Here is a 57355-nt window from a genome sequence, read left to right as displayed (position 1 = left end):
CCGCTGGTGGCCAGCGCCTCGGCAATCTTCTCATGGAGCAGCCGCAACAGGTTCTTCTCCTGCTCGGCCAGGGAGTGGCCCGCGGCGAAATATTCGCGCTGATGCCGCGACGCCAGCTTCTGGGCGAACTCATAGGTGTTGAAGCACTCCGGCATCCGCTCGATCACATCGTCCAGCCGGGCCAACAGGCTGTGCAGTTCCCTGGTCATATGCTGCTCTCCATGTAGTTGATAACTAAAAACTACCCCTTGTTGGATAAACCACCAATCGAGATCCCCTGGAACTGTGGCGCCGAGCACAGTTTCCAAGGCCCCTGACCCGACCCACACCCTGGCCCCGGAGAGGGTATTTACAATGTGGCAACAAGGCGTTAGAGTCAGACCGACTAATCAGTCGGCCATTTTTCGAGCGGAGAATGCCATGGAAGCGATACGAATGCAGTCCTCAACCGACAAGTTCTCCCTGCCCGGGCAGTTGCTCCGCCTCAAGCAGGCCTACCAGGCCCATCCCATGCCGAGCCTGGATGAGCGTCGCACTCGACTGCTGCAACTCAAGCGCGCCCTGCTCGCCCATCAACAGCCCCTGTGCGAGGCCCTGGCAAAGGACTATGGTCAGCGCAGCGACTATGACTCCTTGATCGCCGACATCCTGCCCTGCGTCATGCAGATCAACTACAGCCTCAAGCGGCTTAAGGGCTGGATGAAACCCCAACGCCGCCACGCCGGACTGCTGCTGGCCCCCGCCAGGGTCGAGGTGCATTACCAGCCGCTCGGGGTGGTCGGCATCATGGTGCCCTGGAACTTCCCGGTGATGCTGAGCCTCGGCCCCCTCATCGGCGCCATCGCCGCCGGTAACCGCGCCATGCTCAAGCTCTCCGAGTTCACCCCCCATACCAATGCCGTGCTGCGCAGCCTGCTGGCTCAGGCCTTCACCGACGACGAGGTGCTCGTCATCGAGGGGGATGCCAGGCTGGCGGCCGCCTTCAGCGCCCTCTCCTTCGATCATCTGCTGTTCACCGGCTCGACCGCCGTGGGCAAGCTGGTGATGGCTGCCGCCGCCCCCCAGCTCACCCCGCTCACCCTGGAGCTCGGTGGCAAGAGCCCCTGCCTCATCGCCCCCGACATGCCCATGACCCTGGCGGTGGAGCGGATGATCTTCGGCAAGAGCCTGAACGCCGGCCAGATCTGCGTGGCCCCCGACTATGTGCTGCTGCCACGGGGGCAGGAGCAGGCCTTCATCGAGGCGTATCGCAACCACTTCCATCGCCTCTATCCCAAGGGGCTGGAGAGTCCGGACCATGGCGCCATCATCAACGCTCAGCAGTATCAACGCCTCATCGACTGGCTGACCGAGGCCGAGCAGGCGGGGGCAGAGGTACACTCTTGCGCCACCCCGGCCCGGGATGACGCCAGCCGGCGGCTGGCCCCCCAGCTGCTGACCGAGGTGCCCGCCCACTGCCAGCTGATGCAGCAGGAGATCTTCGGCCCGCTGTTGCCGCTGGTCCCCTATGACAGCCTCGACGAGGCGCTCGCCTACATAGCGGCGCGGCCCCGCCCCCTCGCGCTCTATCTGATGAGCCTGGACCCGGCGCTGCAGACGCGGCTCATCCGGGAGACCCACGCCGGCGGCATGGCCATCAACGAGAGCCTGTTCCAGGTGGCGGCGGACGATGCCCCCTTCGGCGGCATCGGCGCCTCCGGCATGGGGCACTACCACGGCCACGAGGGCTTTCTCACCTTCTCCAAGGCCAAGACGGTGTTGCGCCGTGGCAAGTTCAGCACCGGCTCCCTGGTCCATCCCCCCTATCGGCGCTGGTATCAGCGGCTGATGATGACCCTGCTGCTGCGCTAGGAGAGCCCCATGACCGACAAGCGCCGCCAGATCCTGGATGCCGCCCTCACCCTGTGCGCCGAGGATGGCCTGCAGGGCGCCGCCACCGCCCGCATCGCCCGGGCCGCCGGGGTGGCAAACGGTACCCTGTTTCATCACTTTCCGAGCAAGGAGCTGCTGATCCAGCAGCTCTATCAGGACGTCAAACAGCGCCTAGGCGCCGCCATCAGCGAGGCGGATCCCGCCCTGCCCCTCAAGGAGCAGGCACGCCACTACTGGCGCCAGGCGATGGGCTGGATGCAGGCCCACCCCCACGAGCTCAAGTTCGTGCTGGGGTTCTTCCACTCCCCCCTGCTGGCGCGGCCGCTGCGCAGCCAGATCCTGGGGGAGACACTGCGCTTCCTGCCGCGCCTGCTGAGCCAGGGCCAGGCCAGCGGCGAGCTGATGCCGGCCCCCGAGGCCCTGATGCTGGAGGTGTGTCAGAGCCAGTTTCTGGCCTGCGCCTCGCTGTTTGTCGACAGTCCTGAGCTCGGGCAAGACTCTCACTGGCAAGCCAGCGCCTTCGCCCTGTTCTGGTCTGCCATTTCGGGGACCCTAGATGATGCTTGATACCCTGCTCGCCGCCGGACGCCGCGGCTGGATCATCGCCCTGCTCTGGATCATCGGCCGAACCCTGTGCCGCGCCGCCCGGATCGACGAGGCGGTGCGCCGCGAGCTGGCCCCCCTGCCGGAGGGACTGCTCATCCGGCTTGAGGTGTTCGGCCTCCCCCCGGGGCTGCTCATCCACAAGGCCGCCGACGGCTGGCGCTGCGGCCCTCCTCACCAGAGTGGCGGCAAGGGACAGTCGCTGCGGGTGTGCTTCAAGCATCCGGCCATCGCCTTTCGGGTGCTGAGCTTTCGACTCGGCATCAATCAGGCCTTCTGCGAGAACCGGCTGCTGGTGGAGGGAGACTTGGTGGTCGCCATGCATCTGGTGCGCGTGCTGGAACAGTTGCAGGCCCTGATCCTGCCCGCCTTCATGGTGCGGCCCTTGCTGCGCCACTATCCCAATCCGTCTCGCAAGCTGAGCCGCGCGGGCCGCATCTACCTGGGTCTGTTGACCGGTTGAACACGAGGATGAACAAGATGAGCCGCTATTACGATTTCTTCTGCCCGGTCAAGCTGATGGCGGGGGAGCAGGCACTGGAGCAGCTGGCTGGGGAGTTGCTGGCGCTGGGGGCGACTCGCCCGCTGCTGCTCACCGACAAGGGGGTCAGCGGCAGCGGGCTCGCCACTCTGGTGACCCGGCTGCTGGCCGAAGGGGGGCTGCCGATAGCCGCCAGCTGGGACGAGATCCCGGCGGATTCCTCCACCGCCGTGGTGGAGCAGATCGCCGCCCACTATAACGCGCAGAGCTGCGACAGTCTGGTGGCCCTCGGCGGCGGCTCCGTCATCGACACCGCCAAGGCGGTCAACATCCTCGCCACCTTGGGGGGTAACCGGCTGCTGGACTATGCCGGGGCCGACAGCCTGACCCGGCCGCTCAAGCCACTGGCGGTAGTGCCGACCACCGCGGGCACGGGCTCCGAGGTCACCCAGGTGGCGGTGATCAGGGATGAAGGGAGCGGGCGCAAGGTGCCCTTCACCTCCCCCTTCCTGCTGCCCCGGCTGGCGGTGCTGGACCCGCGTCTCACCCGGGGCTTGCCGCTGCCCATCACCGCCGCCACCGCCATGGATGCCATGACCCACGCCATCGAGGCCCTCATCGGCAACGCCCGAAATCCGGTCAGTGACGCCCTGGCCCTGGGGGCGGTGGAGAAGATAGCCAGCGCTCTGCCCCTGGTGCTGGCACAGCCGGAAGACAGCCAGCTGCGGCTGCAACTGGCGGAAGGCTCCACTATGGCGGGCATGGCGTTTTCCAACTCCATGGTGGGGCTGGTGCACGCCCTCGGCCACAGCCTGGGGGCCCGCTGCCACCTGCCCCACGGCCTGTGCATGAACCTCTTCCTGCCCACTGTGCTCGACTACAACAGGCCCGAGATAGACCCGGAGCTGGCCCGCCTGCTGCTGCCACTGGTGGGGGCCGAGCGCTTCGCCGCCACCCCGGCCGCCCTGCGACCGCAGGCCAGCCTCGATGCGATCTGTGCCCTGCGCGACAGCCTGTGGCAGGCGGTGCGGCTGCCGCGCACCCTGGCGGAGGCGGGGGTGACAGACAGATCCGTGCTCACCGAGATCCGGGATCTCGCCATCAACGACGGCGCCCTGCTCTACAACCGCAAGGATGCCGACAGGGAGCAGTTGCTGGCGCTGCTGGAACAGTTGTGGGAATAACGTCCTAATCAGCTGGTCTGGTACAGCACAAGATCTCGTCCCATGCCAGTCCGGGACGGGCATGGACTCCCGGAGGATGGCGCGAGGGATCAGGGGACGTCGCTGAATACCCCGGTGGAGAGGTAGCGATCCCCCCGATCGCATATGATGGCCACCACCACCCCCTGTTCCAGCTCGGCCGCTGCCCGCAGGGCACCGGCGACGGCGCCCCCCGAGCTGACCCCGCAACAGATCCCCTCATCGCGCGCCAGTCGGCGCATCATGGCCAGGGACTCGTCGAGCGTCACGTCCAGCACCCGATCCACCCGCGCCGGCTCGTAGATGCCGGGCAGGTAGGCGGCGGGCCAACGGCGGATCCCCGGGATCTGGCTCCCCTCTGCCGGTTGCAGGCCGACTACCTCGATGGCCGGGTTCTGCTCCTTGAGGTAGCGGGAGACCCCCATGATGGTGCCGGTGGTGCCCATGGCGGAGACGAAGTGAGTGATTGCCCCCTCGCTCTGGTGCCAGATCTCGGGGCCGGTCGACAGATAGTGGGCATCCGGGTTGGCCGGGTTGTTGAACTGATCCAGCACCAGCCCCTCGCCGCGCGCCTGCATGGCCAGGGCGAGATCCCGCGCCCCCTCCATGGCATCGTCCACCAGCACCAGCTCGGCGCCATAGGCCTGCATGGCATCGCGCCGCTCCTGGCTCATGGTGCTCGGCATGATGAGCCGCATCCGGTAGCCCCGCACCGCCGCCACCATGGCCAGGGCGATGCCGGTGTTGCCTGAGGTGGCCTCAATCAGACGGGCCCCAGGCTGCAAGTGACCACTCGCCTCCGCCGCCTTGATGAGGTTCAGCGCCGGCCTGTCCTTGACCGAGCCGGCGGGGTTGTTGCCCTCCAGCTTCACCAGCAGGGTCACCCCGGAGTGGGGATTGATGCGCTGCAACCGCAGCAGCGGGGTATTGCCTATCAGGGCATCCAGGGTGGCGAAGGCCATTATGGGATCCATCCTCTGTTAACTGTTCTATACCTTGGGCTATCGGCCATTTGCAGGCGGAGCCAGTGTAAGGGAGCACCCTTCGCCGACAAAGCGGCGGACGGGCAAAAAGCCCGGTTGGCAAAGTGTCGCCAGCATGCTCTGATCATTTTTCTCATCGTTTCAGGAGCCAACATGAGTGACATCCTTCATCAGCCCGACCAGCAGCAGTTCGTCTGCGTGGTGGACGGCCAGCTCTCCCGCCTCGCCTATCGCCGACTGGATGCCGGCACCGTCGAGGCCTACAGCACCCAGGTTCCTTCGGAACTGAGGGGGAAAGGGATCGCCGATCGGCTGGCGCGCAGCTTCTACGACTGGAGCCAGGCAGAGGGGCTGACCATCATCCCCACCTGCAGCTACATCGACGTCTGGCTGCGCCGCAATGGAAACTGAGGCGCAACTGCGGATCCCGACGCAAACCGGGCCGGAGGCGGTGACGGAGCAACTGCTGCAGGCACAGACCGAAGCCTTGCTGCGGGCCGACTCAACGCGCATGGCCTGCCTGCGAGCGGCACGGGCGCTGGCCCTGCCCGACTGGGCGCTGGGTGCCGGTTTCGTGCGCAACCTTGTCTGGGATCATCTGCACCACAAGTCCGAGCCGACCCCCCTCAACGACATCGACCTCATCTATCTGGATGCCAGTGATCCCCAAGGGCTGGCGGAGGCCGATCACGAGGCTTGGCTTGCGGCCCGATTGCCGGCTCAGTGCTGGGAGGTGCGCAACCAGGCCCGCATGCATGTGCGGCAGCAGGTGCCCCCCTTCGTCAGCTCGCTGTCGGCCCTCAGCCACTGGGTGGAGATCCCCACCTGCATCGGGGTCAGGTTACTGCCCAGTGACGAGTTCGAATGGCTGGCACCCTATGGCTTTGGTCATAACTGGTCACTGCGGGTGGACGCCAACCCCAGATGCCGCCAGGAGAGCCAGGTGTTCGTGCGGCGCGTCCTCGACAAGGGCTGGCAGGCCATCTGGCCCGACCTTGCGGTGACCTGGCCATAACGGCGTTGCAATGCTTCGACAACCTTGGGCACACTAGAGCCAAAAGCTGTTTATAACTCAATGGGTTAAATAATGCGCGACTTCTTCTCTCTCGAACGCTGGCTGCCGGGCCTCGCCGCCCTGCTGCAATATCAGCGGGCCTGGCTGGTGCCGGACCTTCGCGCAGGCCTGTCGGTGGCCGCCGTGGCACTGCCCGTGGCCATCGCCTATGCGGAGCTCGCCGGGGTCGGCGCCATCGTCGGCCTCTACTCCTGCATCCTACCCATGCTGGTCTACGCCCTGTTTGGTACCTCCCGCCAGCTCATCGTCGGCCCGGACGCCGCCACCTGCGCGGTGATCGCCGCCGTGGTGACGCCGCTCGCCGCAGGGGACGCCACCCGCCAGTGGCAACTGGTGATGACCATGACCGCCATGACCGGCTTCTGGTGCCTGATCGCCAGCCGCTTCAAGCTGGGGGTGCTGGCGGACTTTCTCTCCCGCCCCATCCTGATGGGACTGCTCAACGGGGTGGCCATCACCATCATGGTGGGCCAGCTCTCCAAGATCTTCGGCTTCACTTTCAGCGAACGTTACCTGATAGAGCGGATCTTGAATGGCACCGACTACATTACCCAGACCCACCTGCCGACCCTGGCCATGAGTTTGACGGCCCTGCTCACCCTGCTGCTCGCCAAGCGTTTCAAGCCATCCTGGCCCTCCTCCATGGTGGCCATGGTGGTGACGGCGGCGCTGGTATGGGCGCTGGATCTCGCCCGCTTCGACATCGCCACCCTGGGGGCCATCGGCTCCGGCCTGCCCGACTTCCAGATGCCGGAGTTTCCCCCCGGCCTGATGCGTGAGCTGGTGCTGCCGGCCCTGAACCTCGCCATGGTGAGTTTCGTCTCCATGATGCTCACCGCCCGCAGCTTCGCCGCCAAGAACGGTTACGAGATCGATGCGGACAAGGAGTTCCGGGCGCTCGGGATGGCGAACCTGGCCTCGGCCCTCTCCCAGGGTTTTGCCATCAGCGGCGCCGATTCGCGCACCGCAGTCAACGACGCCAACGGCGGCAAGAGCCAGCTGGTCTCCATCATCGCCGCCCTCGTCATCGCCCTGGTCACCTTCTACCTGACGGCACCGCTGCAATACATCCCCACCGCCGCCCTCGGGGTAGTGCTGGTGATGGCTTCCCTGTCGCTGACCGATTTTCGCGGCCTCTGGGGGCTGCGTCACTCGGACAGAGCCGCCTTCTGGCTCGCCCTCATCACCTTCGTCAGCGTGCTGACCATGGGGGTGATCCCGGGGATCACCCTCGCCGTCCTGCTGGGCCTGTTCCAGTTCCTGCGCAACGTGATGCGACCGACGGATCAACTGCTCGGCATGGATGACGAGGGGGTGGTGCGCACTCTGGGAGACAACGAGCAGGCCAAGGCCATCCCCGGCACCCTGGTCTATCGCTTCAACTCGCCGCTTACCTACTTCAACGCCCCCTACTTCAAGCGGCGAGTACTGGCGCTGCTGGTGCAGGATCCCCATAGCCCTCAGTGCCTGGTGATCGACGCCGTCGCCTGCTTCACCCATCAGGACATCAGCGTGATGAGCATGGTGGGTGAGTTGCACAAGGAGCTCAAGCGGCGTGGCATCCACATGGTGATGGCCGGTCGCCACGGCCAGATGAGCCAGTGGCTCAAGCAGGCGGGGATCCGGGTCGGCGACGAGGGGATCACCCTCTGTCCCGACATGTATCAGGCGCTGCGCATGACCCGCTGCTACCGGGAGCCTGTGTTCAAGGATGACGAGGTAGTGGAGAGCACCACTGATACCCTGCTCTCCCGCTGGCCCCAGGATGAGACGCTGCCGGACTCGGCGCGGCTCACCCTGCCGAGCGAGCAGGAGGCGGGTGCCACTCCTGCCTGAATAGGGATGAGATGCAGCCGAACTCGGCACCGTCGATTCACTCTGTCGAGCGGACAGGAGGCGGGCTCGCCCCCAGCCTGAGCCGTGGTCCGGCCATCCTGCTCCACACCGGATCGGGATGACCGGATCATCCATTGCACAGCTCAGGCTCTTGGTGTTAAATGCCCGTCCAGATGGTGCTGACGAACGCCATCCTCCCTATTTGGACATCCCATGCAGACTCAACCCCACACAGGCCCGGGCTCCCTCTTTTCCCTGACCTGGCCACTGTTCATCGATCTCGCCCTGCACTTCCTGACCGGGGCCCTCAATACCTTCATGGTGGGACACGTCTCCTATCAGGGGGTGGCGGCGCTCGCGGTCGGCAACCAGGTGTTCGATCTCGCCATCACCCTGTTCAGCTTCGTCAGCATAGGGACCAGCGTGGTGATCACCCAGTATCTGGGAGCCGGTGACAAGGAAAAAGCCCGGGTGGTGATCCACACCGCCATCGGCTTCAACCTGCTGGTGGGACTGGTGGCGGCGGTGGGGGTCATCGCCGGGGCCAGCACCATGCTGGCGCTGATGAACCTGCCCGCCAACCTGATGGGCGACGCCACTCTTTACTTACAGATCATCGGCCTCTGTCTTCTGCCGGAGGCGGCAGCGCTCTGTCTGGCTGCCACCCTGCGCGCCCATGGCCACACCCGTCAGGCCATGTACGTGACCCTCATCGTCAACCTCATCACCTTCGTCGGCAACCTGCTGCTGCTCTACGGCTGGTTCGGCCTGCCGCAACTGGGAGTGGCCGGGGTCGCCATCAGCACGGTGGCGGGACGCATCGTCGGCGTGGTGCTGCTGGTGTGGCTGGTGGCACGCAAGACCGGCATCCGGCTGCGGCTGCCGGAGATCCTACGGCCAAGCAAGGTCATGCTGGACAAGGTGCTGCACATCGGCCTGCCGGCGGCGGGGGAGAACCTCTCCTGGATGCTGCAGTTCATGGTGGTGACGGCCTTTGTCGGCCTGCTCGGCGACAAGGCGCTGGCGACCCAGTCCTACTTCTTCCAGATCTGCCTGTTCATCCTGCTGTTCGGCCTCTCCATCGGCCTTGGCAACGAGATCATCATCGGCCATCTGGCCGGGGCTCGCCGCTTCGAGCAGGCCTACAACCAGCTGATGAAGAGCCTGAAGCTCGGGCTCATCGTCACCACCCTGATCGCCATCGCCGCGGCCCTGAACGGCCGCGCCATCATCAGCCTGTTCACCGACGATGCCGACATCATCACCCAGGTGGCACAGCTGTTTCTCATCAGCCTCATCCTCGAACCCGGCCGCACCTTCAACCTGGTGGTGATCAACGCCCTGCGTGCCACCGGGGATGCCCGTTTCCCGCTCTACATGGCGCTCCTCTCCATGTGGGGGATTGCCGTTCCCCTCGCCTATTTCCTTGGTATCATGCAGGGCTATGGCCTGGTAGGCATCTGGCTGGCGCTCGCCTGTGACGAATGGGTGCGCGGTCTGGCCATGTTCTGGCGCTGGCGCAGTCGCCGCTGGCAAAACAAAATCCTTGTCGAAACACCTGTGGAATCATAAGCGGAATCATGATGAAGAAAATAGGACTCTTGTTGGCAGCCCTCCTGCTCAGCCCACTGGCCATGGCGCAGACCGCGCCCAAAGCCCCCAAGGCACCCGCCCCCCAAACCTGGTACGTGGCTCCCATCGCCATCGATGAGACCAACGAGGCGCAGAAGGCGCTGACCAAGGAATTCATGGCTCAGATGATCAAGACCATCAAGATCAACGAGTACCAGACCGGCAAGGCGGTCGGCAAGACCAAGGATCCCAAGTGGCTGATCCGCACCAAGCTGATGCATGCCAGCACGGAGCCCCTGGTCGGCAAGAAACATCCCCAGGCCCTCACCTACGGCAAGGGCACCCCCACCCAAGAGATCGTCGGCGAGCTCATCATGAACGGCACCCTGGTCGCCCATGTGGGTCAGGGCTGGCGTGAGCCCATAGTCCCCGGCACCCCGGTGGCCGAGAAGATCACCATCGCCAACTACCAGTACGCCATCGGCGACGAGGCCAAGGCGCCGGATCTGGAAGAGCTGGCGGCGCAGATTGGCTTCGAGGTGGGCAAGGTGATCGCCCGCGACGGCCAGCCGTTGCCCGAGAAGAAAAAGAAAAAAGAGTAAAACGCGTCTGCGTTGCAACGAGGGGCCTTTGGCCCCTTTTTGCTGTCCGTGACTGTCATCCCTTGGTCACAAACGTGACGCCAATCCCGATTTAACGCACTCCCCCTTACTCATAAGCCCCTTATCTGCTTGTGATTCAATTAGTTAAAAAACTGCAGAGGCGGGCTAAGATCCATTGGCGCCGAATTTGAAGCGGATCACATTTCTTCGTCGGGGTTAGGGGTAGTTTGAAGGTCAAGGCACAATCAAACGAAACAAAGGAGGCTCCATTACATGTTCCCAGAGTACAGAGATCTCATCTCTAAACTGAAGAGCAGTGATGTCCATTTCCAGAAGAAGTTTGACTTGCACAACGACCTGGATGAGGAGATTAGAAAACTGGAAAAGCATCACGCCAGCGATTACAGCTCCGAGGTGAAGGATCTGAAAAAACAGAAACTTAAACTGAAAGAGGAGATATACGACATCCTCAAACAACATCCACATTAGACGCCTCGACGAATACCCGGATAAGCAACTTATCCCCCAGCCCGGCTTGTATGCCGGGCTTTTTATTGCCGGTCGCCACCATCCCCCTCACCTGGCGCCAGCGGTCATCGCGGGGCTTGGTGACAGCCCTCAAGCCGGTTAACATCTTTCCTCTCTGCACTCCCTGCTCCGCTCGGGTATCGTCGCGCGATCCTGGCCGGACCTGAGTCGCCACTGTGCTCTCTCTCGACCAACAAGGACCCGGACATGCCAAGGCTCGACAGCATTCATCTCTATCCCATCAAATCGACCGCAGGCATGCCACTGACCCGCGCCCTGGTGACCGAAGAGGGCCTGAAAGGCGATCGCCGTTACATGGTGGTCAAACCGGATGGCAGCTTCATCACGGCCCGCACCCATCCCCAGCTACAGCTGGTGGTGGCCGCCGCCGTCGACGGCGGCTTGCAGTTGCGCTACCCGGGCCTGGATCCCCTCAGCCTGCAGGAGCAGGCATTCAGCCGGGCTCCGCAGGCCACCGGCGTCTGGGGCGACAGCTTCCATGCTCTGCACACCCACGCTCAGGCCGATGCCTGGCTGAGCCGGGTGGCGGGGGAGCCGGTTCGCCTGCTCTGGCTCGGCGAAACCTCTGACCGCTTTCGGGAGAAAACCGGTACCCGGGTCAGCTTTGCCGACGGCTATCCCCTGCTGCTGATCAGCCAGGCCTCGCTCGATGACCTCAACCTGAGGTCCGATGCCCTGCACCAGATGAGCCAGTTCAGGACCAACCTGGTGGCGAGCGGCACCCGCCCCTTCGAGGAGGATGGCTGGAAGCGGATCCGCATCGGCGAGGTGGAGTTTCTGGTGGCCAAGCCCTGCAGCCGCTGCATCATGACCACGGTGGAGGCGGGCACGGATCGCTTCAACGCCCTGAAAGAGCCACTGGCCACCCTCACCCGCTACCGCCGTGGCCAAGATGGCGAGGTCTATTTCGGCCAGAATCTGGTGGCGCTGAACGAGGGCTGGATTGAGGCAGGCAGCGAGATCGAGGTACTGGAAAGCACCCGCCCCCCCGTCTACCCCAATGCGGCGCCGAAGAAGCGGGCGCTGGTCTGCGTCGCCCGCGAGCCCCTGGCCCGGGATCTGGAGACCTTCTGGTTCGAGGCCGCCGACGGCGAGCCGTTGCCTGACTATCTGCCGGGCCAGCACCTGCCCATCAGCCTCGACATCAAGGGGGAAAGGCAACAGCGCCGCTATACCCTGAGCTCCACCCCGGAGAGGCCTGAGCGTTACGGCATCAGCGTCAAGAAGCTGGCCGATGGCCGTATCTCCCCCTGGCTGCACAGCCAGCTCAAGGTCGGTGACCGCCTGTTGGCCGCCCCTCCCGCCGGTGACTTCCACCTGGGGACCGAGCGCAAGTTGCTGCTGCTCTCGGCGGGCTCCGGCGTCACCCCCATGCTCTCCATCGCCCGCACCCTGCATCTCAGACACGAACTCGACGATATGCACTTTATGCACCTGTGCCGCAGCGAGGCCGACATCCCGGCCGCCGCCGAACTGCACGCCATGAGTCAGGCCGGCATGCAGCTGACCCTGATCCTGAGTCAGCCCGATGGCCATTGGCAGGGCATGAGCGGGCGCCTCGGCAAGGTGCACCTCGCGCAGGTCAAGGGTCTGCTGGCGCGGGACGTCTTCCTGTGCGGCCCCCACGGCTTTATGAGCGAGGCAGTCGAGCAGTTACGTGAATTGGGGGTGGCCGCCGAGCGCATCCGGCAGGAGAGCTTCGGCGGCGCCATCCTCTCGGTGACCCGTCCCCACCAGGCGGTGCAGCTGCGCATCGGCGAGCAGAGTTTTACGGGCAACAATCAGGGCACCATACTGGATCAGGCCCACAAGCAGGGGGTGGAGCTGCCCTGGAGCTGCCGCGCCGGCATCTGCGGCAGCTGCAAGCAGACCCTGATCGAAGGGGAAGTGGATCACCCGGAGGCGCCAGCCATCACCGCCGCCGAGCGGGCCGAGGGCAAGATCCTCACCTGCTGCGCCGTGCCGCTGACCGATCTGGTGATCGGACCCCGATAAGGGGGGGATGCGAGGGCTATGTGCCCCAGAAAGCAAAACGGCTGCCCAAGGGCAGCCGTTTTTGATGGCGATACGCTTAACCGCGCAGGGCGGCGATGCGCTGCTCGATGGGCGGGTGGCTCATGAACAGCTCGCTCACGGAACGCTTGCCGTTGATGCCAAAGGCCATCATGGTGCCTTCCATCTGCGGCTCGGCACCGCGGGAGAGGCGCTGCAGCGCGGCAATCATCTTGTCGCGACCGGCCAGCTTGGCGGCGCCGGCGTCGGCGCGGAACTCGCGCTGACGGCTGAACCACATGACGATCATGGAGGCCAGTACCCCGAACACCATCTCCAGCACGAACACGGTGATCATGTAGGCGAAGCCACCGGAGCTGCTGCTCTCTTCGCTGTTGCTTGAGCTGAAGAAGTTGCTGATGACGCCGGCCACTATACGGGCGAAGAACATCACGAAGGTGTTCACCACCCCCTGGATCAGGGTCAGGGTCACCATGTCGCCGTTGGCCACGTGGCTCACCTCGTGGGCCAGCACGGCTTCCGCCTCGTCGCGGCTCATGCTGTAGAGCAGGCCGGAGGAGACGGCCACCAGCGAATCGTCGCGGCGGGCACCGGTGGCGAAGGCGTTCATCTCGGGGGAGTCGTAGATCCCCACTTCCGGCATCTTGATGCCTGCCTCGCGAGCCTGACGAGCCACTGTGCTCACCAGCCAGTGCTCGGTCTCGTTACGGGGTTGCTCGATGACCTGGACACCATAGCTGCGCTTGGCCATCCACTTGGACATCAGCAAGGAGATAAAGGAACCCCCAAAACCGAACACGGCGCAGAACACCAACAGACCGGAAATGCTGGACTTGTTGATCCCCAGAACCGAGAACAGGATATTGAGTACCACCCCCAGCACCAGCATGACGGCCAGGTTGGTCACCAGGAATAGCATAATTCGCTTCATATTGACTCCTTGTGAGATATAGATGCGTGGTCCGGGCCAATTCGCTGCCAGCCCGATACCACACCAGCTCCAGATAATAGATAGATCCGATGAATGTTTGCTGAATGTCGGGTTCAGAGCAGAGGAGAAATATCGAGACACCCGCGCAAGTCAGCTTCGAGTGGATTGTTTACAAAGGGTATTTCACCCAAAAATGGCGCCGGTAGCAAGCCCCTCAGAGTATCCAGATTCTCCTGATAGTGGCTCATGCGATCATCCAGCCGATTGATCACCCAGCCCGCGATCGGCAGATCCATGTTGCGAATGGCGGCGAAGGTGAGCAACGCATGGTTGAGGCAACCGAGCTTGGCCCCCACCACCACGATCACCGGCAGATTCTCCTGCCTGACCCAGTCCGACAGCAGATAGGTTCTGTCCAGCGGCAGGAACCACCCCCCCGCCCCCTCGACGATCACCAGCTCGGCCCCCGCCTGCTCTATGTTGCGCAGACCTGCCGACAAGCCGCTCAGGGGGATGGACTCCCCCACCTCGCGGGCGGCGATATGGGGCGCGATCGGGGGTTCAAAGGCAAAGGGATTGACCAGCTCGTAGGGCAGCGGCAGGCTGGCGGCGGCCTGCAGCAGCAGGGCATCCTGGTTGCGCAGCCCCTCGGCGGTGCGGGCACAGCCCGCCGAGATGGGCTTGTAACCGGCGCATGAGAGGCCCTGGGCGGCGAGTTCCCGCAGCAAGGTGCGGGCGACCAGCGTCTTGCCCACGTCGGTGTCGGTGCCGGTGATGAAGAAGGATTTGACCATGATGACTCCTCAACGCAATACAGGGTGACGGCCAGAGCGGCTCACCCGCGTTTCAATGATGCTCGGTGGCGAGTCCGCTCCCTCATGGGTGGGCGGAATCGCTGATGGACGGACCAGCCGGCCTTCTGACGAACAAGCCGGCCTTCTATTGACGAACGAGTCGTCCGAGGCAGACCTGGTAGCTGGCGGCCAGCAGGCCATTCGGCTGACGATATTGCTCATAGGCCTCCCCCAGACGCAGCAGGCGCTGACGATTGCCAAGACCGGGCTGGCGTCCGTCGTTGATCTGGCTGGCGCCTATCCCCTTGAGATCCCGCAGCAGGCCGTTGAGCTCCGGGTAGGCGAGGGACCAGGTCTGGCACGCCAGTTCCGGGGCGGGGAAACCCCCGTCGCTGAGGGCGCGGCGCAATTGTGGCAGGCTGAGGAAGCGATTGACATGAGGACGCTCGTCAACTGTGCGCCAGGCCTCACGCAGCTGCCAGAGGGAGTCCGAGAGCAGGGTCGAGAACAGCAGTTGACCGCCAGGCTTGAGCACCCGACACAGCTCGGCGAAGGCCTGGGCCGGGCGCTCGCACCACTGCAGGGCCAGGCTGGAGAAGACCCAGTCCAGACTCTGGTCGGCGAAGGGCAACTGCTCCGCATCACCGCACAGCAGCAGGGCGCCACAGCCCCGTTGGGCCGCCTGCGCCAGCATGCCGGGGGCGAGATCCAGCCCGTGCAGCCGCTGGCAGCGATCGGCCAGCGCAGGCAGGAAGAAGCCGGTGCCACAGCCAAGATCCAGCCCGGCCTCGGGTAAGGCACCGGTCAGAGATGAGCCGGCCGGCATCATGGCCAGCAAGGCCTGCCCCACCTCCTGCTGAAACTGGGCATGGGCGTCGTACCGGTGGGCGGCGGCGCCGAAGCGGCGCGCCAGCTGCACCTTGTCGACCCGCTGAAAGGCGTCCCGAGATTGAGGATCATGCATGGGAAGACTCCCCGGCAGGGGCCGGGCAGAGGGCTGCTCCTTGGCAAGGGCCCAAGCCATCGAGCAGGCGATCGACATCCTGCTCGCTGTGGGCGGCGCTGAGAGTGATGCGCAGCCGCGCCGTGCCCGCCGGCACAGTGGGCGGACGGATGGCACCGACCCAGAGGCCGCGCTCACGCAACCGCTCGCTCAAAGCCAGCGCAGGCGCGCTCTCCCCCACCAGCAACGGCTGGATCGGGGTCTCGCTCGCCCCAAGCCGCCAGCCGAGCTGGCTGGCCCCCTGCCGGAAGCGGCTAATCAGCTGCCGCAACTGATCACGCGCCTCATCGGCAACCCGTACCAGCGCCAGGCTCTGGCTGACCGCGCAGGCCTGGGCGGCGGGCATATGGGTGCTGTAGACATAGGGACGGGCGAAGTTGACCAGATAGTCCACCAGCTCACGGCTACCGCCGACGAAGGCCCCGGCCACCCCGAGCGCCTTGCCAAAGGTACCCATCTGGATGTGGACGCAAGCCGGGCTCACCCCCTGCGCCGCCAGGGTGCCGCGCCCCTCTGGCCCGAGCACCCCGATACCGTGGGCGTCGTCGATCATCAGCCAGTTGCCGCTCTGGGCGGCGAGGCGGCTGAGTGCTGCCCAAGGCCCCTGATCCCCGTCCATGCTGAACACCCCCTCGGAGACGATGAGGCCACGGCCCGGTTCAAGCTGCCGCTCGAGCGCGTCCATGTCGTTGTGGGGAAAGCGCCTCATCTTGCAGGGCAGCTGGCTGCCCATCTCCTGCAAGGAGGCGTGGTTGAGCCTGTCCTGCCACAGCAGGTGATCCTTGCCGAGCAAGGCTTTCAGCACCGCCTGATTGGCGGAGAAGCCGCAGTTGAACAGCAGCACCGCCTCCAGTCCCAGCCAATGAGCGAGGTCTTCTTCGAGCTGCTGGTGGGCGCGGCTGTAGCCGGTCACCAGGGGGGAGGCACCGGATCCCGCGCCATATCGATCGACCCCGGCCTTGAACGCAGCCTTGATGGCCTCATGGCCCCCCAGCCCCAGGTAGTCGTTGGCGGAGAAGTTGAGGTACTCGCGCCCCCCGACCCGCAGCCGGAGCCCGGTGGCGCCCTCGGTCGGGGTGCGTCGGCGCAGCAGGTCATTACGCTCACGCTCGGCCAGGGCGTCACTCAGGGCGAAAGGCCCCGATTTATCAGAGGAAGTGACGATATTCATGCGGATTTCACAGCAGATTGCACTGCCGCGCGTTGACGGGTGGCATCATAGAACAGCTCGTCACCGGCGGGCTCCCGTGTCACCTGAGCCAGCAGCTCCGCTTCCAGTTCCAATCTCTGCACCTCATCGGGCTTCTGGGCGCGCTGGGCGGGGCGAATACCGAGCCGCTTGAACAGCTGCATGTCGGTGCTCTCGTCCGGGTTCGGCGTGGTCAGCAGCTTGCAGCCATAAAAAATCGAATTTGCACCCGCCATGAAGCACAGGGCCTGCATCTGCTCGTTCATCTTCTCCCGCCCGGCGGAGAGGCGCACGTGGGAGCCCGGCATCATGATGCGGGCCACGGCGATGGTGCGGATAAATTCGAAGGAGTCCAGGTTCTCTTCGTTTTCCAGGGGCGTCCCCTTCACCTTGACCAGCATGTTGATGGGCACGCTCTCCGGGTGGCGCGGCAGGTTCGCCAGCGCCATCAGCAGACCAGCGCGGTCCTTGGCCTGCTCCCCCATGCCGACGATGCCGCCGGAACAGACCTTCATGCCGGCGCCGCGCACGTGTTCCAGGGTATCGAGTCTGTCCTGATAGGTACGGGTGGTGATGATGTCACCGTAGAACTCCGGCGAGGTGTCGAGGTTGTGGTTGTAGTAGTCGAGCCCGGCGGCGCCGAGGCGGGCGGCCTGATCCGCGGTCAGCATGCCGAGCGTCATGCAGGTCTCCATGCCGAGCCCCCGCACCTCCTCGACCATCCGCAGTATGTAGGGCATGTCTTTTTCCTTGGGATTGCGCCAGGCGGCCCCCATGCAGAAGCGCGACGAGCCGTTAGCCCTGGCCTCCCGGGCCCGCTCCAGCACCTTCTCCACCTCCATCAGCCGCTCGGTCTCGAGGCCGGTGTGATAGCGGGCGCTCTGGGGACAGTACTTGCAATCCTCCGGGCAGGCGCCCGTCTTGATGGAGAGCAGGGTGCTCACTTGCACCTCGTTCGGGTCGAAATGGGCGCGGTGCACCGTCTGGGCCTGGAACAGCAGATCGTTGAACGGCAGGGCAAACAGCGACTGCACCTCGGCGAGGGTCCAGTCGTGACGAAGGGCGTGACCCCCCAGAGTGAGAGCATTCATACATGGCTTCCGATTGTTATAAGTGGGATCCTGCGCCGCCCATCCCGGATGAGCGACCACAGAACCCGCCGCCATGCCTCGCACGCAATCCTGAGTGTGCGAAGCCAAGTGGCTGAAATTGTTGGCTAGTGTAGAGAGCGCGCGTAGACTGTCAACACCGACCAGATCAATAACATTGACAACAGAACACAAAATGACCAACCAAGAATTCGACCTGCACCACGTCTGGCACCCCTATACCTCCCTCACCCAGCCCCTGCCCTGCTACGAGGTCGCCAGCGCCAAAGGCGTGACCCTCACCCTGAGCGACGGCCGCGAGCTGGTGGATGGCATGAGCTCCTGGTGGGCCTGTATTCACGGCTATCAGGTGCCGGAGCTGGATGCGGCGGCGAGCGCTCAGCTCGGCAAGATGTCCCACGTGATGTTTGGCGGCCTGACCCATGCCCCCGCCATCGAGCTGTGCCGCAAGCTGGTGGAGATCACCCCGGCCGGCCTGGATCGGGTCTTCCTTGCCGATTCCGGCTCGGTGGCGGTGGAGGTGGCGCTCAAGATGGCCCAGCAGTACTGGCATGCCAAAGGCACCCCCAGATCCCGGTTCCTCTCCCTGCGCGGCGGCTATCACGGCGATACCTTCGGCGCCATGAGCGTCACCGACCCCGATGGCGGCATGCACGAGCTCTACCAGGGATTCTTGCCCGAGCAGCTGTTTGTGGAGGCGCCGAGCTGCCGTTTCCACGCCGACTGGAACGAGGAGTGCGTGGTGGAGCTCGCCAGCCTGATGGCGGATCATCACGAGGAAATCGCCGCCATCGTGCTCGAACCCATCGTCCAGGGGGCCGGCGGCATGCGCTTCTACCACCCCCGCTACCTGCAGTGGGTGCGCGCCCTGTGCGACGAGTTCGGGGTGCTACTCATCGCCGACGAGATCGCCACCGGCTTCGGCCGTACCGGCCAGCTGTTCGCCTGCGACTGGGCGGGCATCAGCCCCGATATCATGTGTCTGGGCAAGGCACTCACCGGCGGCTACCTGACGCTCTCCGCCACCCTCACCACGGAGCGGGTCGCCCGCACCATCTGTGACGGCAAGGCGGGGGTCTTCATGCACGGGCCGACCTTCATGGGCAATCCGCTGGCCTGCGCCGTGGCCAACGCCTCCATCGAGCTGCTGCTGGCCTCGCCGTGGCAGGAGCGGGTGCGCGCCATCGAGCATCAGCTCAGAACCGAGCTGGTGGCGCTGACCCTGAACCCTTTGGTTGCAGATGTGCGGGTGCTGGGCGCCATCGGGGTGGTGGAGATGAAGGAGCGGGTCGATGTGGCGCGCATCCAGCGCAAGTTTGTCGAACTGGGGGCCTGGATCCGGCCCTTCGGCAAGCTCATCTATCTGATGCCCCCCTTCGTCATCTCCCCGTCGGAATTAACCGTGCTGACCACCGCCATCACCCAGGCCATCGCCAGCGGCGACTACTGAGCCAGCATGAACAGGCCCTGCATGGGAGTGCAGGGCCTTTTGGCTCTTTTTCATCAGAATGTGAGCGATCCATCAAAACCCGACAGGGCAGAAGAGTAGACTGCGTGGGTTTGACCCAACAGATGTACCAGCCCCATGCGCCTCTCCATCACTGCCAAGATCCATTTCTTCCTGCTGTTCATCTTCTCCATGGTATTGGTGTTCTCCGCAGCCTATCAGGCGGTACGCGAGCGTGACCTCATCCTGACCCTCATCAAGGAGCAGAGCCACGAACAGATCGAGGCCTATTTCGACGGCCTCAACATGCTGATGCTGACCGACAAGATGGCGGCCCGCGATACCCTGCGCAGCAAGTTCCTCGAGCACGCCCACGTGGAAGACGCCCGCATAGTGCGCGGCGCGGCCGTCAACAAGCAGTACGGACCGGGTCGCGAGACCGAGGCACCCAAGGACAGATTCGATGCCCTGGCGCTGGCGGGCAAGGCCAGTGTGGAAGTGGTCAACGACGGCATGCACAGCAAGCTGGTGGTGACCCGCCCGCTGCTGGCCCAGAAAGATTTTCGCGGCACCGACTGCACCAGCTGCCATCAGGTGCCGGAGAATAGCGTGCTGGGGGCGGTGCGCTTTGACTACTCCCTCGACACTCTCTTTACCCGGGTCGAGCAGAATATCCTCACCTCGGCCTTGAGCCTCACCGTCATCTTCGGGCTGGGCCTGTTGCTGACGCTCTGGGTCATCCGCACCTGGATAGTCCGCCCCCTCAACCAGCTGACCCGCTCCATGGAGGAGGCCACCGATCGCCACGACTTCGGTCATCGGCTCGAGGGGGACGAGGGGGACGAGATAGGCCGGGTCGCACTGGCCTACAACCAGATGCTCGACAGCGTGGAGCGCCAGCTCGGCAAGCGCCCCATCTCCCCGGAGCGAGACAAGAAAAACCAAGGCTGAGCGGGAGAACGTCACCGCCTGCGGGCTCTCGCCAGGCCCCGTAAGGCGCCTGCCTGTGCGCCGCCCTGCTCGCCCCCTGTTTTTACGGCTCGCCTCGCGAGCGATCCGGGCCGACAACCCCGCAAACGACCGATATTTTTGCTTGGTTTTATCAAACCCCCACGGGTAAGATTGACGGCTTAGTCTGCCAGCCAGGGCTCTTCATGCCCCGGCCAGACCCCTAGTGTTGCAAATAGCGCTGCAAGAACAAGCTGGAGACAATATTTCGATGACGCACGCATCCGTAGTAGATGTGCTGACCGGTAAGTATGCGGTTGGCACCACCCAGACAGTCAAAGGGTGGATCCGGACCCGCCGTGATTCCAAGGCGGGGATCTCATTTTTGGCCATATCCGATGGCTCCTGTTTCCATCCGGTACAGGCCGTCGTCCCCAATACCCTGGCCAATTACGAGAATGAAGTGCTGCGTCTGACCACCGCTTGCTCCGTGGAGGTGACCGGTGTGGTTGCCGAATCCCAGGGCAGCGGTCAGGCCTTCGAGCTGCAAGCCACCGAGGTCAAGGTAGTGGGCTGGGTCGAAGATCCGGATACCTACCCCATGTCTGCCAAGCGTCACAGCATCGAGTTCCTGCGTGAACAGGCTCACCTGCGCGCCCGTACCAACGTGGTCGGCGCCGTGACCCGGGTGCGCAACTGCCTGGCCCAGGCCATTCACCGCTTCTTCCACGAAGAAGGCTACCTGTGGATCGCCGCCCCGCTCATCACCGCCTCCGACACCGAAGGCGCCGGCGAGATGTTCCGGGTCTCCACTCTGGATCTGGAAAACCTGCCGCGCACGCCCGAAGGCAAGGTCGACTACGACAAGGACTTCTTCGGCAAGGAGACCTTCCTGACCGTGTCCGGTCAGCTCAACGTCGAGACCTATGCCTGCGCCCTGTCCAAGGTCTACACCTTCGGCCCGACCTTCCGCGCCGAAAACTCCAACACCAGCCGCCACCTGGCCGAGTTCTGGATGGTGGAGCCGGAGATTGCCTTCGCGGATCTGGAAGACAACGCCGCCCTGGCCGAAGCCATGCTGAAATACGTCTTCAACGCCGTCCTGGCCGAGCGCCGCGACGATCTGGAGTTCTTCGCCCAGCACGTCGACAAGGACGCCATCGGCCGTCTGGAGCGCTTCGTTGCCTCCGACTTCGCCCAGATCGACTACACCGACGCCATCGAAGTGCTGAAAAACTGCGGCAAGACCTTCGAGTTCCCGGTCTCCTGGGGCATCGATCTCTCCTCCGAGCACGAGCGCTATCTGGCCGAGGAGCACTTCAAGTCCCCTGTGGTGGTGAAGAACTACCCCAAAGACATCAAGGCCTTCTACATGCGCCTCAACGACGACGGCAAGACCGTCGCCGCCATGGACGTGCTGGCCCCGGGGATCGGCGAGATCATCGGTGGTGCCCAGCGTGAGGAGCGCCTCGAGGTGCTCGATCAACGCATGGCCGAGATGGGTCTGAACAAGGAAGACTACTGGTGGTATCGCGACCTGCGTCGCTACGGCACAGTGCCGCACTCCGGCTTTGGTCTCGGCTTCGAGCGCCTGGTGGTCTATGTGACCGGCATGGGCAACGTGCGCGACGTCATCCCCTTCCCGCGTACCCCTCGCACCGCCGAGTTCTAAGCCGCGAGTATCACGCGAAAATCGTAAAAAGCCGACCTCAGGGTCGGCTTTTTTATTGCTTCCCGGACGCCGCCGCCGGCATGCCCATCCGCACAGTTCCCCTCTTTTCTCGCCTCCGCCCGCCTTTTCTCCCCCGAACCAGCCATCAGAACCGTAGTTTTTATGCACTTAAATCGAAAAAACATGGGTTGTTGAAGTACCTCAAATTTTTACCCCTTTAGGGTAGGCAGAATAACAACTAACCCTTTAGGGGCAAATAACAACAAACAATGTCGTCCTGGGCGCTGCGCCTTCATGGACCGAATCACACGAGGTAATGGAATGATCTTCATGGAATTTATGGTGGTACTCGGCTGTTTGCTGCTGGGTACCCGTTTCGGGGGCATGGGACTGGGTCTCATCAGCGGCATAGGCCTGTTCCTGCTGACCTTCGTGTTCGGCCTCACCCCGGGTGAGCCACCGGTGCAGGTGATGCTCACCATACTGGCGGTGATCGGTTGCGCCGCCACCCTGCAGACCGCAGGCGGCCTCAACCTGATGATGCAGATTGCCGAGCGCCTGCTGCGCCGCCACCCGCAGTACATCACCATTCTGGCCCCCCTCACCACCTGGACCCTCACCTTCCTGTGCGGCACCGGCCACGTGGTCTACACCATGTTCCCCATCATTTCCGACATAGCGCTGCAGAAGAATATCCGCCCGGAACGCCCCATGGCGGTGGCGTCCGTTGCCTCCCAGATGGCGATCTGCGCCTCGCCGGTGTCGGTGGCCGTGGTCTCCATGGTCTCCATCCTGGCGGCCGGCCATGGCATAGGTCAGGCCTACAGCCTGCTGGACATCCTGATGATCGCCATCCCCTCCTCCCTGTCCGGCGTCATAGTCGCGGCCCTGTGGAGCCTGCGCCGCGGCAAGGATCTGGACAAGGACGAGGAGTTCCAGGCCAAGATCAAGGATCCCGAGCAACGCGCCTTCATCTACGGCGGCGGTGAAACCCTGCTCAACACCAAGTTCCCGAAAGAGGCCTACTGGTCGACCTGGATCTTCTTCGCCGCCATCGCCGCCGTGGTCTTGCTCGGTGCCAACGAAGGTCTGCGTCCGGTGTTCACCATCAAGGACAAGACCGGCCCGCTCTCCATGAACCTGGTGATCCAGATGATGATGCTGATCGCTGGCGCCGTGATCCTGATGCGCTGCAAGGTCAAGCCGGGTGACATCTCCAACGGCGCCGTGTTCAAGGCGGGCATGGTCGCCATCTTCTCGGTGTTCGGGGTCGCCTGGATGAGCGAGACCTTCTTCCAGGCCCACATGCCGCTGCTCAAAGAAACCCTGGCCCACGTGGTGCAGGCCCAGCCCTGGACCTATGCCCTGGTGCTCTTCCTCATCTCCAAGCTGGTGAACAGCCAGGCCGCCGCGCTCACCGCCATCGCTCCCATGGGGCTGGCGCTGGGGGTCGAGCCCAAGCTGCTGATCGCCTTCCTGCCGGCGAGCTACGGCTACTTCGTGCTGCCGACCTACCCGAGCGATCTGGCCTGTATCGGTTTCGACCGCACCGGCACCACCCGCATCGGCAAGTACATCATCAACCACAGCTTCATCATTCCGGGCCTGATCGGGGTCGCCACCTCCTGCAGCCTGGGTTATGTGCTGACCAGCATACTGCTGTGACGCTCTTTCAAACCCATCGGCATTCCTGATGCCACTCAACAGGCCTCCATTTGCGAGGCCTGTTGTTTTTCTGCCCTCTGCGCCCGCCCTACGGATTTTGCCAAGGCCCCCTTGGGCGGGTAGCATGCCTCCTCTTTCCCCTTTGGAATCACACCATGTCTCGCGTCATCGCGCTCTGGAGTGGCGGCAAGGATGCCATGCAGGCGCTCTGCCATGCCCGCGATCAGGGCCATCAGGTGGTGGCCCTGGTCACCTTCGCCCCGCCCAATCCCCGCTTCCTCGCCCATCCGCTGCCGCTGGTACGGCGCCAGGCCGAGGCCCTCGGCCTGCCCCATCAACTGGTGACCATAGCAGCGCCCTTCGAGCAGAGTTACGAGCAGGCGCTGGTCAGCTTGCAGCGGGAGTGGGCGATAGAGGGGGTGGTCACCGGCGACATCGACAGCGTGGGCGGTGCCGATAACTGGATCCGCGCCCGCTGCCAGCCGCTCGGGCTCAAAGTGCATACACCCCTTTGGCAACAGCCAAGGGACGTACTGCTGGCGGACTTGCTGGCCCGCGGCATCCGGGCTCATCTCTCCTGCGTCGATAGCCGGGTGCTGACCCCCGACTGGGTGGGGAGGGCGCTGGATGCCGCCAGCCTCGCCGAGTTGCAGGCGCTGGCGGCGCGACAGGGGTTCGATGCCTGCGGCGAGCAGGGGGAGTACCACAGCATGGTGACCGACGGGCCAGGGTTTGCTGCGCCGATCCCCCTCAACGGCTGGCGGGTAGCGCGGCAGGATCACCTCGCCTATCTGGCGGAAGATGGCGCGAGCCATCTAGTCAGTTAGGCGCTAGCCGTCTAATCAGTTAGACGCTAGCCATCTGGTCAGTTAGGCGCGAGTCATCTGGTCAATTAGGGCAGCTCCAGACCATCCAATTTCCATAAAAAACGGGAGGCCTGGGCCTCCCGTTTGCACTGCCTTGATGCGATTTTTCAGCGCGCTAGCTTGGTCAATACGCGTGTAAGCAGACGAATACGTGGCGCTATGCTCTCCAGCAGCAGGAACTCGCTCTCAGAGTGGAAGCCCCCCCCCATGGGGCCGAAGCCGTCAAGGGACGGCACCCCGGCCGCGGCGGTGAAGTTCGCGTCCGAGCCGCCGCCGGCCTCCAGCCAGTTGAAGGGGATCCCCTCCTCAGCCGCCGCAGCCTCCACCAGCGCCATCAGGGCCTCGGTGTCGCCATTGGGGCGCATCGCCGGCTTGAAGGTCTGGCGATCCACCTCGACCCGACAACCCGTGAGGAAGGGGTTGTTGGCCATGAAGCCGAGCCGCTCGTGCACGGCGGCCGCCTCGTCGTTGCTCCAGAAGCGCAAGTCGACGATGGCCTCGGCGAAGTCCGGCACCACGTTGACCCCGGTCCCCCCCTGCACCACCCCCACGTTCATGGTGGTGCCGGTCTCCAGGTTGACCTGCTCGTTGATGGCCAGCACCCAATTAGCGAGCTCTGTGATGGCGGAGATCCCCTCGGCCAGGGCGGAGCCCGCGTGGGAGGCCTTGCCGTGGAAGCGGATGCGGTACTTGGCGTTGCCCTTGCGGGCGCTGATGAGATCCCCGCTCGGGCGAGCCGCCTCGGCCACCAGCACGCAGGCGCTTTGCTTGGCTTTCTCTACCAGCCACTCCTTGGACCAGGGGGACCCAATCTCCTCGTCGCAGTTGCAGCAGACCAGCACCTTCAACCCGGCAAGCACCGCCGGATCCAGGGCCTTGAGCGCATACCAGGTGGAGAGCAGGCCGCTCTTCATGTCGGAGACGCCGGGGCCGAAGGCCTGATCGCCCTCGATCTTGAGCGGCCGTTTGGCGGCGGTCCCCTCCGGGAAGACGGTGTCCATGTGACCCACCAGCATGACGTCATAGTGGCTGGCGCCGGGGGCATTGGTGATTTCGAGGCAGGGGCCGCACTCATCGGCAAACTGGTGGCGCACCACCTGCCAGCCGATGGCCTCATATTTTTCGGTCATGATGTCGGCGACCCTGGCCACCCCGGCCGGGGTGCGGGTGCCGCAATCGAGATTGATCAGCGGCGCGAGATCCGCCAGATAGGCGTCCAGGGAAAAACCGTTGCGTGAGTCTGTCATCATCGTCTCCATGGGCTGGGAAGGCGGGCCTCCCAGCCATCGGTCGCGTGAAAAGAGCGGACGGATCGTCCGCCCACGGATTACATAAACAGCAGGTAGTTAAGCGCCAGCGCCGTCACCAGGGCGCCGGCCATGGGCACACTGGTGCGTTTCACCACCACGAAGGGGGAGACCTTGGCGATGCCGGCACAGGCGATGAGCACGGCGGCGATGGGGGAGATGCTGCGCCCTATGCTGGAGGCGAGCTGCATCGGCAGCAGCATGGTCACCGCGGGGACCCCGAACTTGGCCGCCACCGCGGGGGCCAGGGTGGAGAAGCTGAGGAAGGCGGCGTTGCCGGAGCCCATGATGACCGCCGCCACCATGATGAGGCCCACCATCACCAGGGTCATCAGGCCGCTGCCGATGCCGGCGTTGCTGGCGGAATGGAGCAGGGTGTCGATGGCGCCGATGGCCTTGAGGGACTCGGCGAACAGTTCGGCGCAGACGATGAGCGCCACGACGGGGCCGAATACCTTGCCCATGCCGTCGAGGAAACTCGACAGACCCGCGAAGGCGGTACGCACCGAGCGGCTACGCAAGAGCTCGCACAGCATGCCGATGAACACCGACAGCAACATGGCCACCTCCACGCTCATCTTGATGTCGTCCACCAGGAGCTTGGAGAAGGTCATCATCAGCACGAAGGGGATGATGGGCAGCAAGGCATACCAGGTCGGCGCCTTCACCTCGGCCGTCCCCTGCTCGTCGAGCTCGGCGTGATCGCCGCGGTGCAGGGCCGGATCCCAGCCATCCTGGCGGTCACAGTGCCGCTGCCAGAAGAAGTGCAGCACCATGGTCACCAGCAGCATGGGGGCCACCAGCCAGATCTGGTAATCCACGAAGTAGCTGGTCGGATCCAGGCCGGACTGGCCGGCGGAGAAGATGGCGTTGGTCTGGGTCGGGCCAATCTCGAACGCCTGGGAGGTGGCGATGACGCCGCAGGCGGAGGCCGGGCTGATGCCGAGGTTGCGCATCACCGGGTACATGGTGACCATCAGCAGCAGGCCGAGGCCAGTGGCCGAGGTGACGAACAGGGAGACGAACACCGCCACCAGGTAGCAGATCGCCAGCATCAGGTAGCTGGACTGGATGCCCGCCACCGGCTTGACCGCCACCCGCACCAGGGACTGGGAGGCACCGATGTGAGACATGTAGGTAGCAAAGCCCGCCACCGCCATGATGGTGAGGCCGAGCCCGGCCGCCCGGTAGGAGAAGATCCCCTTGAACACCTCGAACAGGTCGAACAGGGCGAAGCCGGTGCTCTTGTCGGCGGGCAGTATGGGGTGCAGCCCCAGCCAGTAGGCCAGGGTGAAGAGGCTCATCCCCGCCAGCGCCAGCACGGCCTGCGGGTTGTAGTCCTTGACGATGCCGTAGATCACGGCCATCAGCACGAACGAGACGAATAAGAGTTCCAAAATGCGCTCCTGTTAAGATATCGAGGGGCGGAATCTAGTGGTCGATCCCGTCTTCTCCCTTGATCCCCATCAATAAAGATGGCTTGAATGCACATTTAAAGAATAAAACACCAACTAAATCACAAAAACCAGTCGTTAAATTTGACCTCTGCGCATTAAGATCCAGTTGCATAGCGCCAAGCCCCGCAACCTCCACTTTTTTTGCTCTGGATCAACGTCCGTTGGGGGTGAACTGGCCAAGATGCCCGTCGACACAAGGCGACCATTTCGCACCGGAGAGAGTTATGACAAACCAGGCCACCGCAGAGAGCATCCACTGCGACTACAAGCTGTGGGACATCCTCATCGAGTCTGCAAAGGAGCGCACCACCATTCGTTACTCCAAGCTGGCCAGGCAGGCCGGGCTGGAGGGCAGCCAGGACGAGCTGCGCACCCTGCTGCAACGCATCCGCATGTATTGCACCGAACACGAGCTGCCCACCCTCTCCGCCATCGTGGTGGACGACGTGGGCAAGTACGCAGGCCTCTCCTCCAGCCTGCCGGACGCCCCCTGGGAGCGTGCCCGGGTATTCGATTACCAGTGGCCTCTCTCGCCATAAGCCCTGGCCTCAGAGACAAACCCTAAAAAACGCGCCACCCGGCGCGTTTTCTGTTTCCTGGCGGCCCATGGGCAGTCGGACTGGCGGCAGAAAAAGCCCGGCAACGGGGCGTCGCCGTTGCCATCGCGGGATCGGGATGCCAGAATCGGGCCTTCGTTGATTCAGGGCCCCTGCCCGCAGCTAAAGGACCTCCCATGGCCACCACCCTCTATGGCATCAAGAACTGCGACACCATCAAGAAGGCCCGCAAGTGGCTGGACGAGGCCGGTGTCGACTACCGTTTTCACGATCACCGGGCCGATGGCCTGGAGCCAGCCCAGCTGGACGGCTGGCTGAACCAGCTTGGCTGGGAAGCCCTGCTCAACACCCGCGGCACCACCTTTCGCGCCCTGCCGGATGAAGACAAGCAGGGGCTCGACAACAGCAAGGCCCGTGCCCTGCTGCTGGCCCAGCCCGCCATGATCAAGCGCCCGCTGCTGGATCGCGATGGCGAGCTCACCCTGGGGTTCAAGGCAGACCACTACCAATCCCTCTTCTCTCGTTAAACTTTTCTGTTAAGGAACGCCGATGTCGGATGTCATCGCACTGGCCAAGGATCTGATCCGCCGCCCCTCAATTACCCCCCTGGATGAAGGGTGCCAGACCCTGATGGCGGAGCGCCTCGAGCGTCTGGGCTTCGTCATCGAACCCATGGTGTTCGAGGACACCACCAACCTCTGGGCCCGCCGTGGCAGCGAAGGCCCCCTGTTCTGCTTCGCCGGCCACACCGATGTGGTGCCCGCCGGGCCGCTGGACAAATGGCACACCCCACCGTTCGAGCCGACTATCCTGAACGGCATGCTGTACGGCCGCGGCGCCGCCGACATGAAGGGGTCGCTCGCCGCCATGGTGGTAGCCACCGAACGCTTCGTGGCTGCCAACCCGGATCACTCAGGTTCCATCGCCTTCCTCATCACCTCGGATGAAGAGGGTCCCTTTATCAACGGCACGGTGCGCGTCATCGACACCCTGGAGGCGCGCAACGAGAAGATCCGCTGGTGCATCGTCGGCGAGCCCTCCTCCACCGCCCTGGTGGGGGACGTGGTGAAGAACGGCCGGCGCGGCTCCATCACCGGGGATCTGGTGGTGCGCGGGGTGCAGGGTCACGTGGCCTACCCTCATCTGGCGGACAACCCCATCCACCGTGCGGCCCCCGCCCTGGATGAGCTGACCAGCACCGTCTGGGATCAGGGCAACGCCTACTTCCCGCCCACCAGCTTCCAGATAGCGAACATCCAGGCCGGGACCGGCGCCTCCAACGTCATCCCCGGCGAGTTGCACGTGCAGTTCAACTTCCGCTTCAGCACCGAGCTCACCGATAGTGCGATCCGCGAACAGGTCGAGGCCCTGCTGACCCGTCACGGGCTGGATTTTGAGCTGAAGTGGACCCTCTCCGGCCAGCCCTTCCTGACCGACACCGGCGAGCTGCTGGCGGCGGCCGTGGGGGCCATCGAGAGCGTCAACGGCCAACAGCCGGCCCTGCTCACCACGGGTGGCACCTCCGACGGGCGCTTCATCGCTCCCACCGGTGCCGAGGTGATCGAGCTTGGTCCGGTCAACGCCACCATTCACAAGGTGAACGAGTGCGTGAAGGCCCAGGACCTCGATCTGCTGGCGGACATGTACCAAGGGGTGCTGGAGCGGTTGTTAGCATGACCCAGGATCAGCTGCTGGGGCTCGACGAGAGCCACCTCATCCTGGTGGGGCGCGGCCCCCACCGCCTGACCGCCGCCACCGCGGCGGCCTTCAACGACATGCAGGTGGCCGCCGCCCATCAGGGTCACAACCTGCAGGCGGCCTCCAGCTGGCGCGGGTTCGAACGCCAGCTCGCCATCTGGAATGGCAAATGGCGCGGCGAACGGCCCCTGCTGGACGCCAACAACCAACCGCTGGATGCGCTGCAACTGACGGAGACCGAGCGGCTGCACGCCATCCTGCGCTGGAGTGCCCTGCCCGGCACCAGCCGTCACCACTGGGGCACGGATCTCGACATCTACGATCCCGACTGCCTGCCCACCGGCACCAGGCTGGCGCTGGAGCCCTGGGAGTATGAGGAGGGCGGCTGGTTCAGGGATCTGAGCGCCTGGCTCGGGGATCACATGAACGACTTCGGCTTCTTCCTGCCCTTTGCCAAGCCCCTCGGCGGCAGCGGCGTCGCCGTTGAACCCTGGCACATCAGCTTCGCCCTGGAGTCGGCCGATCAGCAGCTGGATCCGGATGCGCTGGCGCTTTGCCTGCAACAGGCGGATATTGAAGGCAAGGCGTGCGTATTGGCTCATCTCGACGAGATCCTGGCCCGTTATGTCACTGCCAGTCACGCCGAAAGGAGAATCCGATGAGTGTGTGGTTATGGATAGGCCTGCCGCTGTTGTTCCTGCTTGGCCTGTTTCTGAATGCCATCAAGGACATGAAGCGGCTCGAGAAGCAACTGCCCAAATACAAGGACAAGATCCGGGAAGTCAAAGACGACGAGGACGACTGATCTACCCCGCAGGGGCCCTGCCGGCGCCCCTGCTTCTTTTTTACCCCTTCTGCTCACCCCCTTGCCAGCCAACTCCCCACCAGGGGGAACCCGCCGCTTTTGGGCCCTAAACCTAGGGCCAATTGCCACTCACTGTTGGTGTTTTACCGCCTTGGCACCGATCGCCTTCCCTGCGTAAAAACAGCACGGTAAACGTAAAAAACTGCAAATTGATGCACAATTAAGCCACACAAAGGGGTCCAAACTGCATATAATGTGCCTGTTTTTGCGGATCGCTACGAGGAGTTCGCCATTGGATGCCACCACCATCAACAATTTCTTCTTTATCGGTGCCTTGTTGGTGGGATGCAGTGTCCTGTTAAGCACGCTCTCCTCTCGCGTCGGCATTCCCATTCTGGTCATCTTCCTCGCCGTCGGCATGCTGGCCGGTGAGGATGGCCCCGGCGGCATTCACTTCGCCAACTACTCCATCGCCTATCTGGTGGGCAACCTGGCGCTCGCTGTCATTCTGCTCGATGGCGGCATGAAGACCCGGGTCTCCTCGTTTCGGGTCGCGCTCTGGCCCGCCCTGTCGCTCGCCACCGTCGGAGTCGCCATCACCACGGCCCTGACCGGTTTCGCCGCCGCCTGGCTGTTTGACCTCAACCTGATGCAGGGCATGCTGATCGGCGCCATCGTCGGCTCCACCGATGCGGCGGCGGTGTTCTCCCTGCTCGGCGGCCGCAGCCTCAACGAGCGGGTCAGCGCCACCCTGGAGATAGAGTCCGGCAGCAACGATCCCATGGCGGTGTTCCTCACCGTCACCCTGATCGAGGTGCTGGCCACCGCCCAGCAGAGTCTGGATACCGGCTTCCTGCTGCTGCACCTGCTGCAGCAATTTGGCATGGGGGCCGGTATTGGCCTCGGCGGTGGCTGGCTGCTGTGGCGCCTCATCAACAGCGCCAAGCTGGCCCCCGGCCTCTATCCGCTGCTCACCGTCAGCGGTGGCCTGCTGATCTTCGCCCTCACCACGGCGGTGGGGGGCAGTGGCATCCTCGCCATCTACCTCACCGGTCTGCTGCTTGGCAACCTCTCCCTGCGCAGCCGCAGCACCACGCTGTCGGTGCTGGATGGCCTGACCTGGCTCAGCCAGATCGGCATGTTTCTGGTGCTCGGCCTGCTCGTCAATCCGAGCGAGCTGCTGCCCATCGCCCTGCCAGCCCTGGCTCTGGCGATGTGGATGATACTGTTCGCCCGCCCGATCTCGGTCTGGGTCGGCCTGCTGCCGTTCAAGAACTTCGCCCCCCGCGAGCGCTGGTTCATCTCCTGGGTGGGCCTGCGCGGCGCCGTGCCCATCATATTGGCGGTCTTCCCCATGATGGCGGGGCTGCCCAACGCCCAGCTCTACTTCAACGTCGCCTTCTTCGTGGTGCTGGTCTCCCTCATCCTGCAGGGCAGCTCGCTGCCGCTGGCCTCGAGGCTGGCCCGTGTCGAGGTGCCGGCCCCCCCCTCCCCCATCAACAGATCCGGGCTCGAGATCGATCTCGACAGCCAGTGGGAGACCTTCGTCTATCGCCTGAGCGCCGAGAAGTGGTGCATCGGCTCCCCCCTGCGGGAGCTGCGCATGCCGGAGGGCACCCGTATCTGCGCCCTGTTCCGGGGGCAGGAGCTGTTGCACCCCTCGGGCAGTACCCGCCTGCAATCGGACGACATCCTCTGCGTCATCGGCCACGAGCGGGATCTCCCCGCCCTCGGCCAGCTGTTCAGCCAGGCTCCCGAGCAGGATCTGGGCCCGCGCTTCTTCGGTGACTTCCTGCTGGAGGCGGCCGCCAGACTGGCGGATCTCGCCCCGCTGTACGGGCTGGATGTGAGCGAGGTAGCGGATCAGACGCTCGGCAACTTTATCGCCGGGCAGTTGGGCGATAATCTGGTGGTCGGTGACCATTTCGCCTGGCAGGGCCTGCTCTGGACGGTGGCGGAGATGGAAGAGGGTGAGCCACGCAAGATAGGGGTTCGCTTCCTGGAAGAGGACCCTGTCTAGCATCGGCGTTAGGTCATCTTGAATAAAAGCCACCCAGCGCCAGCTGGCCAGCATGGGGTGAACGCAGCGCAGCAACCGCGCGTTGTAGTGATAATAAGGTTCAGAGCAGCACATATTCCTGATTCATGGCCTCTTGCAAGACGGTGAACAGGTTTTCAGCGAGAAGGGAGTCGATTATGCCTTACCAAACCCTGTTGTCAGATCTCACCCCTCCCTCGCCCAAACTGGGCCTGATCGAGGGCTTCTTCGGCAAGGGCTGGAGCTGGGACGCCCGCGCCCGCTACGCCCAGTGGCTGCCCCGCCACGGCTACGGCTTCTATATCTACGCGCCAAAAGAAGATGGTTATCTGCGCAAGCACTGGGCCCAGCCCTGGCCCGCACAGCAGCTCGACGATCTGCGTCGCCTCGCCCAGCAGTGCCGTGACAACGGCCTCGCCTTCGGGGTGGGCCTGAGCCCCATGGGCGCCCATCACGACTACGCGCACAAGCGCCCGGCCCTGCTGGAGAAGCTGCGAGTCATCGAGCAGGAGCTCAAGCCCGATATCCTGGCGGTGCTGTTTGACGACATGAAGGGGGACACCCCGGATCTCGCCCACTGGCAGCTCACCATGGCCCACGACATCGCGGCCCACACCCAGGCCAGCCGGCTGCTGTTCTGCCCCAGCTACTACTCCACGGATCCCGTGCTGGAGAAGGTGTTCGGCGCCATGCCCCCCCACTATCTGACGGATCTCGGCCAGGGGCTGGATCGCCGCTTCGACATCTTCTGGACCGGCCCCAAGGTCTGCTCCAGCGAATACCCGGCGACGCACCTCAAGCAGGCCGCCGACTGGCTGCACCGCAAGCCCTTCCTGTGGGACAACTACCCGGTCAACGACGGCAGCAAGGCCAGCAGCTTCCTGCACCTGCGCGCCTTCGAGAACCGCACCGAGCTGGCCGATCTGGTGGCCGGCCACGCGGTCAACCCCATGAAGCAGGCCGCGCTCTCCGTGCTGCCGCTCGCCACCCTGCCGGTGTGCTACAAGCTCGGCAGGCAGTACGATCCGGACAAGGCGCTGCACGCCTCCCTCAATGCCACCTGCGGCCCGCAGATCTCCGCCATGATCCAGGCCGACTTGACGCTGTTCCAGGACATCGGCCTGGCCCAGCTCACCCCGGAGCAGGTGATCCACCTCAAGGCTCGCTACCTGCCGTTCCAGGATCAGAGCTGTGTGAACGAGATCCTACGCTGGCTGGCGGGGGAATACGTATTCGATCCGGACTGCCTGACCGACTAGTCAGAGGCGCCAGCCGCCCACAAAAAAGGCCACCTCCCAAGAGGTGGCCTTTTTGCATGGCTCGCGCCATCAGAACCTGTTCACGACCTGTCACGAGAGGCTGTCAGCAAGGTGAAGAGCAGCGCAGGAACCGGAGCGTATACAGATACGTGAGCCATTTTTTTCACATAGGCGAGCAGCACATGAGCCTTGATCACGGCCTTGCAGCAAGATCGTGAACAGGTTCTCAGCCGAAGGCCAGCCAAACGCCCACAAACAGCATCAGGGAGCCGGCGATGCGGTTCATCAGGGTGACGTTGCCACTTTTGGCGAGGAAGTGGCGCAGGGTGCGGCCACCGCTGGCGTAGAGCAGCAGGCAGGAGAACTCGATGACGAGAATGAGCGTCACCAGGGCACTTATCTGCGGCGCCATCGGCTTGGCCGCATTGATGAAGGGTGGCAGCAGGGAGACCATGAAGGCCCAGCCCTTGGGGTTGGCGATGGCGGTGACGAAGCCCTGCAGCGCCAGGCCAAGCGGCTTGGTCTCCTGCCCGGCCGACAAGTCCGCCGGGATGGCCATCTTGCCCTTCGCCTGCCACATCTGGATGCCGAGCCAGACCAGATAGGCGCCCCCCACGTACTTGAACGCCGAGAACAGCGCCGGGTAGTTGAGCATGACGGCGGCCACCCCGACCACCGACAGCACCGAGACCAGTCCGACCCCGATCAGCTCCCCCCACATCATGTGCAGGGTGCGGCGCACCCCCAGGCTCATGCCGAGGGTCATCGCCAGGGTCATGCACATGCCCGGCGTGACAGAGACAAAAAAGAACGTGGGAACAAATAACGCCAGAATGGCGGGATCAATCCAGTCAGACACACTACACCTCCATGCCAATAACCCGGTGATCTTGCCTATCACACTCTTTTAACACAAGAAAAAACCTTTTCCCCCGGTCCGGTTTCAACCATAAAAACCCTGTGACAGCCCTTGTCGCGCCTGTGTAAGATGCCGTTTCACTCCTCTTTTGGGTTAGGATTTTTCATGTCGTTGAATACCCTGTCTATCCGTCTTCAAGTTCTCATCCCCCTACTGCTTGCCAGCCTGCTGATGATCCTCATGGTCGGGATCAGCAAGCAGGAGATAGACAGCGCCATCGGAGACATGAATCAGACCACCGCCAGCGTCACCCGTCACAAGGACGACATCGCCGCCCTGATCCACGCGACCTACCGGCTGCGCACCAATGCCATCTATGGCCTCTACGATCAGCAGCGCTTTGCCCAGTTGCCGAGCGCGCTCGATGCCGCCGAGCAGGAGATAGACGCCATCCTGGCCCGGCTGGTGATAACCGGCGCCGAGCAGGACAATCGCCAGGTGGCCATGGCCCTGCAGGCCTACCTCAGCCACACCCGCAACAACATGCTGCCGCTGCTGGCCCGGCAATATCAGGGGAACGGCGATAGCGCCGCCTACGAACAGTCCCGGCTGCGCTTTCGCGATCTGGGGGAGCAGCTGATCAAGGAGATCGACAGCATGTCGGCCCACGTCAATCAGCTGATCCTGGCCGACATTGCCGAGGAAGAGGCGCACTACCACGCCACCCTGCTGCGGACTCTGCTGCTGATGGGAGGCACCCTGCTCGCGGCGCTGCTCGGTGGCTGGTGGTTGTCCGGCCAGATAGTGCGTCCCATCGGCCAGTTGCAGGAGGTGATGCGCGCCGTCGCCCAGGGTAGGTTCAACGTGCGGGCCAAAGCCGAGGGCAACAACGAGCTGAGCCAGCTCGCCAAAGACATCAACCAGACCCTGACGCAGCTCGGTAGCACCATCCACACCCTGACCGGCATCAGCGGCAACGTGGCGTCCGCCGCCACCGAGCTCGCCGCCGTCATGAACCAGTCCGAGGCCAATGCCCAGCAGCAGCGCAGCGAGACCGAGCAGGTCGCCTCCGCCGTCACCGAGCTGGCCAGCACCGCCGACAACGTCAACCACAACGCCGCCCTCGCCGACGAGCTGGCGCGGGACGCCAACAACCGAGTCGAACAGGGTCTGGCGCTGTTCGCCAAGAGCATCCAGGCCAACAGCCGGATGGCGGGGAGCCTGGAGAGCGCCGCCGCCGTGGTGGCGCGGCTCAAGTCCCAGTCCGAGCAGATTGGCAAGGTGATCGAAGTCATTCAGGGCATCTCGGAGCAGACCAATCTGCTGGCCCTGAACGCCGCCATCGAGGCCGCGCGCGCCGGTGAAACCGGCCGTGGCTTCGCGGTGGTGGCCGACGAGGTACGCCTGCTGGCGGCCCGCACCAAGGACTCCACCAAGGAGATCCAGGTCATCATAGAGCAGTTGCAGAGCCAGTCCCTGTCGGCCAACAGCGGGGTGCAGGAGACCCTCGAGATCCTGAGCCACAACCAGCAACTCTCCGCCGAGGTGCAGGCGCTGCTCGGCGGCATCACCCAGGCGGTCAACCAGATCAACGGCGCCAATGCCCAGGTGGCCACCGCCGCCGAGGAGCAATCCTGCGTCACCGCCGACATCAGCCGCAACATCACCAATATCCACGAGATAGTGAACCAGAACGTGGCGGGCATCAGCCAGAGCGCCGCCGCCAGTCACGAACTGTCACAGCTCGCCGAGCAGCAACGCAAGCAACTGTCCCAATTCCAGCTGTAATCGCCCCTTGGGGTGACGCTCGGGCCCCGTACCCTGGGCCCGGGTCTCTGTGGCCCCCGACTTCTCTTCGTTTTAAATGACTCTTTTGATTTTAAGGTGCCATTAGGGACTGGGCGCCATGCTTAAATATGGGTATGGTAGAGGCACGTCATTCCCCCTCACCTAGAGAACACCATGAGCCTCAAGTTCAAGAAACCCGCCTTTATCGCCCTGGGCCTCGTCGCCCTGCTCTCCGCGCTCTGGCTCGATTTCTATCTGCCGGAGCACACCATCGCCACCATCACCGGGGTCGAGGTGAAGCGCACCGACAAGGACGGCCCCATCAGCCAGAAGAACCCGGCCGATGGCCCTACAGTCGATGTCTATTACATCTACACCGAGCGCCCCGGCGAGAAGATCCGGGTGTTCCGCAACGAGGATACCCTCTGGGGCTGGCCCTTCTACTTCAAGTTCAATGCCGCCGACGTCCAGGCCAAGGCCAAGTCCATGGAGTTCGAGAAACGCCTCGCCATCATCACCTCCTACGGCTGGCGCGTGAACATGTTCTCCCTGTTCCCCAACGTCACCAAGATCGAGAGCACCCAGCCCGACGCCTCCACCTGGAGCTTCTTCCGCTGGTTCTGGTTCGGCATCTGGGCCCTGGTGATGGGCAAGGCCGCCATCGCGACCTGGCGCTACTTCGACCGTCTCGAGGACGAGATATGATCGACTCAGGCAAAAACGGCGCCAGCTGCCTGCTGCGATGGCATATGGCGGCTTGTCCGGTCAGCCAGGCAAATCTCGGGGATAGACAATGACAGAGCCGAGCAAGACTCGCACCAGCTTCTACCGTCGGCTCTATGTCGCCCACCTGATAAGCCAGGGCACCGACACCATCCCGGCCATCATGGCGGCGACCGGCATGCCGCGGCGCACCGCTCAGGACACCCTGGCCGCCCTGGCCGAGCTCGACATCCTCTGCGCCTTCGAGCAGACCGAGGGGGCGCGCCACCTGCAGGGCCACTATCGCATCAGCGACTGGGGGCCCATCAATCCTGACTGGATCGCCGCCAATCTGCCCGTTATCAAGGAAACGCTCGGCTATCCCTGAATACAGAACGCGGGCGGCTCATTGTCGTGTCAGCGACCGGGGAGCATCGTTCAACCCTGACTGGATCGCCGCCAATTTGCCCGTTATCAAACAGACGCTGGATTATCCCTGAATGATGAACAGCCCCCTGCCGTACCGGTGACTGGGGAACATAAACAGAGAGGGGAGCCATGGCTCCCCTCTCTCGTCTCTGGTCGTAGCGATGCTCGCCCCGGCGCCTACTCCTCCGGGAACGGCTCCTCCGGTAGCGGCTCCGACGACTCCCCCTTGGTGCAGTCGATGATGGTGCGTTTGGGGTTGTTGGGATCCCGCAGCAGCAGAGGAGCCTCCCCCAGATCATGCTTGCGCTCATCGCTGAACTCGCTGCCATAGGCGTTGTGGGTCAGCCGGCGCGCGTTGGCGATGGGGGTATCGACGAAGAGGGCGTGCACCTCGAAGGTCGAGGCCGGGATGAGAAACCCGGTGATGGGCAGGCCGTGCAACTCCTGATGGGTCTTGTACCAGGCGAAGCCGTCCGTCACCTTGTCGGGGGTGAAGGTCTTGAGCTGCGGATGGGATGGCTCACCCGTCTCGCTGTCGAGATGGAGCTGATCCAGATCACAGGTTGCCAGCCCTTGCCACATCGACTCGAATGGCGTGGCGCACCCCGTCAGTTGTACGCAGGCCAGCAGTGCCAGCGACGATTTGTACATTTCCCATCCCTTCTCTCAATAATGCAATGGCGGTCAGCCAAAAGCCCGCAGTCGTTCGACCAGCAGATCGATAAAGCCCGCACGGTCCAGTCCCAGCAACACCAAGGCATTGGCCGGTTTGCCGGTCAGGCCGTAGCGATCCACCACCGTCATGCCGGTAGTATGTGCGCCACTGGTTTCGATATCGACTCGGCACTCGACCCCGTGAAACAGGGCGGGAGCCAGCAACCAGGCAATGGTACAGGGGTCATGCAGCGGTGCACCAGCAAATCCCCACTTGGGATCCCTATGGTAGATCATGAAGAAGTCGAGCAAGCCAGCCACGCACTGGGCCACCGGATTGGCAATGGCGCGTACCCGCTCGATATCCCCGTCCATCACCTGGGCCTCATGGGTCACATCCAGCCCGCACAGGGTGATGGGGATGCCGGACTTGAACACCATATCGGCCGCTTCCGGGTCCACATAAATATTGAATTCCGCCGCCGGGGTCCAGTTGCCCGCCCCGGCGGCGCCCCCCATCAGCACGATGCGGCCTATCTTGTGGTGCAGCTCGGGATGCGCCGCCAGCAGCAGGGCGATGTTGGTGAGCGGGCCGGTCGGCACCAGGGTGACCGGCTCCGGGCTCTCGCGCAGGGATTTGGCCATCAATTCGAGGCCCGTCATGGCTTGCGGGGCAAAGGCAGGATCCGGCAACCTGGGGCCATCGAGGCCCGACTCGCCGTGGACGTTGTCGGCGATGATAAGCTCGCGGGCCAAGGGTTTCGGCGCCCCCGCTGCCACCGGAATATCGTCACGCCCGAGCAGGGTCAGGATGCGCAGGGCATTGTTGAGGGTCTTGTCCGGCGTCTGGTTGCCGGCACTGGTGGTGACCGCCAGCACCTTGAGTTCGGGGCTCGCCAGCGCCAGTATGAGGGCGATGGCATCATCGTGGCCGGGATCACAATCAAGCATAACGGGCAACGCCATGGACAGACTCCTTACAACATGACAGGGAGCCCTACCTTAACAAGCAAGCCCCGGATGAACTCGGGAAGGGGTCACAAAACGGCGCCCTTCCCACTTTTAAACCACTGAATTATCAAGCTGTTGAACGAATTATCCCCGCTTATCCCATCGAACGGCGCAAACAGCCGAGTCGCCCCGAGCAGCCGGTTCGAGTATGATCGCCCCCCCTTTCCAGCCCGTGCGCCCTATGTCTGCCATCGTCGACACCTTTATCGCCCCCCCTTGCCACGCCAGCATCGGGATCCTCCATGAGGATGAACACCTGCTGATCATCGACAAGCCGAGCGGCCTGCTCAGCCTCTCGGGCAAGAACCCGCAGAACCTCGACTCGGTGCACTATCGGCTGGTACAGGATTTCCCCGGGTGCACCCTGGTGCATCGCCTCGACTTTGGCACCTCGGGCCTCATGGTGGTGGCCAGGAACAAGGCCATCAACGCCCAGCTCTGTCACCAGTTCAGCCAGCGCGCCGTGGCCAAGGCGTACAGCGCCCTGCTCTGCGGCCACCTGGCCGAAGACGAGGGACTGATCGACGCCCCCATCGCCAAGGATCCGGCGCTGTTTCCGCTGATGAAGATCTGCCCTCAAAGCGGCAAGCCCGCCCGCTCCCGCTATCGGGTGCAAGAGCGGCTCACCCGCCAACAAGAGCAGGATGAACCGCTGACGCTGACCCGGGTGCGGCTCGTGCCCGAGACCGGCCGCACCCACCAGCTGCGCATCCACTGCCAGCAGCTGGGGCATCCCATCCTGGGCTGCGATCTCTATGGCGGCATGGTGCTGCCAGGCACAGCACACACCCCAAGGCTGATGCTGCACGCGAGCGAGCTCGACTTCATCCACCCGGTGAGCGGTGAGCCGATGGCGGCGCGATCTGCCAGTCCGTTCTAACTACGGCAAAAAAATGAAAGCAGGGAAAAGAGAGTCGACTTCATCCATCCGCTGAGCGATGAGCCCGTGGCGGCGAGATATGCCAGTCCATTTTAATTCAGCAGAGGAAGTGATGGCTGGGGAGCGAATGACGGGACAAACGATGGCTATCTTGATAAACGGCAGATAAAGATAGGGGCCGCGCTTTCGCAACGGCCCCCACCCCCCACACTGTGTGGTGCGTCAGATCAGCTTGCGGGCGGCGCCCAGCACGATCTTGATCGCATCAGATTCGGTTTTTGCCATGGTGGCCGCACTCGGGATCTCTTGCTGGGTGCGGTTGACGATGATACCCGCCACCATACCGGCGCGCAGGCCCTGGCTGGCACACATGGTCAACAGGGTGGCAGACTCCATCTCGAAGTTCAGCACGCCCATGGATTGCCACTCCTTCATGGAGCCCTGGAAGCGGTTCACCACGCGGCCGGAGAAGGTGTCGTAACGCTCCTGGCCCGGGTAGAAAGTATCGGACGAGGCGGTGACGCCCACGTGCAGCTTGGAGCCCAGCTCCTTGGCGGTCTCGACCAGCGCAGTGGTGCACTCGAAGTCGGCAACGGCCGGGAATTCCATCGGTGCGAAGTGCAGGCTGGCACCGTCGAGGCGCACTGAGCCGGTGGTGACGATCACGTCGCCCACATTCAGGTGCGGCTGGATGGCGCCTGTGGTGCCGATGCGCAGGAAGGTGCGGATGCCCAGCTGTGCCAGCTCTTCTACCGCGATGGAGGTGGACGGGCCACCGATACCGGTAGAGCAGATGATCACGGCGGTGCCGCCCATTTCACCACGCCAGGTAGTGAATTCACGATGGCTGGCCAGGTGCACCGGGTTATCCAACAGCTCTGCGATGCGCTTCACGCGCTCGGGGTCACCGGGGACGATCGCCAGGGTGGCGCCTTGCAGATCAGCTTTCTTCAAACCCAAGTGAAAAACATCAGACATAGTGGACTCCTGGTTGCTCCCCACCAGCATGGTCAGGGGGCAAGTTAAGATGATTCTTTATGATACTTTCAAGCCTGCTCTCCCCTCGTTCGGGGAGGCGCCAACTATGGTCGAAAGCGCTTTCCAATTCCTTGAAGCAACTCACACTTCCATGCATTGACAGTGACAAATTCAGCGCAAAACGTTTGCTAACTTGATGAATTTCCTGAAAAACGTTTTTCTTCTCTCCGCTCGCTCCAGCCCCTTGTCAAGCCCTCGCTACCACGATTCGGCCAGAGCGCGATCGAGTCCACAAAGTTGTAAATCAGATACTATTGACCCCTTCGCATCGCCTCATCTGCTGTTATGTTGGCGCCCGTATACCACTTAATGGCTAATCATACGGAGTCCATCATGGCGACATTCAAATTCTACATTCCCGCGGTCAACCTGATGGGAGCGGGCTGCCTGCAAGAGGCGGCAGCCGATATCAAGGGCCATGGTTTTCGCAAGGCGCTGATCGTCACCGACAAGGTGCTGAGTCAAATCGGCGTGGTGGCCAGGGTTGCCGCCCTGCTGGCGGAGCATGGCATCGAGAGCGCTGTCTTCGACGAGACCAAACCCAATCCCACCATGACCAACGTCGAGCAGGGGCTGGCCATGCTCAAGGCCAACGGCTGTGATTGCGTGATTTCGCTGGGCGGCGGCTCGCCTCACGACTGCGCCAAGGGCATCGCCCTGGTGGCCACCAACGGCGGCAGCATCGCGGATTACGAAGGGGTGGATCGCTCAGCCAAGCCGCAACTGCCGCTCATCGCCATCAACACCACCGCCGGTACCGCCTCCGAGATGACGCGTTTTTGCATCATCACCGACGAGGCCCGCCACGTGAAGATGGCCATCGTCGACAAGCACGTCACCCCGCTGATGTCGGTCAACGATCCCGAGCTGATGCTGGCCAAGCCCGCCGGCCTCACCGCCGCCACCGGCATGGATGCCCTGACCCACGCCATCGAGGCCTATGTTTCCATCGCCGCCACCCCGGTCACCGACGCCAGCGCCATCATGGCTATTCAGCTGATAGCCAAACACCTGCGCACCGCGGTCAACCAGGGTGACGATCTGCACGCCCGCGAGCAGATGGCCTATGCCCAGTTCCTGGCGGGCATGGCGTTCAACAACGCCAGCCTCGGTTACGTGCACGCCATGGCGCACCAGCTCGGCGGCTTCTACGACCTGCCCCACGGTGTCTGCAATGCGGTGCTGCTGCCCCACGTGCAGGCCTACAACGCTCAGGTGAGTGCCGCTCGCCTCAGGGACGTGGCCCATCACATGGGGGTGGACGTGAGCGCCATGAGCGACGAGCAGGGCGCCGCCGCCGCGATCGATGCTATCCAGCAACTGGCACGGGATGTGAAGATCCCGGCTGGCCTGGAGCAGCTCGGCGTCAGGAGCGATGACTTCGATCTGCTGGCCAGCAACGCCCTGAAAGATGCCTGCGGCTTCACCAACCCCAAGCAGGCGAGCCACGCCGAGATAGTCGCCATCTTCCGCGCCGCCATGTAACCCTTCGCCTGTTTGCCAGGGGCCGCCACGCGGCCCTTTTTATTGGCTGGAGGATCAATGGCTTTTTACTTCCGCACGGGGAGTGGGTATGATTTGCCGAGCTAAAAAGACTGTATGGATGATCTGAACCCGATATGCGGATGAAACACCTGATTGCCGCGGCCCTGACCGCCCTCACTCTGTCCGGTTGCAGCCTGGTCTATCGCATCGATATTCCCCAGGGCAACTATGTGGAACAAAAACAGGTCGACAAGCTGCGCCAGGGCATGACCCGCGAGCAGGTCGAGTTCGTGCTGGGTTCCCCCATGCTGCGGGACGGCTTCGATCCCAACACCTGGTACTATCTCTATGAATTCCAGCCAGGGCGCGGTGACAAGGAGCGCAAGGAGCTGACCCTGAACTTCGTGGGTGACCGACTGGCCACCGCCACGGGAGACTTCCCGCTCCCGGCGGCCTTCACCACCCCGCTCTGATATCCCACAAAACCGGCCAAGGCCGGTTTTGTTTTATAGGCTGATAACTGAGCCCATCCTCCGAGGTGATCACTGTGAGCCAGATATTGATAGCCGGCGCCACCGGCCTGATCGGGCGGGAACTCGTCCGCCAACTCAGGCCTGACCATGAGCTGACCCTGCTCTGCCGCACGCCGGGGGAGCCCGCCCCAAACCGGCGCTGGCTGCCGGTGGACTTCGACCAACTGGACGAGGTCGCCCTGCCCGCCCCCGTCGATGTCGCCTTCTGCTGCCTCGGTACCACCCGCAAGGACGCCGGCTCCGATGCGGCGTTTCGCCGGGTGGATCACGACTATGTGCTGGCCTTCGCCGCCCTCGCCCGTCGCCACGGTTGCCGTCGCCTGATTACCATTTCCAGCCTCGGCGCCAACGCCCGCGCCTCTGCCCTCTATCTGCGCACCAAGGGGGAGGTGGAGCAGGCCCTGCTGGCCCAGGACTGGCAGCGGCTCGCCATCCTGCGCCCCGCCATGCTGCTCGGCCATCGCCAACCGCCGCGCACGTCAGAGCAAGTCATTCAGGCCATCTATCCGCTGATCAGGCCGCTGCTGCAGGGGCCCCTCAGGCGCTGGCGCGCCATCGAGGCGAGCCAGGTGGCCCACGCCATGAAAGTGCTCGCCGAGCAGGATGAGGGTGTCGAGACGGTGGAAAACGAGCGGCTGCTCGTGCTGTGAACCTTTAGTCTTACAGCAGTTCATCCCATTTCAGGGATGCAAAGCAGCATCCAATAACAAGAGGCGCCGTGGCGCCTCTTGTTTATTCCAACGACGCAACCCGCATCAGGTCGGTTCGGCATCGCCCCGCTTGCGGTGCACATCGGGCCGGCCGCCGGTCACCACGTCGGCACGCCCCTCTTCCTTGGCCTTCTCGGCCCGCTTCTTGCGCATCTCTTTCGGGTCGGCGATCAGCGGCCGGTAGATCTCGATGCGATCCCCTTCCTGCACCGGCTCGGCGCCCTTGACCGGACGGCTGTAGATGCCGAACTTGTTGACCGCGAGATCGATCTCCGGGTGCTTCTGCACTATGCCGGACTGCTCGATGGCGGCCAGTACGCTGGTGCCGGGAGCAACCCGGATACGCAGCACGGTCTGCCGCTCTGGCAGGGCATAGGCGACTTCGATATCGAGCAGATCAGACACCGTACACCACCTTGGCGCGGTTGGAGAAGGCGAGCACCATGGAGCCCACCAGATCGCGGAAGATCTGGCCAAAGGCCAGCTCGATCAGCTTGGAGGTAAATTCGAAATCGAGGTCGAACTCCACCTTGCAGGCATCCACATCCAGCGGCGTGAAGGTCCACCAGCCCGCCAGCGTCTTGAAGGGGCCTTCCACCAGCTCCATCTTGATGGTGCGGTTGGCGTCGAGCTGATTGCGGGTGGTGAAGGTCTTGGCGATGCCTGCCTTGGCCACGTCCACCGAGGCCATCATGTAGTCTTCTCCCGTCTCGTGAACGCGGCTGCCGACGCAACCGGGCAAGAATTCGGGATAAGCGTGAACGTCGTTGACCAGCCGGAACATTTGTTCCGCGCTGAACATCACCAGGGCACTGCGAGTAATACGGGGCATGGGCTTTCCTCTTCCAATCGGCCCGATTTTACCACCTTGTCAGCCAAAATCACCGCCGAAACGGTCCAGAAAGCCATCACCCGACCAATCGCTCATTTTTTCGCCTTCGTTAATCACGCATACATCACCTTGCCAGCCAAAATCCCTCCTGGATCGCTCACAAAGCCACCACTCGAGCGGTTGCGCGTTTTACAGCCGCCGCCACCCACGTATAATGCGCCTTCATCAACATTGCCGAAGGCCCCCGTCATGAGCAAAAAGAACAGTAAAAACAAAGCCGGGTCCAGCACCATTGCACTCAACAGAGCCGCCCGCCACGAGTACTTCATCGAAGAGCGCGTGGAAGCCGGTCTGTCCCTGCAAGGGTGGGAAGTGAAATCCCTGCGGGCGGGCAAGGCCAATATCAGCGAAGCCTATGTCATCTTCATGCAGGGTGAAGCCTTCCTGTTTGGCGCCACCTTCCTGCCGCTGAACGCCGCCTCCAGCCACGTGGTCTGCGACCCGACCCGCACCCGCAAACTGCTGCTGAGCCGCCGTGAACTCGACAAACTCGAGAGCCTGGTGGCACGTCAGGGCTACACCATAGTGCCGCTGGCGCTCTACTGGAAAGAGTGCTGGGTCAAGGTCGAGATCGGCCTGGTGAAGGGCAAGAAAGAACACGACAAGCGGGAAGACACCAAGGCCCGCGAATGGGATCGGGAGAAATCCCGCATCATGAAGAACAAGAACCGCGGTTGATGCCGTGCCACCTGCCGATGAGTGGCGCCCAATAAACCAGCAATCGACCGGCACCAGCCGGTCGATTGCCATCAACGCCTTGCCATGACAGGATTTTTGCGTACAATCGGCTTTGACAACTTGGGGCTGATTCTGGATTCGACAAGATTCACGAAACCCAAGGTGCATGCCGAGGTGCGGTAGGCCTCGTTAATAAACCGCAAAAAAATAGTCGCAAACGACGAAAACTACGCACTCGCAGCTTAATAACCTGCGCTGAGCCCTTCTCCCCTAGCTTGCCTGTGTCCTAGGGAAACGGAAGGTCATCCTTCACAGGATCGTGTGGAAGTCCTGCTCGGGGCGGAAGCATTAAAACCAATCGAGCTAGTCAATTCGTGGCGTGTCTCTCCGCAGCGGGTTGGCGAATGTAAAGAGTGACTAAGCATGTAGTACCGAGGATGTAGTAATTTTGGACGGGGGTTCAAATCCCCCCAGCTCCACCAAACGTTTGGAAAAGGCCACTTCGCAAGAAGTGGCCTTTTTTTATCTTGTGTGCCTTAGCGAACCGACAACCGTCTGTCTGCCCTTCATAGTCTCCGTATTTGCAGAAACCTCGATTGCAAGAGAGCTCGTCCCTGACCAATTCATGATGCCTTGGCAGGTCAATCATGAGCCTTCATGCTTCTTCAATCAGCCGCAACAATGGAGCAAGCATGCGAATGCCAAACCGGGTACGCCGTGAATTGATACCTGATGATGGCCAATCATCGAAGGCAGCCCGATGAGTCGCTGGCATGCCAGGCTGTTTGGGCATCAAGCACCCTGGCAAAATGACGTGCCCATCCGGGAAGAGCTGTTCGGTATCGAGCGGTTGGAGCTCCATGCCATGACGTTGGCAGCTGCGCAAGCTGTCACGACCCAACCCATTGCGGTGCAACCACTACATCGTCGTCTGAAAGAGAATGAAGCGGTCTTGCTCACCGCCTACCAGGCCAGCGCGGCCGAGCTGGAGCAGGGGCGCGAACTGACTCATGCGGCTGAGTGGTTCCTCGATAATTACCATCTGGTCGAAACCCAGATCCAGGAGATCCGCAGCAGTCTTCCCCCCGCTTATTACCGCCAACTGCCAAAGCTGGCAGAGGGGCCGCTGGCCGGCTACCCCAGGGTCTTCGGGATTGCCTGGGCTTTCGTTGCACACAACGACAGTCATTTCGATCCCGAGCTCCTGAGCCGTTTCATCCTGGCTTATCAGCGGGTGCAACCCCTGACCATCGGCGAGCTGTGGGCCGTCTCCATCACCCTCAGAATCGTCCTTATCGAGAACCTGCGCCGTCTGGCCGAGCAGATCACGCTCGCGCGGCGCATCAGGGCCGATGCGGACGCGCTCTGTTCACGGCTCCTTGTCTCTGGCTCTGCCTTGTCCGCACTCAATGAAGAGATTGCCATGCGTGCCGACGGCCCCCTCTCCGAGCTCTTCGCCGCCCAGCTGGCCAAACAATTGCGGGATCAGGATCCACTGACCACCCCCGCCCTCGGCTGGCTCGAAGAGCGACTCACTGCGCAAGGATCCTCGGTGGAAAAGGTGGTGAGACATGCACAACAACGACAGGGAGCCTCTAACGTCACGATCCGCAATATCATCACCAGCATGCGCCTTATCTCGGACATCGACTGGAGCGATCTGTTTGAAGAGATGAGCCTGGTTGACCAGCAGCTACGGGCGAACAGTGACTTTGCCAGCATGGATTTCGCCACCCGCAATCTCTATCGCTGTGCCATTGAGCAATTGGCCCGGTTTTCCCCCCATGACGAGTTGGCCGTCACGGCCAGCGTCTTGGCCGCCACTGCGCAGGCTACCCCGGACGACATCCAGCGAAGAGCACAGGATCCCGGTTATCACCTGATTGCCGAAGGCCGGCCCGCACTGGAAAAAGCGCTGGATTTTCGCCCGCCAGCAGGGCTTCGCCTGCACCGCATCCACGCCAGACTCGGCATTGTGGGCTATATCGGCATCATCGCCCTGCTGACGATCGCCTTGCTGGCACTCACCTATGGCCTCCTCACTGGGCCAGAGCGCGACGCCCTCTGGCTCATCCCCTTCATCCTGTTCGCATGCCTGCCCGCACAGGGAGCGGCCATCGCCTTGATCAACAGCTTCCTCGGCAGTTATCTGGTGCCAAAGCCCTTACCCGCCATGGATCTCCACCACGGCGTGCCCTCCTCGTTGCGTACCCTGGTGGTCATTCCCACCCTGTTAACCTCTCATGCCGACCTGAGGGCTCAGGTCGCCCAACTGGAGGTGCATCATCTGTCAGGGATCGGTGGCGACCTCACTTTTGCGCTGCTCAGTGATGGCATGGATGCCAGCCAGGAGATCATGCCCGATGACGACGCCCTGCTGGCCGACGTCCGTCAGGTCATTGCCGAGTTGAACCACAAATATGGCCCCGGGCCTGCTGGCGATCGTTTCCTGTTGCTCCATCGCCATCGCCGCTTCAACCCCGGCGAAAGCTGCTGGATGGGGTGGGAGCGCAAGCGGGGCAAGCTCCATGAACTGAACCGCTTGCTGCGCGGCGCCACCGATACCAGCTTCATGGCGCTCGATGGGCAACCGCCTACAGTCCCGGGTTCGGTGCGCTATGTGATCACCCTGGATGCGGACACCCGCCTGCCTCGGGATACCGCCAGCCGACTGATTGCCAAGATGGCTCACCCACTCAACCAGGCTTGCCTGGATGCGGATCACCAACGCGTCACCCAGGGCTACGGTATTCTCCAGCCACGGGTCACCCCCTCGCTGCCAATGGAACAGGATGGCTCCTATTACCAGTGGATCTACTCAGGGCCCGGTGGCATGGACCCTTACGCCGCCGCCTCCTCGGACATCTATCAAGACCTGTTTGGCGAAGGTTCTTTCACCGGGAAAGGCATCTACGACGTCGATGCCTTCGGTGCCGCCCTGGAGGCGCGCGTGCCGGAGAACAGCCACCTGAGCCATGATCTGTTCGAGGGGATCTTCGCACGGGCGGGCCTGGCAACCGATATCGAGGTCGTCGAGGAGTTCCCCTCCCGCTATGACGTCAGTATCAAGCGCCAGCACCGCTGGACAAGAGGCGACTGGCAACTGCTGAGCTGGATCTGCCATATCCGACGCGGGTCGGATGCCCTGCCCCTCGTCGGACGCTGGAAGCTGTTTGATAACCTCTGTCGTTCGCTGTTGCCCCCCAGCACCTTCTTGGCGCTGCTCGCGGCCTGGCAACTGCCACTGGATACCGGCATCAGGGCGACGCTGCTGCTCCTTGCCGGGCTGGCGCTGCCGATCTTCTTGCCGCTGCTCTTCGATCTGCTTCCCCGCAGGCGAGACATTTTATGGCGCCATCACCTGGCCAAGATAGGCAACAACCTGCAACGTGCCGCCATGCAGTTGCTGCTCAGCCTGGTCTTTCTGGTCGATCAGGCCTGGCGCATGCTGGATGCCATAGTCCGCACCCTGTTCCGGTTGTCTTTCTCCCATCGTCACCTGTTGGAGTGGACCACGGCGGCGCAAACTGCCGGATCACCACGCCTCGCCTGCGTGGGGTTTTATCGGCTGATGGCGGCGGCTGTGATGCTGGGGATGGGGGCGAGCGCCATGACCCTGCTCAGTACCCCCACCGCCTGGCCCCTGGTGCTTCCCTTTGGGGGACTCTGGCTGCTGGCACCGCTGGCCGCGTACTGGACGAGTCGGCCCTCCTGTCAGGCCAAGACGCTCACTTGCAGTGCGAAGGAGGCCGTGGCACTGCGGCTGATAGCACGCCAGACCTGGCGCTATTTCGAGACCTTCGTCACCGACCTTGACAACCAGTTGCCACCGGACAACGTGCAGGAAAGCCCCGAACAGGTCATTGCCCATCGCACCTCTCCCACCAACATGGGGCTCTATTTGCTCGCCACCCTGGCGGCCAACGACTTCGGCTGGGCCGGGCTCGGTGCCACCCTCAAGCGACTGGAAACCACCCTGGCAGTGATGCAGCGCTTGCCTCGCTTCAAGGGCCACTTTTTCAACTGGTATGACACCCGAAGCCTGCTGACCCTGGAGCCCGCCTATGTCTCTTCGGTTGACAGTGGCAACCTGGCAGGCCATCTGCTGGTCGTCGCAACCGCCTGCGAACACTGGCAACAACAACCCGGCTCCGGCGCCGCCCGAAGCGGCTTGCAGGATACCTGTCTGCTGGCCGAGCAGGCCCTGCACGCCTATCTCGCCCAGCCCTACACCATACAGTCCAACATGCCACAGCAAGCGATCACCGCCTATCTGAGCGAGATCCACCACCAGCTATTCGGCCAGCAGCCGATGGCGCAGCTGCTGCCCATACTCGCCAAGCTGACGGCGCAAACCGCCAGCATGGCGCACCATTTTTGCCGCAGCGGAGATCAACACGCTGGCGCTGAACTCACCTTCTGGCTGGATGCGTTGAGGCTGGCGGTGACTGAGCATGCGGAGGATCAGCGGTCGTTCCCCCAACTTCCGCCATCATTGCGACTGCGGTTGCAGGCCATCGCCAACGCGGCACGCGCGCTGGCCATGGGGATGGACTTCACCTTCTTGCTCAATTCACAACGCAAGCTGCTCTCCATCGGTTACTCCCTGACCGATAACCGGCTCGATGCCAGTTGCTACGATCTGCTCGCCTCCGAGGCCAGGCTCGCCAGCCTGTTTGCCATCGCCAAGGGCGATGTCGTCACCCGTCACTGGTTTCGTCTGGGCCGAGCTGTCACCCCGGTGGGGCAGGCCACCGTGCTGATCTCCTGGTCCGGTTCCATGTTCGAATACCTGATGCCCTCGCTGGTCATGCGGGCCCCCATCGGTTCACAGCTGGAGCAAACCAACCGCCTGATCGTCGCGCTGCAGATCCGCTATGGCCGTGCGCTTGGCATTCCATGGGGCATTTCCGAGTCGGCTTACAACGCCAGGGACCTGGAGTTCACCTATCAATACTCCAACTTTGGCATTCCTCGCTTGGCCCTCAAGCGTGGGCTGGCGGAAGATCGCGTGATCGCCCCCTACGCCACCGCGCTGGCAGCCATGGTCAACCCCGGCGCAGCACTGAAGAATTTCGAGCGGCTGGCCATGCTGGGAGGGGCTGGACGTTACGGCTTTTACGAGGCGCTGGACTTCACCCGGGCGCGGTTGCCCGACAATCAGCAGGTCGCCATCGTGCAGAACTTCATGGCCCATCATCAGGGGATGACGGTCGTGGCCATTGCCAACGCGCTGCAAGAGGGACGAATGCGCACCCGCTTTCATCAAGAACCCATCATTCAAGCCTGTGAGCTGCTGTTACAGGAGCGGATACCGCAGGACATGACCATCATCCGGACGCGTGGCGCAGAGATAAAAGCATCCCAGACCCAGAGCCGCCAGGACGTCAGCGCGGTACGGCGGTTGTTGTCCTCGGTCCATGGCGCCCCGGTGACTCACCTGCTCTCCAATGGCCGTTACTCTGTCATGCTCACCAGTGCGGGATCCGGCTACAGCCGTTGGCGCGACATCGCCATCACCCGTTGGCAGGCGGACAGCACCCGTGACCACCTGGGCTACTTCCTGTTCCTGCACGATGCCCAAAGTGGCGAGACCTGGTCTCCTTGCTCGCAGCCTCTGGGACGCACCACCAACGAGGAGGAGGTCGTGTTTGCCGAGGATCGCGCCCATTTCCTTCATCAGAACGGCCGTCTGACCACCACCATGGAGGTGCTGGTGTCGGGTGAGGGAGATGGCGAGGTACGGCGTGTCTCGCTGACCAACCGTGGCCGCCATCGCCGCGATATCGAGCTCACCTCCTATGCCGAAATAGTGCTGACCACACCGGAAGCCGATCGGGCCCATCCCGCCTTTGCCAAGCTCTTTGTGGTCACCGAATACCTGCCGGAGACAAGGGCGCTGATCGCTACCCGGCGCCCCAGATCCCCTGAGGAGACCGAGGTGTGGGCGGCACATTTCATCATCGTCGAGGGCCCATCCGTGGGGGTCCTCCAATACGAATCCGATCGCGCCCGATTCATCGGTCGCGGCCGGACCCTTGCCTCGGCGCAGGCCTTGCAGCGGGGGGCCCTGCTGTCAGATACCACGGGCACTGTGCTCGACCCCATCTTCTCGCTGCGCCAGCTGGTGCAGGTCCTGCCGGGCGGCAGTACCCATGTGGCCTTCTGGACCCTGGTTGCCTCATCGCGATCGGCGCTGCTCGACCTCATCGATCAGCACCACAATCGCTATGCCTTTGAACGCGCCAAGACGCTGGCCTGGACCCAGGCACAGGTACAACTGAACCACCTGAATATTCAGGCGTCCGATGCCGCCAATTTCCAACGGCTGGCCGCCCCTTTGCTCTACGCCGATCCCCGTTTTCGCGCCGCCTCCAGCGCCATCCTGCAGGGGCTGGCACCGCAGTCCCTGCTCTGGCAACAGTCCATCTCGGGGGATTTGCCCATACTGCTGCTGCGTATCGACGATATCGAGGACCTGGCTCAGGTACGCGAGCTGCTGCTCGCCCATGAATATCTGCGCATGAAGCGGCTGGCCGTCGATCTGGTGATCATCAATGAGCACGCCTCCACCTATGTGCAGGATCTGCAAAACAGCATCGAGACGGCCGTGCGCAGCAGCCAGTCTCGGCCACGCTTCCATGCGGAACTGGCACAAGGGTCTGTGTACACTGTGCGAACCGATCTGATGAGTCCCGAGGTGCGCGATCTGTTGTTCGCGGCGGCGCGTGTCGTGCTGACGGCACGCCGGGGATCGCTGCAACAACAGCTGGCCCGCCTGCCCGACTCTCCGCCGTTCCCGCCCCCCGGGCCTGTCGTCAGGCCACGGCACGCCGCGCCATTCAAGCATCCACATCATCCAGAGCTGGAGTTTTTCAATGGGCTGGGCGGCTTTGCCAAAGAGGGTCGCGAGTATGTCACCCTGCTCACCGATGAGCAGATGACCCCGGCGCCCTGGATCAATGTGGTGGCCAATCCCCACTTTGGTTTCCAGGCCTCCGCCGAAGGCAGTGGTTACACCTGGAGCGACAACAGCAAAGAGAACCAACTGACGGCCTGGTCCAATGATCCCGTGACGGATCCCGGCGGTGAAGTCATTTACCTGCGCGATGAAGATACGCTTGAGCTATGGAGCGTCACCGCCCAGCCCATTCGCGATAGTGGCAGCTATATCGCCCGTCATGGGTTTGGTTATTGCCGCTTCGAACATCAGGCCCATGGGATCCACAGCGAACTGCTGCAATATGTCCCCGTCGCGGATCCCGTCAAGATTTCTCGCCTGACGTTGCACAACCTCACCCGAACCCCACGTCGGCTAATGGTCACCGGTTATGTGGAATGGATTCTAGGCGCATCCCGCCCCCTGACCGCCCCCTATATCACCACTAGGATGGATGCCCAGACCGGTGCCATGCTGGCACACAATCCCTGGAGTACCGCTTTCCCCAACCAGGTCGCATTCTTCGATCTCGGCGGCCAGCAAACCAGCTGGACCGCCGATCGCAGGGAGTTTCTCGGCAACCACGGACAGCTGTCTGCACCCGCCGCGCTGACAAGGCGCCACCGGCTATCCTGCCGAACGGGTGCGGGAATGGATCCCTGCGCCGCCTTGCAGACCGAGATCCTGCTTGCGCCAGGTCAGCGCCTGGAGCTTGTCATCCTGCTCGGCGAAGGGCGCTCGGCCGAACAGGCCAGTGCCCTTGTCACCCGCTATCGTCAGGATCTCGATGTTGTGCAAGACGAGGTGGCCAGCCAATGGCAGGCACTGCTTGGGGCCATCCAGGTCAAGACCCCTGACAGAGCCATGGATATCATGCTCAATGGCTGGCTGTTGTATCAGACACTCGCTTGCCGAGTCTGGGCGCGCTCGGCGTTTTATCAGGCCGGGGGAGCCTATGGTTTTCGCGATCAACTGCAAGATGGAATGGCACTCAGCTTTGCCCAGCCCCAGGCCACCAGACAACATTTGCTGCGCGCCGCGGCGCGCCAGTTTATTGAAGGTGATGTTCAGCACTGGTGGCTTCCTCATTCCGGACAAGGGGTGCGCACCCGGATCTCTGATGACAGGATTTGGTTGGCCTTCGCGACGGCCACCTACATTCTAGACACGGCCGATGACGCCATTCTCGATGAGATCATTCCGTTTATTGAAGGTCCGCAACTGGGCCTGAACGAACAGGATGCCTTCTTCCTGCCAGCCATTTCCGACGAATCGGCCTCCCTGTTTGAACATTGCGCTCGCGGACTGGATCAAGCCATAGAGCTGACGGGCAGCAATGGTCTGCCCCCCATCGGCTCGGGGGACTGGAACGATGGCATGAATCTGGTCGGCAGCGAAGGCAAGGGAGAGAGCGTCTGGCTGGGCTGGTTGCTGCTGCGCACCATCATGCTGTTCGCCCCCTTGGCCCGCTCCCGTCAGGACCCGCGCGCCGAGCGCTGGGAGGCCCACGCCCAGCGGGTGGGGGTCGCGTTGGAACGCAAAGCCTGGGATGGCGCCTGGTATCGTCGTGCGACCTTCGATGACGGCACCTGGCTGGGCTCAAAAGATAGCTCTGAGTGCCAGATAGACTCTATCGCACAGTCCTGGGCCATCCTGTCCGGTGTTGCCGATCCCACCCGTGCCATGACGGCGATGCAATCCCTGGAGAAATACCTGATCCGCTACGATGAGGCGCTGGTGCTGCTCTTTAGCCCTCCCTTCGATAAGCTGACTCAAAACCCGGGCTATATTCGCGGCTACCCGCCTGGATTGCGTGAAAATGGTGGCCAATACACCCATGCCGCGACCTGGGCCATCCTTGCCTTTTCAAGGCTCGGGGAGTGCAACAAGGCTCATAACCTGTTCGCACTGCTCAACCCCATCAATCATGCCAAGAATGCCGCTGACGTTGAGCGCTACAAGGTGGAACCCTATGTCATGGCGGCAGATATCTACTCTGTCGCGCCGCACATTGGTCGCGGTGGCTGGACCTGGTACACGGGGGCGGCAGGCTGGATGTATCAGGCAGGCATTGAGGGCATATTGGGGATACATCGTGAGGGGCATTTTTTACGCATCGATCCTCACTTGCCCAGACATTGGCCAGGATTTAGCGCCGAGATAACGATGGAGGCCACCCGCTACAGCATAGAGGTAGACATTGGGGAGCCGTCGGAGAGACAAACCGGCACCATTCGACTGGATGGGGTCGCTCTCCCCCCAAGTGATCGCCCCTTACGAGTACCACTGGATGGTGGCCAGCATCAGCTTCACATCACGATGGGATGCCATGCCCCTGCGTGCGAGGCTGTGGAGTTGTAATTCGCATCACAGGGGGGAGCATGCCATATGCGTGTCTCGCATCGACTTGCTGCAATCGGGATGGTGTCAAGGCCTGGGTTTTTTGGGTAGATAGGGTAACAGGCGGTCTGTCTCCGCCTTCACCACGGCATAACATTCGCAGCAGAGCTGCTCAAGCTTGGGTCTGTCCAGCACGGTAATATGACCACGGCTGTACTCGATGACACCCAGCTTCTGCAGCTTGCCTGCCGCATCCGTCACCCCTTCCCGGCGAACCCCCAACATGTTGGAAATCAGCTCCTGGGTCATTGAGAGCTGATCGCCGGACAGCCTGTCCAGTGACAACAGCAACCAACGGCAGAGCTGCTGATCGATGGTATGGTGACGATTGCATACTGCCGTCTGGGCCATTTGAGTCAGCAGCGCCTGGGTGTAACGCAACACCAGATGCAACATGTCCCCATGCAGGTTGAACTCGGTTTTCAGCAAGTTCCCCTTGAGACGGTAGGCATGGCCTGCGCTCTGCACCAGGGCCCGGCTTGTCGTGCTCTCACCCCCCATAAACAACGCCACCCCGATGAGTCCTTCATTGCCGACCACGGAGATCTCCGCCGAGGCGCCATCTTGCATCACGTACAGTAATGAGACGATGCAATCAATGGGAAAGTAGACATAACGCAAGGTATCACCAGATTCGTACAACACCTTACCCAGTGGCAACTCGCTATATTCAAGATGCGGCAACAAACGCTGAAAGACCTCTGCAGGCAAGGCCGCCAGTAAGTGATTCTGCAGTGGATGATGTGCGGGCATATCTTTTTCCATGTTATTTTTTCACTCAACAAGGATATACAAAAATCTACGGGGTGGATAAAAACCAACCACAGTGGTGCCAATGAAGTCTCTTTGACATCGGTTATCTGCGTTGACTTTCTGTTTGCAGGGCAAAAATACTCGTGCCTATGTGCTACAACGAACCGACATCACAACGTCGATACATCAGACTCGAGGGATATTCACCGCAGATGCAATGGCATGAGCCGTGAATTATATGATGTGACAAGAGGAGCCCTGACCCCGGGCTAAGATAATATGATGCCAAATATCATCGCGGGACCGGACAAGTTGTTCTTATATCACTTAATCGCATTGTGGGTAGCAGGCACACCCCTTTTAAACCACCCGTATCCGTTTGGTATTGGCCAACGCCGAATATACGTAGCCTGATACCACAGATATATCATATTGAATATGGAGAACGATCATGATCACATCTGACAAGAGTAGAAGTACCGCTGGCACGAAAGGCGCCCCTCAGCCAGAAATCACCCCCCCTGCTAACGGGACACACCCGGCTGTCGAGCAGATGACCCAAAGTACCCATAAGGTAGTCGACAAGCTCGCCGATGCGGTAAACTCGGCAACGACCACCTTCAACGACAAAAATAAGGACTTACAAGAAGCAAAGGACTCGTATTTCAAAAAAGTACGAACTCAAATCAAGAACAATCCCATGAGTTATGTGATGTTGGCAGTGTTGCTCGGATTTCTGGTGGCCTGGATATTTTTTTAATCCTATAGCTCTCCAAGAACCGTTTTTGGCACAACCCAAGAAAAAGCATAAAACAAAGTTAAAACATGTTCATATATATCAATTTATTTTCGACTGTTAATAACGAATCATGGCACCACAGATAATACACAGCAGTAAAACACATCGACTGGACGCTGTGTTTTACTGCTGTAGATAACATAAACCATCTCTATTATTTAAGATGCAGATTGTTCTTCACTGACGTCACACCTTCGACACCACTAGCTACGGCACCGGCTTTTGAAATATTGGCCTCTTTACTGACGAAACCACTGAGCTGCACTACGCCTTTGAAGGTTTCTACACTGATTTCAGCTGACTTGAGGTCTGGATCGGCAAAAATAGCAGACATGACCTTGGTGGTGACTACGGAGTCATCAATATACTCCCCGGTTCCTTCTTTATTGGCCGTTGACGCACAACCAACCGCCGCGGCTGATAGCAATGCTATTGCTGCAAAGTTTCTGGCAATACTGTTTAGGTTTTTCATGATAAGCATGACTCCAACTTGACGGTAGGGTGCCAATCAACAAGATAACAAGGACAGCATTCTGCCTATGCAGTGGCACTCCCAATAGGCAGTGATTGATATATGACGAACATTGGGTCAACTATTGACCCCCGACCCTATCTATACTGGTAACACATCTAAACTACCCTTGCTTGCCTATCCCGTCTGTACGCTGCCGAACAAAGTAGGTCATTGTTCGCCGGGATGGGATTGACGGCATCAGTTTCACAGGAATGGGATAATCCGTCTTCTCGATACAGGCTCGCACCACGGCTCGCAGCCACTCCTGCGGGCAACGCGACCCCGTCGTTTGCCCATCTCCACCAACAACAGAATGCGCTGGCGAAACAACTCACCGCGATCAGACCACCGAAGAACAAGGAGAATGATATGAGTGAAAACATGCTGTGGTTTCTCATCGTGGGATTGATCGCCGGTTGGCTGGCGGGGGTGCTGGTCAAAGGGGGCGGCTTCGGACTGATTGGCGATCTCGTCGTGGGTGTGCTCGGTGCCTTTGTTGGCGGCTGGCTGTTCACCACCTTTGGTGTCGCCATGGGCGGTGGCCTGTTCGGCAGCATCCTGGTGGCGACGATAGGGGCCGTCGTGCTGCTCCTGATCGTGCGTATCATCAGACGCGTGTAGGGGCATCCGAGCTTTTTATCCGGAATCCGGACAATGTGCAGGGATGAGGTTCTGAATGGCGGTTCGGCACGCGGCTCGCGTCACACCTGGCGATGACCTCTTCCCCGACGCACAGGGATGAGCACTGGCATGGCGC

The 57355-nt window shown here is 62.5% G+C and carries 51 protein-coding genes, 1 other RNA gene and 1 pseudogene (1 of these 53 cut by a window edge); 35 read left to right on the top strand and 18 right to left on the bottom strand.

Annotated elements, in window-relative coordinates; translation table 11 throughout:
- Positions 1-209 carry the 5' portion of a hypothetical protein gene (locus tag LG30_RS0103310; protein ID WP_033129291.1) on the bottom strand. 85 nt of this gene lie to the left of the window's left edge, so the window shows 209 of its 294 coding nt (coding positions 1-209); the start codon lies at positions 207-209; the stop codon falls past the left edge of the window.
- Between the two features lie 211 nt (positions 210-420).
- Between LG30_RS0103310 and LG30_RS0103305 the strand changes: the two genes are divergently transcribed.
- The 4 genes from LG30_RS0103305 to LG30_RS0103290 are packed head-to-tail and all read left to right on the top strand — an operon-like array spanning position 421 to position 4140.
- Complete coding sequence (locus LG30_RS0103305; RefSeq protein WP_033129290.1) at positions 421-1851, top strand: coniferyl aldehyde dehydrogenase; 1431 nt, start codon at positions 421-423, stop codon at positions 1849-1851.
- Positions 1852-1860: 9 nt separating this feature from the next.
- Positions 1861-2439, top strand: coding sequence for a TetR/AcrR family transcriptional regulator (locus LG30_RS0103300; protein WP_033129289.1), 579 nt, complete (start codon positions 1861-1863; stop codon positions 2437-2439).
- Positions 2429-2938: a hypothetical protein gene (locus LG30_RS0103295; RefSeq protein WP_033129288.1), complete on the top strand. Its 510-nt coding sequence runs from the start codon at positions 2429-2431 to the stop codon at positions 2936-2938. Before LG30_RS0103300 ends, LG30_RS0103295 begins: the two co-directional genes overlap by 11 nt.
- Positions 2939-2955: 17 nt before the next feature.
- Positions 2956-4140 carry an iron-containing alcohol dehydrogenase gene (locus LG30_RS0103290; protein WP_033129393.1) on the top strand — a complete coding sequence of 395 codons (1185 nt, stop codon included), beginning with the start codon at positions 2956-2958 and terminating at the stop codon, positions 4138-4140.
- A gap of 89 nt (positions 4141-4229) precedes the next feature.
- Here LG30_RS0103290 and cysM read toward each other — a convergent pair whose 3' ends face one another.
- The gene (gene cysM, locus LG30_RS0103285; protein WP_033129287.1) at positions 4230-5132 is read right to left on the bottom strand and encodes a cysteine synthase CysM; all 903 of its coding nucleotides are present in this window, start codon (positions 5130-5132) and stop codon (positions 4230-4232) included.
- A 162-nt stretch (positions 5133-5294) separates the two neighbouring features.
- Here cysM and LG30_RS0103280 point away from each other — a divergent pair, with 162 nt between their 5' ends.
- The 7 genes from LG30_RS0103280 (at position 5295) to LG30_RS0103250 (ending at position 12770) form a co-directional block, all read left to right on the top strand.
- Positions 5295-5552, top strand: coding sequence for a GNAT family N-acetyltransferase (locus LG30_RS0103280; RefSeq protein ID WP_033129286.1), 258 nt, complete (start codon positions 5295-5297; stop codon positions 5550-5552).
- A gap of 100 nt (positions 5553-5652) precedes the next feature.
- Positions 5653-6156 carry a nucleotidyltransferase family protein gene (locus LG30_RS0103275; protein WP_238566374.1) on the top strand — a complete coding sequence of 168 codons (504 nt, stop codon included), beginning with the start codon at positions 5653-5655 and terminating at the stop codon, positions 6154-6156.
- A gap of 72 nt (positions 6157-6228) precedes the next feature.
- Complete coding sequence (locus tag LG30_RS0103270; protein ID WP_033129284.1) at positions 6229-8052, top strand: SulP family inorganic anion transporter; 1824 nt, start codon at positions 6229-6231, stop codon at positions 8050-8052.
- 213 nt (positions 8053-8265) lie between these two features.
- The gene (locus tag LG30_RS0103265) at positions 8266-9624 is read left to right on the top strand and encodes an MATE family efflux transporter (protein WP_033129283.1); all 1359 of its coding nucleotides are present in this window, start codon (positions 8266-8268) and stop codon (positions 9622-9624) included.
- A gap of 11 nt (positions 9625-9635) precedes the next feature.
- Entirely contained in the window at positions 9636-10226 is a 591-nt protein-coding gene (locus LG30_RS0103260) for a hypothetical protein (RefSeq protein WP_033129282.1), read from the top strand.
- A gap of 273 nt (positions 10227-10499) precedes the next feature.
- A complete protein-coding gene (locus LG30_RS0103255; RefSeq protein ID WP_033129281.1) occupies positions 10500-10715 on the top strand; it encodes an HP1242/YdcH family protein in 216 nt (71 codons plus the stop codon).
- A 246-nt stretch (positions 10716-10961) separates the two neighbouring features.
- The gene (locus tag LG30_RS0103250; protein ID WP_033129280.1) at positions 10962-12770 is read left to right on the top strand and encodes an MOSC N-terminal beta barrel domain-containing protein; all 1809 of its coding nucleotides are present in this window, start codon (positions 10962-10964) and stop codon (positions 12768-12770) included.
- Positions 12771-12846: 76 nt separating this feature from the next.
- Here LG30_RS0103250 and htpX read toward each other — a convergent pair whose 3' ends face one another.
- The 5 genes from htpX to bioB form a co-directional block, all read right to left on the bottom strand.
- A complete protein-coding gene (gene htpX / locus LG30_RS0103245; RefSeq protein WP_033129279.1) occupies positions 12847-13719 on the bottom strand; it encodes a protease HtpX in 873 nt (290 codons plus the stop codon).
- A gap of 113 nt (positions 13720-13832) precedes the next feature.
- Positions 13833-14513, bottom strand: a complete 681-nt coding sequence (gene bioD, locus LG30_RS0103240; RefSeq protein ID WP_033129278.1) for a dethiobiotin synthase — start codon at positions 14511-14513, stop codon at positions 13833-13835.
- A 145-nt stretch (positions 14514-14658) separates the two neighbouring features.
- Entirely contained in the window at positions 14659-15477 is an 819-nt protein-coding gene (gene bioC, locus LG30_RS0103235; protein WP_033129277.1) for a malonyl-ACP O-methyltransferase BioC, read from the bottom strand.
- Positions 15470-16687 carry an 8-amino-7-oxononanoate synthase gene (gene bioF, locus LG30_RS0103230; protein WP_033129276.1) on the bottom strand — a complete coding sequence of 406 codons (1218 nt, stop codon included), beginning with the start codon at positions 16685-16687 and terminating at the stop codon, positions 15470-15472. The genes bioC and bioF overlap by 8 nt, the downstream gene beginning before the upstream one ends.
- On the bottom strand, positions 16684-17796 hold the full coding sequence (gene bioB, locus LG30_RS0103225) for a biotin synthase BioB (protein WP_033129275.1): 1113 nt from the start codon (positions 17794-17796) through the stop codon (positions 16684-16686). Before bioB ends, bioF begins: the two co-directional genes overlap by 4 nt.
- A 193-nt stretch (positions 17797-17989) precedes the next feature.
- On the opposite strand from bioB, the gene bioA reads away from it, so the two are divergent.
- The 5 genes from bioA (at position 17990) to LG30_RS0103195 (ending at position 24373) form a co-directional block, all read left to right on the top strand.
- Positions 17990-19264, top strand: a complete 1275-nt coding sequence (gene bioA, locus LG30_RS0103220) for an adenosylmethionine--8-amino-7-oxononanoate transaminase (protein WP_033129274.1) — start codon at positions 17990-17992, stop codon at positions 19262-19264.
- Positions 19265-19399: 135 nt separating this feature from the next.
- Positions 19400-20212, top strand: coding sequence for a HAMP domain-containing protein (locus LG30_RS0103215; RefSeq protein WP_033129273.1), 813 nt, complete (start codon positions 19400-19402; stop codon positions 20210-20212).
- Positions 20213-20480: 268 nt separating this feature from the next.
- A complete protein-coding gene (asnS, locus tag LG30_RS0103210) occupies positions 20481-21881 on the top strand; it encodes an asparagine--tRNA ligase (RefSeq protein ID WP_033129272.1) in 1401 nt (466 codons plus the stop codon).
- Between the two features lie 321 nt (positions 21882-22202).
- Positions 22203-23546, top strand: coding sequence for an anaerobic C4-dicarboxylate transporter (locus LG30_RS0103200; RefSeq protein WP_033129270.1), 1344 nt, complete (start codon positions 22203-22205; stop codon positions 23544-23546).
- 155 nt (positions 23547-23701) lie between these two features.
- A complete protein-coding gene (locus LG30_RS0103195) occupies positions 23702-24373 on the top strand; it encodes a Dph6-related ATP pyrophosphatase (protein WP_033129269.1) in 672 nt (223 codons plus the stop codon).
- A 146-nt stretch (positions 24374-24519) separates the two neighbouring features.
- On the opposite strand, the gene LG30_RS0103190 is transcribed toward LG30_RS0103195, so the two are convergent.
- Positions 24520-25659, bottom strand: coding sequence for a M20 family metallopeptidase (locus tag LG30_RS0103190; protein WP_033129268.1), 1140 nt, complete (start codon positions 25657-25659; stop codon positions 24520-24522).
- 80 nt (positions 25660-25739) lie between these two features.
- The gene (dcuC, locus tag LG30_RS0103185; RefSeq protein WP_033129267.1) at positions 25740-27116 is read right to left on the bottom strand and encodes a C4-dicarboxylate transporter DcuC; all 1377 of its coding nucleotides are present in this window, start codon (positions 27114-27116) and stop codon (positions 25740-25742) included.
- A gap of 284 nt (positions 27117-27400) precedes the next feature.
- Between dcuC and LG30_RS0103180 the strand changes: the two genes are divergently transcribed.
- From LG30_RS0103180 to LG30_RS0103155, 7 genes are all read left to right on the top strand, one after another.
- The gene (locus tag LG30_RS0103180) at positions 27401-27715 is read left to right on the top strand and encodes a hypothetical protein (RefSeq protein ID WP_052100822.1); all 315 of its coding nucleotides are present in this window, start codon (positions 27401-27403) and stop codon (positions 27713-27715) included.
- A gap of 194 nt (positions 27716-27909) precedes the next feature.
- Complete coding sequence (locus LG30_RS0103175) at positions 27910-28260, top strand: ArsC family reductase (RefSeq protein ID WP_033129266.1); 351 nt, start codon at positions 27910-27912, stop codon at positions 28258-28260.
- A 22-nt stretch (positions 28261-28282) separates the two neighbouring features.
- Complete coding sequence (gene dapE / locus LG30_RS0103170) at positions 28283-29410, top strand: succinyl-diaminopimelate desuccinylase (protein ID WP_033129265.1); 1128 nt, start codon at positions 28283-28285, stop codon at positions 29408-29410.
- Complete coding sequence (locus LG30_RS0103165) at positions 29407-30093, top strand: M15 family metallopeptidase (RefSeq protein WP_033129264.1); 687 nt, start codon at positions 29407-29409, stop codon at positions 30091-30093. Before dapE ends, LG30_RS0103165 begins: the two co-directional genes overlap by 4 nt.
- A complete protein-coding gene (locus tag LG30_RS22470) occupies positions 30090-30236 on the top strand; it encodes a hypothetical protein (protein WP_152598999.1) in 147 nt (48 codons plus the stop codon). The genes LG30_RS0103165 and LG30_RS22470 overlap by 4 nt, the downstream gene beginning before the upstream one ends.
- Before the next feature lie 292 nt (positions 30237-30528).
- Positions 30529-32256: a potassium/proton antiporter gene (locus LG30_RS0103160; RefSeq protein WP_033129263.1), complete on the top strand. Its 1728-nt coding sequence runs from the start codon at positions 30529-30531 to the stop codon at positions 32254-32256.
- A 176-nt stretch (positions 32257-32432) separates the two neighbouring features.
- Entirely contained in the window at positions 32433-33533 is a 1101-nt protein-coding gene (locus LG30_RS0103155) for a beta-N-acetylglucosaminidase domain-containing protein (protein WP_033129262.1), read from the top strand.
- A 226-nt stretch (positions 33534-33759) separates the two neighbouring features.
- Here LG30_RS0103155 and LG30_RS0103150 read toward each other — a convergent pair whose 3' ends face one another.
- Positions 33760-34392, bottom strand: a complete 633-nt coding sequence (locus tag LG30_RS0103150; protein ID WP_033129261.1) for a LysE family translocator — start codon at positions 34390-34392, stop codon at positions 33760-33762.
- Between the two features lie 165 nt (positions 34393-34557).
- Between LG30_RS0103150 and LG30_RS0103145 the strand changes: the two genes are divergently transcribed.
- From LG30_RS0103145 to LG30_RS0103135, 3 genes are all read left to right on the top strand, one after another.
- Complete coding sequence (locus LG30_RS0103145; protein WP_033129260.1) at positions 34558-36180, top strand: methyl-accepting chemotaxis protein; 1623 nt, start codon at positions 34558-34560, stop codon at positions 36178-36180.
- A 174-nt stretch (positions 36181-36354) separates the two neighbouring features.
- A complete protein-coding gene (locus LG30_RS0103140) occupies positions 36355-36885 on the top strand; it encodes a DUF1523 family protein (RefSeq protein WP_033129259.1) in 531 nt (176 codons plus the stop codon).
- Positions 36886-36973: 88 nt separating this feature from the next.
- Positions 36974-37270, top strand: a complete 297-nt coding sequence (locus tag LG30_RS0103135; RefSeq protein ID WP_033129258.1) for a winged helix-turn-helix domain-containing protein — start codon at positions 36974-36976, stop codon at positions 37268-37270.
- A gap of 218 nt (positions 37271-37488) precedes the next feature.
- Here the strand turns inward: LG30_RS0103135 and LG30_RS0103130 are convergent, their stop codons facing one another.
- Positions 37489-37962 carry a hypothetical protein gene (locus tag LG30_RS0103130; RefSeq protein ID WP_033129257.1) on the bottom strand — a complete coding sequence of 158 codons (474 nt, stop codon included), beginning with the start codon at positions 37960-37962 and terminating at the stop codon, positions 37489-37491.
- A gap of 33 nt (positions 37963-37995) precedes the next feature.
- A complete protein-coding gene (gene rihA, locus LG30_RS0103125) occupies positions 37996-38931 on the bottom strand; it encodes a pyrimidine-specific ribonucleoside hydrolase RihA (RefSeq protein ID WP_033129256.1) in 936 nt (311 codons plus the stop codon).
- A 193-nt stretch (positions 38932-39124) separates the two neighbouring features.
- Between rihA and LG30_RS0103120 the strand changes: the two genes are divergently transcribed.
- Positions 39125-39856, top strand: a complete 732-nt coding sequence (locus tag LG30_RS0103120; RefSeq protein ID WP_193354247.1) for an RluA family pseudouridine synthase — start codon at positions 39125-39127, stop codon at positions 39854-39856.
- A 222-nt stretch (positions 39857-40078) separates the two neighbouring features.
- On the opposite strand, the gene udp is transcribed toward LG30_RS0103120, so the two are convergent.
- A complete protein-coding gene (gene udp / locus LG30_RS0103115) occupies positions 40079-40834 on the bottom strand; it encodes a uridine phosphorylase (RefSeq protein ID WP_033129254.1) in 756 nt (251 codons plus the stop codon).
- A 393-nt stretch (positions 40835-41227) separates the two neighbouring features.
- On the opposite strand from udp, the gene yiaY reads away from it, so the two are divergent.
- The 3 genes from yiaY (at position 41228) to LG30_RS0103100 (ending at position 43562) form a co-directional block, all read left to right on the top strand.
- Positions 41228-42379 carry an L-threonine dehydrogenase gene (gene yiaY, locus LG30_RS0103110; protein WP_033129253.1) on the top strand — a complete coding sequence of 384 codons (1152 nt, stop codon included), beginning with the start codon at positions 41228-41230 and terminating at the stop codon, positions 42377-42379.
- A 134-nt stretch (positions 42380-42513) separates the two neighbouring features.
- Positions 42514-42852: an outer membrane protein assembly factor BamE gene (locus tag LG30_RS0103105; protein WP_005325779.1), complete on the top strand. Its 339-nt coding sequence runs from the start codon at positions 42514-42516 to the stop codon at positions 42850-42852.
- Between the two features lie 74 nt (positions 42853-42926).
- Positions 42927-43562 carry an NAD(P)H-binding protein gene (locus LG30_RS0103100; protein ID WP_033129252.1) on the top strand — a complete coding sequence of 212 codons (636 nt, stop codon included), beginning with the start codon at positions 42927-42929 and terminating at the stop codon, positions 43560-43562.
- Positions 43563-43667: 105 nt separating this feature from the next.
- Here the strand turns inward: LG30_RS0103100 and LG30_RS0103095 are convergent, their stop codons facing one another.
- Together LG30_RS0103095 and LG30_RS0103090 are read right to left on the bottom strand one after the other, a co-directional pair.
- Positions 43668-44027, bottom strand: a complete 360-nt coding sequence (locus LG30_RS0103095) for an RnfH family protein (protein ID WP_033129251.1) — start codon at positions 44025-44027, stop codon at positions 43668-43670.
- Positions 44020-44454 (bottom strand): SRPBCC family protein, encoded by a 435-nt coding sequence (locus LG30_RS0103090; RefSeq protein ID WP_033129250.1) that lies wholly within the window; start codon positions 44452-44454, stop codon positions 44020-44022. The genes LG30_RS0103095 and LG30_RS0103090 overlap by 8 nt, the downstream gene beginning before the upstream one ends.
- A gap of 249 nt (positions 44455-44703) precedes the next feature.
- Between LG30_RS0103090 and smpB the strand changes: the two genes are divergently transcribed.
- The 3 genes from smpB to LG30_RS0103080 all read left to right on the top strand — a co-directional run bounded on the left by smpB (position 44704) and on the right by LG30_RS0103080 (position 54493).
- Positions 44704-45192: an SsrA-binding protein SmpB gene (smpB, locus tag LG30_RS0103085; RefSeq protein WP_033129249.1), complete on the top strand. Its 489-nt coding sequence runs from the start codon at positions 44704-44706 to the stop codon at positions 45190-45192.
- A 122-nt stretch (positions 45193-45314) separates the two neighbouring features.
- Positions 45315-45674, top strand: a transfer-messenger RNA (tmRNA) gene (ssrA, locus tag LG30_RS21295).
- 278 nt (positions 45675-45952) lie between these two features.
- Positions 45953-54493, top strand: coding sequence for a GH36-type glycosyl hydrolase domain-containing protein (locus tag LG30_RS0103080; protein WP_052100820.1), 8541 nt, complete (start codon positions 45953-45955; stop codon positions 54491-54493).
- Positions 54494-54559: 66 nt separating this feature from the next.
- Here LG30_RS0103080 and LG30_RS0103075 read toward each other — a convergent pair whose 3' ends face one another.
- Entirely contained in the window at positions 54560-55285 is a 726-nt protein-coding gene (locus LG30_RS0103075) for a Crp/Fnr family transcriptional regulator (protein ID WP_033129248.1), read from the bottom strand.
- A gap of 451 nt (positions 55286-55736) precedes the next feature.
- On the opposite strand from LG30_RS0103075, the gene LG30_RS0103070 reads away from it, so the two are divergent.
- Positions 55737-56045 carry a hypothetical protein gene (locus LG30_RS0103070; protein ID WP_033129247.1) on the top strand — a complete coding sequence of 103 codons (309 nt, stop codon included), beginning with the start codon at positions 55737-55739 and terminating at the stop codon, positions 56043-56045.
- A 193-nt stretch (positions 56046-56238) separates the two neighbouring features.
- Here LG30_RS0103070 and LG30_RS0103065 read toward each other — a convergent pair whose 3' ends face one another.
- Both LG30_RS0103065 and LG30_RS21290 read right to left on the bottom strand, forming a co-directional pair.
- Positions 56239-56556: a BON domain-containing protein gene (locus LG30_RS0103065; protein WP_033129390.1), complete on the bottom strand. Its 318-nt coding sequence runs from the start codon at positions 56554-56556 to the stop codon at positions 56239-56241.
- 163 nt (positions 56557-56719) lie between these two features.
- Positions 56720-56946: pseudogene (locus tag LG30_RS21290) on the bottom strand (hypothetical protein); the annotation flags it as partial.
- Between the two features lie 21 nt (positions 56947-56967).
- On the opposite strand from LG30_RS21290, the gene LG30_RS0103060 reads away from it, so the two are divergent.
- A complete protein-coding gene (locus tag LG30_RS0103060; RefSeq protein ID WP_033129246.1) occupies positions 56968-57219 on the top strand; it encodes a GlsB/YeaQ/YmgE family stress response membrane protein in 252 nt (83 codons plus the stop codon).
- Positions 57220-57355: the final 136 nt, after the last annotated feature.

It is taken from the genome of Aeromonas aquatica, assembly GCF_000764655.1.
Lineage (GTDB): Bacteria > Pseudomonadota > Gammaproteobacteria > Enterobacterales > Aeromonadaceae > Aeromonas > Aeromonas aquatica.
Note: the sequence above shows the minus strand (reverse complement) of the source record. Positions and strands in the feature narration are given on the sequence as shown.

Coding starts and splice junctions, on each gene's coding strand:
- LG30_RS0103120 (WP_193354247.1), top strand. CDS start 39,125: ATGATCGCCCCCCCTTTCCAGCCCGTGCGCCCTATGTCTGCCATCGTC.
- bioF (WP_033129276.1), bottom strand. CDS start 16,687: ATGAATATCGTCACTTCCTCTGATAAATCGGGGCCTTTCGCCCTGAGT.
- bioB (WP_033129275.1), bottom strand. CDS start 17,796: ATGAATGCTCTCACTCTGGGGGGTCACGCCCTTCGTCACGACTGGACC.
- LG30_RS0103280 (WP_033129286.1), top strand. CDS start 5,295: ATGAGTGACATCCTTCATCAGCCCGACCAGCAGCAGTTCGTCTGCGTG.
- LG30_RS0103290 (WP_033129393.1), top strand. CDS start 2,956: ATGAGCCGCTATTACGATTTCTTCTGCCCGGTCAAGCTGATGGCGGGG.
- LG30_RS0103175 (WP_033129266.1), top strand. CDS start 27,910: ATGGCCACCACCCTCTATGGCATCAAGAACTGCGACACCATCAAGAAG.
- LG30_RS0103255 (WP_033129281.1), top strand. CDS start 10,500: ATGTTCCCAGAGTACAGAGATCTCATCTCTAAACTGAAGAGCAGTGAT.
- LG30_RS0103140 (WP_033129259.1), top strand. CDS start 36,355: ATGAGCCTCAAGTTCAAGAAACCCGCCTTTATCGCCCTGGGCCTCGTC.
- LG30_RS22470 (WP_152598999.1), top strand. CDS start 30,090: ATGAGTGTGTGGTTATGGATAGGCCTGCCGCTGTTGTTCCTGCTTGGC.
- LG30_RS0103250 (WP_033129280.1), top strand. CDS start 10,962: ATGCCAAGGCTCGACAGCATTCATCTCTATCCCATCAAATCGACCGCA.
- udp (WP_033129254.1), bottom strand. CDS start 40,834: ATGTCTGATGTTTTTCACTTGGGTTTGAAGAAAGCTGATCTGCAAGGC.
- LG30_RS0103065 (WP_033129390.1), bottom strand. CDS start 56,556: ATGAAAAACCTAAACAGTATTGCCAGAAACTTTGCAGCAATAGCATTG.
- LG30_RS0103215 (WP_033129273.1), top strand. CDS start 19,400: ATGCGCCTCTCCATCACTGCCAAGATCCATTTCTTCCTGCTGTTCATC.
- LG30_RS0103190 (WP_033129268.1), bottom strand. CDS start 25,659: ATGACAGACTCACGCAACGGTTTTTCCCTGGACGCCTATCTGGCGGAT.
- LG30_RS0103090 (WP_033129250.1), bottom strand. CDS start 44,454: ATGCCCCGTATTACTCGCAGTGCCCTGGTGATGTTCAGCGCGGAACAA.
- LG30_RS0103105 (WP_005325779.1), top strand. CDS start 42,514: ATGCGGATGAAACACCTGATTGCCGCGGCCCTGACCGCCCTCACTCTG.
- LG30_RS0103135 (WP_033129258.1), top strand. CDS start 36,974: ATGACAGAGCCGAGCAAGACTCGCACCAGCTTCTACCGTCGGCTCTAT.
- LG30_RS0103305 (WP_033129290.1), top strand. CDS start 421: ATGGAAGCGATACGAATGCAGTCCTCAACCGACAAGTTCTCCCTGCCC.
- LG30_RS0103080 (WP_052100820.1), top strand. CDS start 45,953: ATGAGTCGCTGGCATGCCAGGCTGTTTGGGCATCAAGCACCCTGGCAA.
- LG30_RS0103265 (WP_033129283.1), top strand. CDS start 8,266: ATGCAGACTCAACCCCACACAGGCCCGGGCTCCCTCTTTTCCCTGACC.
- LG30_RS0103060 (WP_033129246.1), top strand. CDS start 56,968: ATGAGTGAAAACATGCTGTGGTTTCTCATCGTGGGATTGATCGCCGGT.
- LG30_RS0103075 (WP_033129248.1), bottom strand. CDS start 55,285: ATGCCCGCACATCATCCACTGCAGAATCACTTACTGGCGGCCTTGCCT.
- bioA (WP_033129274.1), top strand. CDS start 17,990: ATGACCAACCAAGAATTCGACCTGCACCACGTCTGGCACCCCTATACC.
- bioD (WP_033129278.1), bottom strand. CDS start 14,513: ATGGTCAAATCCTTCTTCATCACCGGCACCGACACCGACGTGGGCAAG.
- dapE (WP_033129265.1), top strand. CDS start 28,283: ATGTCGGATGTCATCGCACTGGCCAAGGATCTGATCCGCCGCCCCTCA.
- LG30_RS0103180 (WP_052100822.1), top strand. CDS start 27,401: ATGACAAACCAGGCCACCGCAGAGAGCATCCACTGCGACTACAAGCTG.
- LG30_RS0103275 (WP_238566374.1), top strand. CDS start 5,653: ATGGCCTGCCTGCGAGCGGCACGGGCGCTGGCCCTGCCCGACTGGGCG.
- htpX (WP_033129279.1), bottom strand. CDS start 13,719: ATGAAGCGAATTATGCTATTCCTGGTGACCAACCTGGCCGTCATGCTG.
- cysM (WP_033129287.1), bottom strand. CDS start 5,132: ATGGATCCCATAATGGCCTTCGCCACCCTGGATGCCCTGATAGGCAAT.
- yiaY (WP_033129253.1), top strand. CDS start 41,228: ATGGCGACATTCAAATTCTACATTCCCGCGGTCAACCTGATGGGAGCG.
- LG30_RS0103130 (WP_033129257.1), bottom strand. CDS start 37,962: ATGTACAAATCGTCGCTGGCACTGCTGGCCTGCGTACAACTGACGGGG.
- rihA (WP_033129256.1), bottom strand. CDS start 38,931: ATGGCGTTGCCCGTTATGCTTGATTGTGATCCCGGCCACGATGATGCC.
- LG30_RS0103155 (WP_033129262.1), top strand. CDS start 32,433: ATGCCTTACCAAACCCTGTTGTCAGATCTCACCCCTCCCTCGCCCAAA.
- LG30_RS0103195 (WP_033129269.1), top strand. CDS start 23,702: ATGTCTCGCGTCATCGCGCTCTGGAGTGGCGGCAAGGATGCCATGCAG.
- smpB (WP_033129249.1), top strand. CDS start 44,704: ATGAGCAAAAAGAACAGTAAAAACAAAGCCGGGTCCAGCACCATTGCA.
- bioC (WP_033129277.1), bottom strand. CDS start 15,477: ATGCATGATCCTCAATCTCGGGACGCCTTTCAGCGGGTCGACAAGGTG.
- LG30_RS0103165 (WP_033129264.1), top strand. CDS start 29,407: ATGACCCAGGATCAGCTGCTGGGGCTCGACGAGAGCCACCTCATCCTG.
- LG30_RS0103070 (WP_033129247.1), top strand. CDS start 55,737: ATGATCACATCTGACAAGAGTAGAAGTACCGCTGGCACGAAAGGCGCC.
- LG30_RS0103270 (WP_033129284.1), top strand. CDS start 6,229: ATGCGCGACTTCTTCTCTCTCGAACGCTGGCTGCCGGGCCTCGCCGCC.
- LG30_RS0103295 (WP_033129288.1), top strand. CDS start 2,429: ATGATGCTTGATACCCTGCTCGCCGCCGGACGCCGCGGCTGGATCATC.
- asnS (WP_033129272.1), top strand. CDS start 20,481: ATGACGCACGCATCCGTAGTAGATGTGCTGACCGGTAAGTATGCGGTT.
- LG30_RS0103260 (WP_033129282.1), top strand. CDS start 9,636: ATGAAGAAAATAGGACTCTTGTTGGCAGCCCTCCTGCTCAGCCCACTG.
- LG30_RS0103300 (WP_033129289.1), top strand. CDS start 1,861: ATGACCGACAAGCGCCGCCAGATCCTGGATGCCGCCCTCACCCTGTGC.
- LG30_RS0103145 (WP_033129260.1), top strand. CDS start 34,558: ATGTCGTTGAATACCCTGTCTATCCGTCTTCAAGTTCTCATCCCCCTA.
- LG30_RS0103200 (WP_033129270.1), top strand. CDS start 22,203: ATGATCTTCATGGAATTTATGGTGGTACTCGGCTGTTTGCTGCTGGGT.